This window comes from Streptomyces sp. NPDC031121 (assembly GCF_055570615.1).
In genome coordinates this window covers 22,229-72,305 of record NZ_JBVIGV010000022.1, presented here as the reverse complement: position 1 = coordinate 72,305, position 50,077 = coordinate 22,229, and the positions used below count along the sequence as shown (strand labels likewise).

Annotated in this window: 35 protein-coding genes; 10 read left to right on the top strand and 25 right to left on the bottom strand. The window is 77.5% G+C overall.

Features of this window, described 5'->3' with window-relative positions; genetic code table 11:
• Window positions 1-175 precede the first annotated feature (175 nt).
• Both ACZ462_RS30910 and ACZ462_RS30905 read right to left on the bottom strand, forming a co-directional pair.
• On the bottom strand, window positions 176-943 hold the full coding sequence (locus tag ACZ462_RS30910) for a hypothetical protein (RefSeq protein WP_467809966.1): 768 nt from the start codon (window positions 941-943) through the stop codon (window positions 176-178).
• Window positions 944-1,086: 143 nt separating this feature from the next.
• Complete coding sequence (locus tag ACZ462_RS30905) at window positions 1,087-1,557, bottom strand: MarR family winged helix-turn-helix transcriptional regulator (RefSeq protein WP_467809972.1); 471 nt, start codon at window positions 1,555-1,557, stop codon at window positions 1,087-1,089.
• Between the two features lie 106 nt (window positions 1,558-1,663).
• Between ACZ462_RS30905 and ACZ462_RS30900 the strand changes: the two genes are divergently transcribed.
• Window positions 1,664-2,545, top strand: coding sequence for an alpha/beta fold hydrolase (locus tag ACZ462_RS30900; RefSeq protein ID WP_467809967.1), 882 nt, complete (start codon window positions 1,664-1,666; stop codon window positions 2,543-2,545).
• 39 nt (window positions 2,546-2,584) lie between these two features.
• Here the strand turns inward: ACZ462_RS30900 and ACZ462_RS30895 are convergent, their stop codons facing one another.
• The 4 genes from ACZ462_RS30895 to ACZ462_RS30880 all read right to left on the bottom strand — a co-directional run bounded on the left by ACZ462_RS30895 (window position 2,585) and on the right by ACZ462_RS30880 (window position 5,893).
• Entirely contained in the window at window positions 2,585-3,247 is a 663-nt protein-coding gene (locus tag ACZ462_RS30895) for a DUF305 domain-containing protein (RefSeq protein ID WP_467809968.1), read from the bottom strand.
• A 153-nt stretch (window positions 3,248-3,400) separates the two neighbouring features.
• Window positions 3,401-3,829 (bottom strand): DUF6153 family protein, encoded by a 429-nt coding sequence (locus ACZ462_RS30890; protein ID WP_467809970.1) that lies wholly within the window; start codon window positions 3,827-3,829, stop codon window positions 3,401-3,403.
• 155 nt (window positions 3,830-3,984) lie between these two features.
• Window positions 3,985-5,094: a mechanosensitive ion channel family protein gene (locus ACZ462_RS30885; RefSeq protein ID WP_467809971.1), complete on the bottom strand. Its 1,110-nt coding sequence runs from the start codon at window positions 5,092-5,094 to the stop codon at window positions 3,985-3,987.
• A 310-nt stretch (window positions 5,095-5,404) separates the two neighbouring features.
• Window positions 5,405-5,893 (bottom strand): nuclear transport factor 2 family protein, encoded by a 489-nt coding sequence (locus tag ACZ462_RS30880; protein WP_468253245.1) that lies wholly within the window; start codon window positions 5,891-5,893, stop codon window positions 5,405-5,407.
• Window positions 5,894-5,995: 102 nt separating this feature from the next.
• On the opposite strand from ACZ462_RS30880, the gene ACZ462_RS30875 reads away from it, so the two are divergent.
• The 3 genes from ACZ462_RS30875 (at window position 5,996) to ACZ462_RS30865 (ending at window position 8,162) form a co-directional block, all read left to right on the top strand.
• Window positions 5,996-6,565 (top strand): PadR family transcriptional regulator, encoded by a 570-nt coding sequence (locus ACZ462_RS30875; protein WP_467808934.1) that lies wholly within the window; start codon window positions 5,996-5,998, stop codon window positions 6,563-6,565.
• Window positions 6,552-7,361 carry an SGNH/GDSL hydrolase family protein gene (locus ACZ462_RS30870; RefSeq protein ID WP_467808935.1) on the top strand — a complete coding sequence of 270 codons (810 nt, stop codon included), beginning with the start codon at window positions 6,552-6,554 and terminating at the stop codon, window positions 7,359-7,361. Before ACZ462_RS30875 ends, ACZ462_RS30870 begins: the two co-directional genes overlap by 14 nt.
• Window positions 7,362-7,430: 69 nt before the next feature.
• Entirely contained in the window at window positions 7,431-8,162 is a 732-nt protein-coding gene (locus tag ACZ462_RS30865; RefSeq protein WP_467808936.1) for a DUF7873 family protein, read from the top strand.
• A gap of 426 nt (window positions 8,163-8,588) precedes the next feature.
• Here the strand turns inward: ACZ462_RS30865 and ACZ462_RS30860 are convergent, their stop codons facing one another.
• The 4 genes from ACZ462_RS30860 to ACZ462_RS30845 all read right to left on the bottom strand — a co-directional run bounded on the left by ACZ462_RS30860 (window position 8,589) and on the right by ACZ462_RS30845 (window position 18,524).
• The gene (locus tag ACZ462_RS30860) at window positions 8,589-8,762 is read right to left on the bottom strand and encodes a hypothetical protein (protein WP_467808938.1); all 174 of its coding nucleotides are present in this window, start codon (window positions 8,760-8,762) and stop codon (window positions 8,589-8,591) included.
• Window positions 8,763-8,874: 112 nt separating this feature from the next.
• Window positions 8,875-10,623, bottom strand: coding sequence for an acyl-CoA dehydrogenase family protein (locus ACZ462_RS30855; protein ID WP_467808939.1), 1,749 nt, complete (start codon window positions 10,621-10,623; stop codon window positions 8,875-8,877).
• Window positions 10,620-16,721 (bottom strand): type I polyketide synthase, encoded by a 6,102-nt coding sequence (locus ACZ462_RS30850; RefSeq protein WP_467808940.1) that lies wholly within the window; start codon window positions 16,719-16,721, stop codon window positions 10,620-10,622. Before ACZ462_RS30850 ends, ACZ462_RS30855 begins: the two co-directional genes overlap by 4 nt.
• Window positions 16,722-18,524 carry a methyltransferase gene (locus ACZ462_RS30845; protein WP_467808942.1) on the bottom strand — a complete coding sequence of 601 codons (1,803 nt, stop codon included), beginning with the start codon at window positions 18,522-18,524 and terminating at the stop codon, window positions 16,722-16,724.
• A 177-nt stretch (window positions 18,525-18,701) separates the two neighbouring features.
• Here ACZ462_RS30845 and ACZ462_RS30840 point away from each other — a divergent pair, with 177 nt between their 5' ends.
• Window positions 18,702-19,301: a hypothetical protein gene (locus tag ACZ462_RS30840; protein WP_467808943.1), complete on the top strand. Its 600-nt coding sequence runs from the start codon at window positions 18,702-18,704 to the stop codon at window positions 19,299-19,301.
• A gap of 78 nt (window positions 19,302-19,379) precedes the next feature.
• The gene (locus ACZ462_RS30835; RefSeq protein WP_467808944.1) at window positions 19,380-20,393 is read left to right on the top strand and encodes a GNAT family N-acetyltransferase; all 1,014 of its coding nucleotides are present in this window, start codon (window positions 19,380-19,382) and stop codon (window positions 20,391-20,393) included.
• A gap of 20 nt (window positions 20,394-20,413) precedes the next feature.
• On the opposite strand, the gene ACZ462_RS30830 is transcribed toward ACZ462_RS30835, so the two are convergent.
• From ACZ462_RS30830 to ACZ462_RS30780, 11 genes are all read right to left on the bottom strand, one after another.
• Entirely contained in the window at window positions 20,414-21,940 is a 1,527-nt protein-coding gene (locus ACZ462_RS30830; RefSeq protein WP_467808945.1) for an NADase-type glycan-binding domain-containing protein, read from the bottom strand.
• A gap of 32 nt (window positions 21,941-21,972) precedes the next feature.
• Complete coding sequence (locus ACZ462_RS30825; protein WP_467808946.1) at window positions 21,973-22,611, bottom strand: phage tail protein; 639 nt, start codon at window positions 22,609-22,611, stop codon at window positions 21,973-21,975.
• Window positions 22,608-24,557: a putative baseplate assembly protein gene (locus ACZ462_RS30820; protein WP_467808947.1), complete on the bottom strand. Its 1,950-nt coding sequence runs from the start codon at window positions 24,555-24,557 to the stop codon at window positions 22,608-22,610. Before ACZ462_RS30820 ends, ACZ462_RS30825 begins: the two co-directional genes overlap by 4 nt.
• Window positions 24,557-24,982: a GPW/gp25 family protein gene (locus ACZ462_RS30815; RefSeq protein ID WP_467808949.1), complete on the bottom strand. Its 426-nt coding sequence runs from the start codon at window positions 24,980-24,982 to the stop codon at window positions 24,557-24,559. The genes ACZ462_RS30820 and ACZ462_RS30815 overlap by 1 nt, the downstream gene beginning before the upstream one ends.
• 52 nt (window positions 24,983-25,034) lie before the next feature.
• Window positions 25,035-26,912 carry a VgrG-related protein gene (locus ACZ462_RS30810; protein ID WP_467808950.1) on the bottom strand — a complete coding sequence of 626 codons (1,878 nt, stop codon included), beginning with the start codon at window positions 26,910-26,912 and terminating at the stop codon, window positions 25,035-25,037.
• Window positions 26,909-27,634 carry a CIS tube protein gene (locus ACZ462_RS30805; protein WP_467808951.1) on the bottom strand — a complete coding sequence of 242 codons (726 nt, stop codon included), beginning with the start codon at window positions 27,632-27,634 and terminating at the stop codon, window positions 26,909-26,911. Before ACZ462_RS30805 ends, ACZ462_RS30810 begins: the two co-directional genes overlap by 4 nt.
• A gap of 1 nt (window position 27,635) precedes the next feature.
• Window positions 27,636-28,076 carry a phage tail protein gene (locus ACZ462_RS30800; protein ID WP_467808953.1) on the bottom strand — a complete coding sequence of 147 codons (441 nt, stop codon included), beginning with the start codon at window positions 28,074-28,076 and terminating at the stop codon, window positions 27,636-27,638.
• Between the two features lie 3,598 nt (window positions 28,077-31,674).
• Complete coding sequence (locus ACZ462_RS30795) at window positions 31,675-31,827, bottom strand: hypothetical protein (protein ID WP_467808954.1); 153 nt, start codon at window positions 31,825-31,827, stop codon at window positions 31,675-31,677.
• The gene (locus tag ACZ462_RS30790) at window positions 31,824-32,285 is read right to left on the bottom strand and encodes a hypothetical protein (RefSeq protein WP_467808955.1); all 462 of its coding nucleotides are present in this window, start codon (window positions 32,283-32,285) and stop codon (window positions 31,824-31,826) included. The genes ACZ462_RS30795 and ACZ462_RS30790 overlap by 4 nt, the downstream gene beginning before the upstream one ends.
• Window positions 32,285-32,728: a phage tail protein gene (locus ACZ462_RS30785; protein WP_467808957.1), complete on the bottom strand. Its 444-nt coding sequence runs from the start codon at window positions 32,726-32,728 to the stop codon at window positions 32,285-32,287. The genes ACZ462_RS30790 and ACZ462_RS30785 overlap by 1 nt, the downstream gene beginning before the upstream one ends.
• A gap of 51 nt (window positions 32,729-32,779) precedes the next feature.
• On the bottom strand, window positions 32,780-34,420 hold the full coding sequence (locus tag ACZ462_RS30780) for a phage tail sheath family protein (RefSeq protein ID WP_467808958.1): 1,641 nt from the start codon (window positions 34,418-34,420) through the stop codon (window positions 32,780-32,782).
• A gap of 314 nt (window positions 34,421-34,734) precedes the next feature.
• Here ACZ462_RS30780 and ACZ462_RS30775 point away from each other — a divergent pair, with 314 nt between their 5' ends.
• Complete coding sequence (locus ACZ462_RS30775) at window positions 34,735-36,639, top strand: AfsR/SARP family transcriptional regulator (RefSeq protein WP_467808959.1); 1,905 nt, start codon at window positions 34,735-34,737, stop codon at window positions 36,637-36,639.
• A 131-nt stretch (window positions 36,640-36,770) separates the two neighbouring features.
• On the top strand, window positions 36,771-38,363 hold the full coding sequence (locus tag ACZ462_RS30770; RefSeq protein ID WP_467808960.1) for a peptidoglycan-binding protein: 1,593 nt from the start codon (window positions 36,771-36,773) through the stop codon (window positions 38,361-38,363).
• 32 nt (window positions 38,364-38,395) lie between these two features.
• Here ACZ462_RS30770 and ACZ462_RS30765 read toward each other — a convergent pair whose 3' ends face one another.
• The 4 genes from ACZ462_RS30765 to ACZ462_RS30750 all read right to left on the bottom strand — a co-directional run bounded on the left by ACZ462_RS30765 (window position 38,396) and on the right by ACZ462_RS30750 (window position 45,660).
• Window positions 38,396-40,708, bottom strand: a complete 2,313-nt coding sequence (locus ACZ462_RS30765) for an ATP-binding protein (protein ID WP_467808961.1) — start codon at window positions 40,706-40,708, stop codon at window positions 38,396-38,398.
• Window positions 40,705-41,340 carry a Pvc16 family protein gene (locus ACZ462_RS30760; protein WP_467808962.1) on the bottom strand — a complete coding sequence of 212 codons (636 nt, stop codon included), beginning with the start codon at window positions 41,338-41,340 and terminating at the stop codon, window positions 40,705-40,707. Before ACZ462_RS30760 ends, ACZ462_RS30765 begins: the two co-directional genes overlap by 4 nt.
• 273 nt (window positions 41,341-41,613) lie before the next feature.
• Entirely contained in the window at window positions 41,614-42,294 is a 681-nt protein-coding gene (locus tag ACZ462_RS30755) for a helix-turn-helix transcriptional regulator (protein ID WP_467808963.1), read from the bottom strand.
• Between the two features lie 249 nt (window positions 42,295-42,543).
• Window positions 42,544-45,660 carry an AfsR/SARP family transcriptional regulator gene (locus ACZ462_RS30750; RefSeq protein WP_467808964.1) on the bottom strand — a complete coding sequence of 1,039 codons (3,117 nt, stop codon included), beginning with the start codon at window positions 45,658-45,660 and terminating at the stop codon, window positions 42,544-42,546.
• Between the two features lie 223 nt (window positions 45,661-45,883).
• Between ACZ462_RS30750 and ACZ462_RS30745 the strand changes: the two genes are divergently transcribed.
• Window positions 45,884-48,856, top strand: a complete 2,973-nt coding sequence (locus ACZ462_RS30745; protein ID WP_468253236.1) for an AfsR/SARP family transcriptional regulator — start codon at window positions 45,884-45,886, stop codon at window positions 48,854-48,856.
• A 261-nt stretch (window positions 48,857-49,117) separates the two neighbouring features.
• Window positions 49,118-49,879, top strand: a complete 762-nt coding sequence (locus tag ACZ462_RS30740) for an SDR family oxidoreductase (RefSeq protein WP_467809851.1) — start codon at window positions 49,118-49,120, stop codon at window positions 49,877-49,879.
• Window positions 49,880-50,077 lie beyond the last annotated feature (198 nt).

Below are 50,077 nucleotides of genomic sequence, written 5' to 3'. Positions count from 1 at the left end.
CGTCTCTCCCCTGCCCCGCCCGCCCGGCTCCCGCCGAAACCACCCCGCCGCCTCCCCGCCGACCCGGACTCACCGGCTCCCGCCCACCCCCGCCCGGCTCCCGCCGAAACCACCCCGCCGCCTCCCCGCCGACCCCGGCTGATCGGTTCCCGTCCTCCCCCTCGCCTCGCGGGCGCTACGCGCCGTCCGCCGGCCGGGGCGTCGCGGCGGCCAGGAGGGGGGTCGCCCAGGCGGGGAGTGCGGGGGCGGTCGGGAAGGGCGACGGCGGGTCGGTGGTGATGCCGATGCCGCCCGCCGGGTCGCCGTAGGTGAAGCTGGCGGACCACCACAGCCAGGAGCGGACGAACGCGTTGGCGCTCCCGGCCAGGGCGATCCCGCCCCGCAGGGCGGGCATCTCGTACCAGTAGCCGGTCAGGACGGCCGCCCGGGCCGCGGCCTCGTCGGCGTCCGCGGGCCGCGAGTCCGCGGCGAGGCCCGCGGCGACCATCGGAGCCGCGAACCGGTCGTCGGCGAGGAGTCCGCCGGCGTCGCGGACGACCGCGTCCAGCAGGAGCGGCGGGAGGCCGAGGGCGGCCGCCTCCAGGCGTTCCACGAGGGCGGGCGCGTCGGGGTGGGCGGCGGTCTCCGGGCCGGGTACCACGCGCAGGCCGTCCAGCAGCCGGGTCTCCGCGGCCCCGGCGGCGAGGGCCCGTACGTACGCCAGCACACGCACCGTCTGCCAGTGGCACAGGGTGTCGAGCAGGGTGATCCGCGAGCTGCGGAACGCCGGCCGGGCCGGCCAGCCCGCGGCGCGGACGGGGTCCCCGAGCGCCCGGAGCGCGGCCGGCACGGGTGCGGGGAAGACCAGGCGCTGCCCGGGGTCGACGCCGCGGTGGGGCACCGAGTGGAAGCCCGGCCATGCGGGCGGGGTCGTTCTTCCGGGTTCCTCGTTGTCGCTGGTCATACCGGCCTGCCCTTCCGCCTCGGCTTACACGGGCCCCGGCGGTCCTGCCGTTCCCCGCAGCAACCACGCGGCGCGGGCCGAAGCGGTTCCCGGCCGTCACGGGAGGAACTCCCGCCGCCGGGAGTCCGCCCGGGGGTGCGGCGTCACACGGCGTGGTCCGGCGGGTCCTGCGGTCCCGGCGCCGCGGGCGCGGGCTCCGACGCCGAGCCGAGCGCGGCGCTCAGGTAGCGGTGGACGGCGTCGAGCTCGCCCGGGGTGAAACCGGCAGCGGCGTCGACCAGGCGGCCGATGAGCGGGCCGAAGAAGGACCATCCCAGGTCCACCGCCTTGGGCTCCACCGACACCAGCACGCGCCGGCGGTCGCGTTCGTCGCGGCTGCGGCGGACGAGCCCCTGCCGCTCCAGCCGGTCGAGGAGGGACGTCACGCCGGCCGAGTTCAGCCGCAGGGCGGCGCCGAGCCGGCCGGGGGTGGCCGGGGTGCCGGCGCGGGCGGCGTCCAGCAGGAAGACCAGCGCCCGCAGGTCGGTCGGGTGCAGGCCGTGGCGGGCGGCGAAGTCGGCCCCGCGCAGGTCGAACTCCACGGTGACCGCGCGCAGCAGGTGGACCAGCCGCATCTCGGGGCCGTCGGGCAGGGGCGTCGCGGAATCGGAATCACTCACTTGGCAATTATCTCGCCGGGCGAGAGAATGGGTCAACCGCCGTCGCCCGTTGGGAGGCACCGTGCCCGACCCCCTGCCCGTGTCCGTGCCGCCGCCCGGTGCCTCCGCCGAGGCGCGGTTCTCCGCCGCGTACGACGCGCTGCTCGCCCGCTGGCCGGCGGGCACCGAGGAGCTGGACGTCCCCACGCCCTACGGCACCACCCGCGTGCACGCCCACGGGCCCGCGGGCGCCCCGCCCGTGCTCCTGCTGCCCGGCGGAGGCGCCACCGGCGCCGTCTGGTTCCGGACGGCCGCCGCGCTCGGCGCGCGCCACCGCGTGCTGGCCGCGGACATCCTCCGCGACGCCGGGCACAGCGTCCCGCAGGGGCGGCCCCTGCGCACCCCGGACGATCTGACGGCCTGGCTGGACGCGCTCCTCGACGGCGTCGGCGCCGGCCGCGCCCACCTGGTGGGGCACTCGTACGGGGCCTGGATCGCCCTGAGCCACGCCCTCCGGCGCCCCGACCGGGTGGACCGGCTGGTGCTGCTCGACCCGACGCAGTGCTTCGCCGGCTTCCGCCCGGGCTTCCTGCTGCGGTCGCTGCCGTTGCTGTTGCGGCCGACCGCCGCCCGGGCGCTCGCGTACGTGGACCGCGAGACGGCCGGCACGGCCGCCGATCCGGATGCCAAGCGCCTGTTCGCGTACGCGGCCGAGGCCTTCGCCGGGCAGCGGCCGGTGACGGGACGCCGCCCGGACCCCTCCGCCCTGCGCGCGCCGCTGCTGGTCCTGCTCGCGGAGCGCAGTGCGGCCCACCGGGCCGGGGCCGTGGCGGCCCGTGCCCGCGCGGCGGTCCCGCATGCCCGGGTCGAGACGCTGCCGGGGCTGACCCACTTCGCGCTTCCGACGGCCCTGCCCCCCGATGCACTGGCGCGCATCGGCGCCTTCCTCGACGGCGGCGCATAGCGGACGGCCCGCCCGGCGGGTGCCGGGCGGGCCGGGCGGTCAGTTCTTGCCCAGGAGTTCCCGCATGTGGGTGATCTCGGCGGTCTGCGAGGTGATGATCGCCTGCGCCATCGCCTTCGCCTCGGCGGACGTGCCCTGGGACTGCTCGGTCCGGGCCATGGCCACGGCGCCTTCGTGGTGCTTGATCATCAGCTCCATGAAGACGGTGTCGAAGGCCTTCCCGGAGGCGGACTTCAGGCCTTCCATCTCCTGGGCGGTCATCATGCCGGCCATGCCGGCACCGTGGCCGCCGTGGCCGGAGTGGTCCGCGGATCCCTCGGCGGGGGGCTGCTCGCCCCACGAGGCGAGCCAGCCGGACAGCGTCCGGATCTCCGGGTCCTGGGCCTTCTTGATCTCCTCGGCCAGCTTCTTCACCTCCGCCGACGCGGCGCGCGAGGGGGCCAGGTCGGACATCTCGACCGCCTGCCGGTGGTGGGGGATCATCCCCTTGGCGAAGGCGACGTCGGCCGCGTTGTGCCCGGCCGGGGAGGCGGGCGCCGACGGGGCGGCGGACGGCGAGGCGGCGGCGCCGTGTCCGCTGTGCCCGGCGGATCCGCTGCTGCCGTCGGCGGTGTCGCTGCCGCACGCGGTCAGGGCGAGGGCGGCCGCTCCGGCCGCGAGGACGGCCGCGGTGCGGCGGGCGAGGGAACGCTTGCTGCTCATGGGGCAACTCCTTGCTGCACAGCCCGGGACGAGGACGCGGCCCGAAGGGGCGCCCGTACGGGGTACTGCGCGGGAAACGGATGTCGAGGGGCGGGAGCGCGGTGCGGCCGCCGCCGACGGGTGTCGGGGCAGGATGCGCCGCGCGGGGCCGCTCTAGATCCGCAGGAGCTGGAGTTCCGCCAGGTCGGGCGGGGCCCGGCCCGCCGTGCCGTCGTCCGCCGCGGCACCGGAGGGCAACGGCGGGGCCCCGGCGCCGGCGAGCGCGGCGGTCAGGGCGGGGGGAGCGTAGGCGGAGGCCGTGCCGGCCGCCGCGCAGGTGGCGTCGGCGTGTGCGAGGTGGCCGGAGCCGTCGGCCGAGTGCGAGCAGTCGGTGGCCGATGCCAGGGAGGGTTCCGCCCGGCCGGTCTCCGGCGTGTGGCCGCCGTGCCGGTCGGCTGTGCGCCCGGCGCCGGTGTGCGCGGCCGCGGCCGGGTTCGGCGGCAGGGCGTGCATGCCGAGCACGCCGGCCAGGACCAGTAGCACCAGCAGCACGAAGGCGCGCCCCGCGGGGCGGGGGCCGAGCGGCTGTCCGGTGCTGGTCACGGGGTCATCGTACGGGTACTGCCGCGGGCCGGGCGCAGCGCCCCGCCCCGCGTACGCGCCGCCCGCACTCGCAGCGCGCCCGCCCGCGCCGCCCGGAGCCGGCTCGTGCCGCCCGGAGCCGGCTCGCGCTGCCGGGCGGGCGCGGGGGTTGTCCGTCAGCGCGCCGTGTCGGCCAGGGGGGACGGGGACGCCTCGCGCTGGTGGGGGACCGCGGCGTGGCGCGGCGCCGCGTGGAGGTCGTCGCCGCGGACGGAGACCGTGCGGGTGGGGGCCGGGATGGAGATGCCCTCGGCCCGGAACCGCTGGTGCAGCCGCTTCATGAACTCGTGCTTGATCCGGTACTGGTCGCTGAACTCGCCGACGCCCAGGATGATCGTGAAGTTGACCCGGGAGTCGGCGAACGTGTGGAAGCGGACGGCGCCCTCGTGCTCGGGGAGGGCGCCGCCCACCTCGGCCATGACCTCGTCGACGACCTCCAGAGTGACCTGCTCCACCCGGTCCAGGTCGTTCTCGTAGCCGACGCCCGCCTGGACGAGGATGGTCAGCGGCTGCTCGGGCTGCGTGAAGTTGGTCATGTTGGTGCGGGCGAGCCGCTGGTTCGGAATGATGACGAGGTTGTTCGAGAGGTTGCGGACCACGGTGTTGCGCCAGTTGATGTCGACGACGTAGCCCTCCTCGCCGCTGCTGAGGCGGATGTAGTCGCCGGGCTGCACCGTCTTCGACGCCAGGATGTGCACGCCCGCGAACAGGTTCGCGAGGGTGTCCTGGAGGGCCAGGGCGACCGCCAGGCCGCCGACGCCGAGCGCGGTCAGCAGCGGTGCGATGGACACGCCCATCGTCTGGAGGGCGACCAGGAAGCCCATCACCAGCACCACGACCCGCGTGATGTTCACGAAGATGCTCGCCGACCCGGCGACGCCGGTCCGGGACGACGCCACCGACTGCACCAGGCCCGCGATCACCCGGGCCGCGCTGAGCGTGGCGATGAGGACCAGCAGGGCCGTCAGCGAGTCGTTGACGAGGCCGGAGAGCCGGGCCGTCAGCGGCAGCGTGGAACACGCCACCGCGGCGCCCGCGATGAGCGCCGCGCCCGGCGCGACGGGGCGCAGGGCGTCGACGATGATGTCGTCGCCGGCCCACTTGGTCTTGGCGGCGTGCTTCGCCAGCCGCTTGAGGACGGCCCGCAGCAGGAGCGCGGCCGCGGCGCCCGCCACGAGCGCGATGCCGGCCGCCAGCCAGTCGCCCAGGACGAGACCCCGGGTCAACGGACGCCCTCCGATGCCGCCGGGAGCCGCGCCGGGGTATGAGTCGTCGTCACCTTGCCACCTGTCAGTTCGTCGTGCGTACAGCCGAGTTCGGGCGCACGCGTGTGCGCACCCGGAACGGATGGCCATCCTGCCGCATCCCGGCGGCGGCGACGCAGGTGGGCAGGGCTGGGGGGGGGGGGGGGGGATCCTGCTGCCGGCCCCGCCCCCCCCCCCCCTCCCCCCCCTCCCCCCCCCCCCCCACCCCCCCACCTCTCCCCCCCCCCCCCCCCCCCCCCCCCCCCCCCCCCCCCCCCCCCCCCGCGCCCGGTCAGTCGCCGGCCGGGCTCCCGCCCGCCGGGACCAGGCCGTCCTCGACCAGGCCCGCCAGCACCGCCTCGCCGAGCGCGTGGACCGCGGACTGCGGCCTGACCATGACGGTGAACTCCTTGATCCGGCCGTCCTCGGCGAAGTGGAGCAGGTCGATGCCGTGGATCTCGCGGCCGTTCACCGTCGTGCGGAACAGCAGCACCTCGGACGCCGTCTCGGCGTCGTCGGTGCTGGTCTGCGAGGTGCCGTCGAAGCGCCCCACGTAGCGGAAGTCCTCGAAGGTGCGCAGCAGGACCCCGAAGAGGCCCAGGACCATGGCGCGCCCCTCGAACGGGGTGAACTTCACCGGGCTGTACAGGCGGACGTCCTCCGTGAACAGCTCCTTCAGCGCCGCGTGGTCGCGGCTTTCGACGGCGGCTCGGAAACGGTCTGCTGCGTTCAAGGCCCCTCCAGGTCCCTCCGCGGCACTCGGCCGCCGGTCCTCGGTCATACTCAAGAAGATGACTAGTCAGATTCCTGAGTATCATGGCGGTGGCGCCCCTGCCCAGAGCGCGGGCGGAGGAAGGGCGCCGCGATCAACGGGAGGCACCCCATGGCGCTGCGCCACGCCGTGCTGGCGGCCCTGCTCGACGCCGAGCTGAGCGGCTACCAGCTGGCCAAGTCCTTCGGCATGGGCGTGGCCAACTTCTGGCACGCGCTGCCCCAGCAGCTCTACGCCGAACTCGCCCGCCTCGAGAAGGACGGCCTGGTCGCCGGCCGGGAGGTCGTCCAGGACTCCCGCCCCAACAAGCGCCTGTTCACCGTCACCGACACGGGGCTCGCGGAACTGGAGCGGTTCACCGCCGAGACCGCCAAGCCGTCCTTCATGCGGGACGACCTCGTCGTCAAGGTCCACTCCGCCGACCACGTCGACACCGCGCCCCTGATCGCGCAGCTCACCGAGCGCGCCGGCTTCGCCCGCGCCAAGGCCGACCTCTTCACCCGGCTCCTGGAGGCCATGCGCGGCAGCCGCACCGAGGAGGAGTTCCTGCGCCGCGGCGAGCGGGTCGGCCCGTACCTCACCTGCCTCGCGGGCCTCGCCTACGAGCAGGTCAACCGGCAGTGGTGCGAACGCACCGCCGCCGTCCTCCGGGAAAGGCAGGCCGCCCGTGCCGACCGCTGAACCGCACCCCGCCGACCCGCCGCCGTCCGCGCCCTGGCCGCGCAGGCGGTACGTCGCGCTCGGCGACAGCCAGACCGAAGGCGTCGGCGACGGCGACGACACCTCCGGGCTGCGCGGCTGGGCCGACCGGCTCGCCGAACTGCTGGCCCCGCACAACCCCGGCCTGGAGTACGCCAACCTCGCCGTCCGCGGCCGCCTCGCCGGCCACGTCCGCTCCCAGCAGCTCGCCCCGGCGCTCGCCCTGCGCCCCGACCTGGCCACCGTCGTCGCCGGCATGAACGACCTGCTGCGGCCCCGGTTCGACGCCGACGAGGCCGCCGGGCACCTGGAGGCGGTCTTCGCGGCGCTCACCGCGCAGGGCGCCCGCGTCGCGACCGTCACCTTCCCCGACGTCTCGCGGATCACCCCGCTCGCCCGGCCGTTCGCGCCCCGCGTCACCGCCCTCAACGACCGGATCCGGGAGGCGGCCCGCCGGCACGGCGTGGTGGTCGCCGAGACCGCCCACCCCCCGGTGGTCACCGACCCGCGGCTGTGGAGCCCGGACCGGCTCCACGCGAGCCCCGTCGGCCACGCGCGGATCGCCGCCGCCGTCGCCCACGCCCTCGGCGTGCCCGGCAGCGACGACTCCTGGACGCACCCCCTGCCGCCCGTGCCGCCGCCCGCCCGCGGGCAGGCCGCCGCCGCCGAACTCCGCTGGGCCGCCGGGTTCCTCGGCCCGTGGCTCGCCCGCCGCGTCCGCGGACGCTCCTCCGGCACCGGCCGCCACCCCAAACGCCCCGAACTGCGCCCCCTGTAGGACCCGGGCAGGACCGGCGGGGAGAAAAAGACGATGTGCCGGACGCGCGCCCGCTGGTACGTTCGACGGGTGCCGAAGCTGAACCAGATCATCGCAGTGGAGAAGGGCGTCAAGTCCAAGTCCCTCCAGGAACTGACCGACGCCCACCACGACGTCCAGAAGCCCGCCCTGCTCGCGGGCATATCCCGCACCTACCAGCCCAAGGACGAGGAGGGCGAGCAGCTCCCGCCCGAGTCCACCCGGGTCCAGGTCAAGGCGGAGGACGTGCTGCGCGCCACCGCGGCGACCCTGACGCGGCTGTTCGACGTCACCGCGACGAAGGACTGGGCCAACCGCACGGCCGCCGCCGACGTCGTCGTCGACGGAAGGGTCCTGCTGCCGCAGGTGCCCGTGCCCTACCTGCTCTTCCTGGAGAAGCAGCTCACCGACCTGCACACCTTCGTCCGCAAGCTGCCCGTGCTGGACGCCTCCGAGGCCTGGACCCTCGACCCGTCGACGGACTCCTGGAAGACGGAGCCGGTGCGTACCATCCGCACCCGGAAGGTGCCGCGCAACCACGTCAAGGCGGAGGCCACGGACAAGCACCCCGCCCAGGTGGAGGTGTACTACGAGGACGTCCCCGTCGGCTACTGGACGACCGTGAAGTTCTCCGGAGCGCTGCCGGCCCGCCGCGTGAACGAGCTCCTCGACCGCGTGGAGAAGCTCCAGCAGGCCGTCAAGTTCGCCCGCGAAGAGGCCAACGGCGTCGAGGTCACCGACCAGCGCGTCGGCGACGCCGTGTTCGGCTACCTGTTCGGGTAGTCTTACGATCTCCCTCCTTCGAGCGGGAGGGTGCGCGAAAGCGCAGGCTGAAACTGAAGTCGAAACTGACTTCGGGGTGTCAACGTGGAGGTTCGAATCCTCCCCCCGGCGCACGTGCCGGGGTGGCCCAAACCTGGCAGAGGCGGCCCCGTCAATCTCAGATTCTCGCTCCAGTCTCAGTATTCGCCGCCGAACACCGGATCGACCGGGTGCGGACGATCGCCGACGGATGGTGGTTCAAGTCCATCCTGTGCCTCTGCATGGCACGGTAGTTCAAAGGCAGAACACGTCGGCTTCAGAATGATCCGCACTCTTAAACGCCGCCGGTGTGCGCAATTGGGTGGCACACAGGAGCCCGGGAGCTGGGTCCGCTCCCGGGCTCCGCCACGTTTGCACGGAGCCCCTGCGGGCATCCGGGGGACACGGTCAGCCGGTGTGGTGGCGGGCGCTCCGCTGGCCGGGGACGGTCTTCAACCGCGGGGTGTCCTTGCGGCCCTCCTCGCGGCCCGTGTCGTCCCCGGAGGGTGCCGCCGGGGCCAGGGCGAGGAGGGCGATGCTGCCGAGGACCGCGACGAGGATGAGCGCGGTGACAAGGGTCATGTTCCTGCCTTCCGTCGGAAGCTGATTGTCCGTCATCTGCTGATGTAACCGGAACGGCGCAAGATAAACACGAAGAGTAGTGGCACTTCGTGAGGGCCGCGTGACGCACACCTCACGACGTCAGGTCCCGTACGTAGTCCCGGCCGCCGAGCGGACCCCGCACCATCGCGGCCGGCACGTCCAGCAGCCCCACCAGCAACTCCGCGTGCGGCAGCAGCCGGCGGCACACCGCGGCGAGGTCCGCGTCCAGCGCCTCCGCGGCCCCGCCGGCCAGCAGGCCGCGGGCCTCGTACCAGTCGGCGTGCGGCAGGACCGCCTCCACCGCCAGCAGCCGGAACAGGTCCGGCAGCACGGCCTCCTCCCCGGCCCCCTCGAGGGGACCGGGCCGCCGCCAGTGCGCGGCCACCGCCTCCACCGTCACACGGATCCGGTGCGCGTGCGCGAACTCCTCGGCGAGGCCGATCCGTTCGTGCCACGCCTCGGAGGGGTCCCGCCCGGCGGCCGCCGCCGCGGCCAGCGCGGACGTCAGGCGCTCGTACAGGGCGCGCTCCCGGGCCGCCAGCAGCAGCGGCCAGTCCGGTTCCGCCCCGGCAGCCGTCGCGGACGCACCGGCCCGGGGCGGCGTGCAGCCGTCGCCGGAGGCCATCCGCCATGCGGCGTCGAGCAGCATCAACTGGTTGTCCCCGCCCGCCGCATGGAAGGCCGCCGTGAGCGCCTGGTAGTCGACGAGCCGGTTCTCCGAGAAGAAGCCCGCCGCACCGCACGCGGCCCGGCAGCGGGCCACCGCCTCGTCGGCCAGCACGTCCACCGCCACCTTCGCCAGGGCGAGCTCCCCCATCGTCCGCGGCGGAAGGCCGGTTCCGCGGCCCCCGCCCGGAGCCAGCCGCCACGCCGTGTCCGTGATCCGGCGTGCGTACTCCGTCGCCGCGAGCGCCCGGGCGGCCGCCCCGAACAGCAGCCGCTGCTGGTTGGGGCGCGTCAGCGCCGCCGCCGCCACACCCCACCGGTCCACGGTGTTCCTGCGCGCCGCGTGCGGGAGGGCGATCGCGACGGCCGCCCGGGCCGCCGCGGCCAGTCCGGCCGTCACCGCACCCCAGGCGAAGCGGGCCCAGCCGACGCTGCGCGCCGTCCGCAGCCTCGGGTCGCCGAGCGGATCGTGGAACCCACCGGACTCGGAGATCGAGGCCCCGTCGGCGAGCCACCGGCGGTAGGGGATCCGTACGCCGTCGAACCGCACGGCCGCGTAGTCCAGCGGCAGCAGCGACGTCCGGGGCCGCGGCGCCACCGTGACGCCCGCGGCGCCGTCCTCGCCGTGCAGCGGCACCAGGAACAGGCACGTCCCGCGGTCGGCGCCGGCCACGAGCAGCCGGGCCCCGACCACCGCCAGGCGGGGCAGGCCGGGCATCCCCACGTTCGGCGGGTACTTGGCCGCGGCCGGATCCGGTGTCGTCAGCACGAACTCGCGGGCCACCGGGTCGTACACGGCCTCGGTCCGCACGGCGGCGCTGCTGTTGCCGATGCCGGCCTCGGTCATCAGCGCCGCCCCGACGGCCCGCCCGGAGGCGAGCGCGGCGACGTCCTCGGGGTCCGCGCCGAAGTCGAGTGCCGCTCCGGTCGCCATGCACTGGTGCAGGAACAGCACGTGGAAAGCGGCCGGGTCGGCCATCGCCGTCAACTCCAGCAGGTCGCGCAGGCGCTGCCGGTCCTCCGGCCCGCCCGCGAGGAGCGGCCCGGCAGAGCCGGTCCGGGCGTTGAGATGGGCGAGCCGCCGGTACGTCGTCGTCCACGGCCGCGCCGGGTCGGCGGCCCGGTCGTCGAAGACCGGGTCCTCGAACAGCTTGGGCAGGTCGGGGTCGGTCACGGGGCCGTCTCCTCGTCGGCTCGGCTGTGCTGCGGGACGTCCCGGCCGTGCGCGGCGCCGTCCGCCGGGGACGCGCGGCCGGGGGAGGCCGGAACGGCGGCGCCGCGCGGGCCGGCGAGCCAGGCCTCGACGGCCGCGGCGATCTCCCCGGCGTGGGCTTCCATCATGGTGAAGTGGTTGCCGGGCACCTCGGCCGCGGTGTGCGGGTGCCGCCACGGCGCGGGCGGTCCGATCGGCTCGCGGGCCCGTACGAGCAGCACCGGCGCGCCGAGCGGGCCGGGCCGCCAGCCGCGCAGGAGGCGCAGGTAGCCGCCGGTCGCGGTGAGCCGGTGCGTGCCGATGGCGCCGTGGTCGCCGGCCTCCCGGCGCCGCCGCTCCGCGGCGGCCAGCACGAGCGAGAGGCCGTCGGCCGGCACCGCGCCTTCGTACCAGGGCGTGTCGAGCAGGACGATCCCGGCCGCCGGGCGGCCCTCCCGGGCGAGGCGCGCGGCGACGGCCCAGGCGGTCCACCCGCCCGACGAGTGCCCGCAGAGCAGCACCGGCCCCTCGCCCGTACGCCGCCCGAGCGCCGCGACGTGCGCCTCGACGAGGGCCGGCAGGTCCGCGGGCAGCGCCTCGCCCGGCCCGAACCCGGGCTGGGGCAGGGCGAGTACGGTCCGGCGTCCGGCGAAGGCGGCGGCCAGCCGGGCGTATTCGTGCGGCCCGCCCGTCGGGACCAGCGACGGCAGGCACACCAGGGCCGGCCCGCCCGGGCCGCCTGCCAGCCGTACGGGGTCCGGCCCCCGGCCGGCGGCCTCCGCTGCCGTGAACGACGGCCGCAGCAGCGAGGCCCCGGACAGGACGTCCACGGCGACGGCCCCGCGGCCCGCCGCGCTGGCCTGCCGGAACAGCGCGGACAGCCCGTCGGGCAGGGACCCCGCCGCTCCGGCGGGCTCGGCGGGCGCCCCGTCGCCGGACCGGTCCGGGACGGGCCGCGCCCCCGGCGCCGCGGAGTCGCGGTCGCGTGGCCGGGCGTGCTCCAGCCGCTCGCCCAGGTGGGCGGCGAGAGCGCGGGCCGTCGGATGGTCGAAGGCCGCGGTCGACGGCAGGGACAGCTCCAGCGCCCGCGCCAGCCGCCCGCGCAGCTCCACCGCGGCCAGCGAACCGGCGCCCAGTTCCAGGAAAGGGCGGTCGGGGTCGACGGAGTCCGCGTCCGCGTACCCCAGCACGGCGGCCGCCGACTCCCTTACGAGCGCCAGCAGTTCGGAGGTGCTGCGCGGCCCGCCCGCTTCGTCCGCGTCGTGCGGGGCGTCCGCAGCGTCGTCCGGCAGCCCGGCGGGTTCGGTTGCGGTCCGGGGTCCGACCGGCGCGCCCGCGGTCTGCGGGGCGTGCGCGGCGTCGTCCGGCAGCACGGCGGTCGGCGCGACCGTCTGGTCGGACGTCGCACCGGCCGGGCTGTGGGCGGCCAGCCAGTAGCGCCGGCGCTGGAACGGGTACGTCGGCAGCGACTCGACCGGACCCGGCCGGGGGCCGCCGCACGCCGCCGCCCAGTCGACGGCCGCGCCGTGGACGTACACCTCGGCCGCCGACAGCAGGAACCGGCCGAGTCCGCCGTCGCCTCGCCGCAGGCTGCCCGCGGCGAGCACCTCGACCCCCGCCCGCTCGGCCGTCGCCTGCACCGCGTACGTGAGCACGGGGTGCGGTCCGACCTCCACGAACGTACGGAACCCCGACTCCAGCAGCGAGTCGACGGCAGGGGCGAACGCGACCGGGTTGCGCAGGTTCCGGTACCAGTAGTCCGCGGTGAGTTCCGGCCCGGTGATCCGGCCGGCGCCCGCCGTCGACCGGAACGGCGTCGCCACCGGCCGCGGCGCGAGCCCGGCCAGGCCCTCGGCCAGCTCCGCCCTGAGCGGTTCCACCGCCGCGCAGTGCGAGGCGTAGTCCACCGCGATCCGCCGCCCGCGCACCCCCTCCGCCGCGAGCTCGGCCAGCAGCGCGTCCACGGCACCGGGCTCGCCGGCGACGACCGAGGCGTCCGGCGCGTTCTCGGCGGCGACCGCCAGCGGCGGCCCGCCGCGGCCCGCCAGGCGGGCCGCGAGCACCGCGGCGGGCAGCGACACCGCGGCCATCGCCCCGCGCGGCAGCCGCCGTACGGCCCGCGCCCGGAGGGCGACGACCCGGGCCGCGTCCTCCAGGGTCAGCGCCCCGGCGGCGTACGCGGCGGCGATCTCGCCCTGCGAGTGGCCGACCACCGCGTCCGGTTCGACGCCGTACGACCGCCACAGCGCCGCCAGCGACACCATCATGGTGAACAGCGCGGTCTGCGCCACGTCGACGCGGTCCGCCGGCAGAGTACCGGGCTCGCCCCGCAGCACGGCCGCCACCGACCAGTCCAGGTGGGGTGCGAACGCGGCGTCGCAGGCCCGCACGGCCTCCGCGAAGACCGGCGACTCGCGCAGCAGCGCGGCCCCCATCGCCTCCCACTGGGCGCCCTGGCCGGGGAAGACGAACACGGTCCGGCCGGGGCCGGCCGCGGGCGGCGCCCCCGTGACGACGCGCGGGTTCTCCCGGCCGGCGGCCAGGTCCGCGAGCCCGGCGCGCAGCGCGCCCGCGCCGTTCCCCACGACGACGGCGCGCCGCGGGAAGGCACGGTCGCCGGGAGCGCGGTGCACGACCAGCGCCCGGGCCACGTCCGCGGGTGCGGCGCCGCCCGCCGACCGCGCGAGGCGCGCCGCGAGTTCCCGCAAGCCGGGCCGGTCCTTCGCCGCCAGCACCCACGGCACGGCCGCGGCCGCCTCCGGCCCGGCAGGCGCCCCCGCGGTGCGCGGCCCGCCCGCGGCGGCTTCGGGCGGGTCCTGGACGATGACGTGGGCGTTCGTCCCGCTGATGCCGAACGCGGACACGCCCGCGGCCCGCCGGCCCCCGTCCGCGGGGCGCGGCCACGGCCTGGCCGCGGCGAGGAGCCGCACCCCGCCCGCCGCCCAGCCGACGTGCGGCGTCGGCTCCTCGGCGTGCAGCGAGCGCGGCATCTCGCCGTGCCGCAACGCCAGCACCGCCTTGATGACCCCGGCCACGCCCGCCGCGGCCTGCGTGTGCCCGATGTTCGACTTGAGCGAGCCCAGCCACACCGGCTCATCGGCGGCGCGACCGCGCCCGTACGAGGCCAGCAGCGCCTCCGCTTCGATCCGGTCGCCCAGCGGCGTGCCGGTGCCGTGCGCCTCGACCAGGTCGACGTCGGCCGGCTCCAGGCCGGCGTCGGCGAGCGCGAGGCGGACGACCTCCCGCTGGGCCGGGCCGCTCGGAGCGGTCAGCCCGTTGCTGGCGCCGTCCTGGTTGACCGCCGACCCCGGCAGCACTGCCAGGACCGGCCGCCCCGCCCGGCGCGCCGCCGACAGCCGCTCCAGGACCAGGACGCCCGCGCCCTCCGACCAGCCGGCCCCGTCCGCCGCGGCGGAGAACGCCCGGCAGCGGCCGTCCGGGGAGAGGGCGCCCTGCCGGCTGAAGTCCACGAACGACGCCGGCGTCGCCATCACGGTCGCCCCGCCGGCCAGGGCCGCCGTGCACTCGCCGCGCAGCAGCGCCTGCCGGGCCAGGTGCAGGGCCACCAGGGAGGAGGAGCAGGCGGTGTCCACGGTGAGCGCGGGACCCGTCAGCCCGAGGGTGTAGGAGATCCGGCCCGCGGCCACGCTGGAGGCGTTGCCGGTGAGCAGCAGCCCGTCGTGCAGTTCGGGCGCCTCGGCCAGGCGCGGCGCGTAGTCGGAGGACATCAGGCCGACGAAGACGCCGGCCGCGGTGCCGCGCAGCGAGGCCGGGGGGATCCCGGCCCGCTCCAGTGCCTCCCAGGCCGTCTCCAGGAGCAGCCGCTGCTGCGGGTCCATGGCCCGGGCCTCGCGGGGGGAGAGCCCGAAGAAGGCGGCGTCGAAGTCGGCCGCGCCGTCGAGGAAGCCGCCGTGGCGGACGTACGAGGTGCCCGCGCGGCCGCGGTCGGGGTGGTGGAGGCGGTCGAGGTCCCAGCCGCGGTCGGCGGGGAACGGGCCCACCGTCTCGCCGCCTTCGGCCAGCAGCCGCCACAGGTCCTCGGGGGAGGCGATGCCGCCGGGGAAGCGGCAGCCGATGCCCACCACGGCGATCGGGTCGTCGTCGTCCCCGCCGCGGCCGGCGGCGGGTGCGGGGCCGGGGGAGGCGCGGTGCGCCGTGTCCGTCTCCGGGCCGGCCGGGCCGTCGGCGGCGCCCGCGGCGAGGGCGACCATGTGCCGGGCGAGCTGGTCCGGCGTCGGATGGTCGAACACGGCCGTCGTCGGCAGGGCCAGCCCGGTGCGCGCCCCCAGCCCCGAGGCCAGCCGCACCGCGCCGAGGGAGTCCAGCCCGGCGGACCGGAAGCTCCTGCCGCCGTCGGCGGCGCCGAGTGCCGCTCCGCCGACCTCGGCCGCCTGCTCCCGCACCAGCGCCATCGCCGCGTCCAGCGCCTCGCGCTCAGGCAGCGCGGCGACCTGCTGCGCCCAGGCGGCCACGGTCTTGCGCGCGGGCAGCGCCAGCAGGGCCGCGAGCCGCCCGCGGGCGACCTTCCGGGTCGGGGTCACGGGCACCTCCGCGACCGTCACCAGCTCCAGCGGCCACTTGTACGCGGCCACCCCCTTGGCCGCGAGGTGCGCCCGTACGTCCTCCAGCGTGAGCCGGGCCCCGGTCCGCAACTGGGCCAGCAGCACCGGGTATTCGCCGAGCCGGTCGTCGGGCCGGGCGGCGACCGCGGCGTTGGCGAGCTGCGGCAGGTCGGCGAGGAGCGCCTCGACCTCGGAGGCCGTGAACTTCAGCCCGCCCACGTTGATCCGCTCCGCCTGCCGGCCGCGGTAGCCGATCGTGCCGTCCTCGTACCGGCACGCCAGGTCGCCGGTGCGCAGCCAGCCGTCCGGGGTCATGGCCTCGGCGGTCGCCTCCGGGTCGGCGAGGTAGCCGCGGAACAGGGACGGGCCGTGGAACTCCAGCGCGCCGGTCTCCCCGACCGGGCAGGGGCGGCCGTCCTCCCCGACCACCCGGACGCGGCCCTCGCCGACGGGCCGCCCGATGCTGCGGGCGGCGACCCCGACCGGGTCGTCGGGCGAGGTGCTCAGGCCGGCGCCGACCTCGGACATGCCCCACTGCACGACGGTCGCCGCGCCCAGGGCGCTGCGCACGCCCGCCACCAGGGACGCGGGCACGGCGGCGCCGCCGGTGCGGACCTCGCGCAGATGCGCAACGGGTTCGGGGGACTCGGCGAGGTCGCGGAGCTGGGCGGGCACGGCGAACAGGACGCTCGCCCGGCTCGCCGCCGCGAGCTGCCGGAACGCCCCGGCGTCCCAGCGGGGCAGCACCGCCTGCCGGGCCCCGGCGACGAGCGCGAGGTGCACGGAGAACAGCCCGAAGAGGTGGGTGAAGGGGCTTGCGCTGAGCAGGGTGTCCCCGGCGGCGGTGCCGCCCTCGCGGGCGGCGGCCACCGCGTTGCCGAGGAGCCCGCCGTGCGTGTGGATGCAGATCTTCGGGCGGGCGGAGGTGGTGCCCGACGAGGGCATCAGGACCAGCGGCGATTCGGCGGTCACCGGCACGGGCCGCGGGGCGAGTCCGCGCCGCGCCCGCACGAGCGCCTCGTACGACCCCGCGCCGCCCGGGGCTCCCGCGCCGTCCGGGGCCGGGCCGACCGGGACGACGAACTCCAGCGCGGGCAGCCCGGACCGCGCCGGCGGCTCCGCGGCCGCCGGCAGCAGCAGGGCCCGCGCCGCGGTCCGCTCCAGCAGCGAGGCCGCCTCGCGGGTGCCGAGCGTGCTGTGCAGCGGCAGCAGCACCGCGCCGACGGCGGCGACCGCGACGTGCGCCACGAGGAACTCCCAGGAGTTCGGCAGCTGCGCCGCCACCACGTCGCCGGGGCGCACCCCGAGGTCCTGCAGGGCCCGGCCGAAGGCGTCGGCGTCCGCCCGCCACGCCTGCCAGGACCGGGCGCCGCCCGCGTCCAGTACGGCGGTCCGGTCGCCGCCGGCCGCGACGGCGGCGGCGAAGACCTCGGTCAGGGTGGGCCGGGGCGTCGTCCAGGCGGCGCCGGGGCCCGCCGGCTCGGGGGTGGTCAGGTAGTCGTGCACGTGGACTGCCATCTACGCGGGCTCCGTACGGGAGGGGACGGGGAAGGCGGCGGCGGTGTTCCTGCGGCGGGCCCGCAGCAGGGAGCCGTCGAGCGGCAGCGGCGCCGTCTCCACGAGGTCGAACCCGGCTTCGGCGAGCAGGCGCCGGTAGTGCTCCAGGGTGCGCTCGCGGCCGCCGACGTTGCACAGCATGTGCAGGTTCCATGCGACGGCGAGGGAGTTCTCCCCGTCGGGCGGCAGGAGCCTTTCCACGACCAGGAGTTCGGCCTCCTCGGGCATCGCCTCGGCGCACCGCCGCAGGATGTCGGCGCAGCCGCGGTCGTCCCAGTCGTGCAGCACCCGCGACAGCACGTACACGTCGCCGCCGCCCGGCACGGCCTCGGTGAAGTCCCCGACCCGGAACGTGCAGCGGTCGGCGACGCCCGCCTCACGCAGCCGTTCGCGGGCGGCGGCCACGACGTGCTCCCGCTCCAGCAGGACGCCCCGCAGCCGCGGGGAGGCGGAGAGGATCTGCTTCATCAGCTCGCCGTTGCCGCCGGCCACGTCGACGACCACGTCCACGCCGGGCCGGTCGACGACCGCCGGGATCGGGCCGAACATGAGGGAACTGGCCTGCATGGACCGGTCGAAGGCGGTGTCCCACGGCGGGTGCTCGGCGAAGTAGGGGAAGTGGTGGGCGCCGAAGTGGTGCTCGAAGGCGTCGCCGCCGGTGCGTACCGCGTACAGCAGCTGCCCGAACGACTCGTAGAACGGGCCGCCGTACATCAGCGCCAGCGGCCGCATCGAGTGCGGCGCGTCGGCGCGGAGCAGCTCGCCGAGGCCGGTCGGCGCGTACGTGTCGGCGCCCGGCCCGTACGGTCCCGCGAGAAGCCCGAGGGTGGCGAGGTAGCGCAGGAGCCGGTCGAGGCCGTCCGGGTCGGCCCCGACGCGGGCCGCGAGGCCGGCGACGGGGACGGGCCCGCCCGCGTCGGCGGACAGCGCGTCGAACACCCCCAACTCGGCGGCCACGGCGATGGCCTGGGTCCGCCAGGCGCCCGTCATCAGCTCCAGCAGCGTCCTGCCCGGCTCGTCCCGCTCGACCAGGCGGTGCGCGGCCAGCGCGGACGTGCGGCGGCCCGGCATCAGCAGCTCCAGCCGCGCGTACGGGGTCCCGGCGGGCGCGGCGGAGCGGAAGTACAGCACGGTGACGTCCTCGTGCGGGTTGTAGCCGCCGCCGTCGGGCCGCATTCCGGCCCGCTCCACCAGCAGGAACCGCAGGCCCGCGAAGACGACCTCGTCCGCGGCGGTGACGCGGAACGCGACGTGCGCCTCGTTGCGCTCCGCGCGCTCGCGCCGCACCAGGTGGTGCAGGCAGGCACCGGTCTCCGCGCCGGACCCGCCCGGGGAACCGGCGCCGGGGCCGGCCGCCGGCGGCACGGGCAGGGAGAACACCTCGACCTCGCCGAGCCCGCCGTCCTCCGTGGGGACGGCGGCCCGCACGATGGACACGTCCAGCGCGTCCGGGCGGATCCCGTAGCGGGCGCGCAGCCGGTCCCGTACGACGGTGCTGGGCGTCGGCCGGCCGGACGCCGCCAGCCCCAGGCCCGCCAGGGCCTCCGCCAACTGCCCGGGCGCCGTGGGGAAGACGAGGACGGCGGCGTGCGCGGGCACGCACCAGGCGCCGAGGGACTCCCGCTCGCCGTCGCCGAGGGCCGGCGCCAGCGTACGGAGCATCCGGGAGACCGTGCCCGAGGTGCGGACGAGGTCCGCGGCACCGCTGATCGCCGCCAGGTCCGCCTCGGCCAAGGCCGTGGGACCGGCCTGCTGTCGGATCATCCGTCGCCCCCTCGTCCGGGCGCGCCACGGTGGAGCGCCGCGGGCAGAACCTACGGTCGGGCGGGGGCCGCGCCGCAGGATCGGCGGCGGAGTTGTCAGGTCGGCAGGCGGAAGCCCCGCCGCCGGACGCAACCGGCGGCCCTGCGGCGGCGTCCTCCCGGGCGGGGGGTGTTCGGGATGGCGGAGGCAGCCCGCGGCGGCTCCGCGCGGTGGTGGGCGGGCATCGCCACCTGCGCGGCCGGGCCCGCCGCCCTGTACGGGTGCGCCCACTGGTACTTCTCGGCGGAGGCCGCCCCCTCCGGCGGGCTCGCCCTCGTGGGCGGCGCCGCCCTCGCGGCCGCGGTCGCCGTCGCCCACCTGTTCCTCGTCGGCGGGGCCCGCGGTGTCTTCGGCAGCCTGCTGCTGGCCCTGGCGATGCTGGCCGCGGTGACCGCCGCGGACCGGGCGGCTGCCCGTCCCGAGACTGCCCTCTGCACCGTCCGGGCCGTCGACTCCACGCACCAGGACTCCTTCGGAGAGGGCGCCCCGCCGCCCAGAACCCTGCACCGGCTGTCCCTGGACTGCCCCGGCGGCTACCCCGACCTCCTCGAGGACGACAGGATCGCCGCGCCCGCGGGCGGCGAGGTCCGCGTCTCCTACGACCCCCGGCGCCGCGCCGCCCCCGAAGTGGAGGGCACCGCAACGCCGCTGGTGCCGGCCCTGTGGTCGGCGCTGCTCCTCGCCCTCGCCGTGCTGATCGCCGCGAGCCGCCGCGGCGAAGGCGGCAGCGGCGGCTGATCCGGGGCCCGCCCCACCGGTGCAGGACCGCCGGGCGGGTGGCACAGTGTGCCCGACCGACCGTACGAGGGGGACACGATGACCGAGCAGCTCGACCGCCCGCCGCCACAGCCCGACTACCCCGTCCGCACCGGCAGGCTCGCGCTGCGGCCGGTCCGCGCCGACGACCTCGACGCCGTCCACGCCTACCGCTCGATGCCCGAGATCGCCCGGCACCTGCCGCACGCGCCGCACACCCGCGAGGAGACGCGGAGGACCCTGGAGCGGCTGGCGGCGGGCCAGGCGCTCGCGGCCCCCGGGGACCGGCTCGCACTGGCGGTGGAGGCGGCGCAGGGCCGCGTCGTCGGAGAGGTGCTGCTCCGACGCGACGACCGGGCGCCGCTGACCGGCGGGATCGGCTTCGTCTTCCACCCCGACGTCCACGGCACGGGCGTCGCGGCGGAGGCCGTCACGGCCGCCCTCGGGCTCGCCTTCGACACCTTCGGCTGGCACCGCGTCACCGGCGTGTGCACGGTCCGCAACACCGCCTCCGCCGCCCTGATGCGGCGCGTCGGCATGCGGCTGGAGGCCGTCGCCCGGCAGGACGTCCACCGCAAGGGCGCCTGGCAGGACCGGCTCCACTTTGCGGTACTCGCCGCCGAACACCGCCGGCCGAGCCCGCGCTCCGCCGACGAACGGGCCGTCGACGCCGCCGTCACCGCCTTCTACGCCGCCTTCACCCGCCGCGGCGGCGGACCCGTCACCCTCGACGGGGTGCGGGCCGTCCTCGCGCCGGGCGCGGTGATCGAGCGGGTCAACCCGGACGGCACCGTCGACCGGATGGACACGGAATCCTTCATCGCCCCCCGCGAAGCCCTGCTCAACGGACCGGACCTGACCGACTTCACCGAGGCCGAGGTCGCGGCGACGACCCTCGTCGCGGGCGCCACCGCCACCCGCACCGGCGAGTACGCCAAGTGGGGCGTCCGCGCCGGCACCCCCTTCTCCGGCTGGGGCCGCAAGACGTTCCGGCTGGGCAGGGCCGACGGCGGCGGCTGGCTCGTCCAGTCCTTCTGCTGGACCGACGAACCAGAGGCCCCGGCCGCGCACTGACCGCACCGCCGACCACGGCCTCAGGTGCGCGACCGGCCGAAGAACTCGACCTCCGCGACCGCGACCTGGCGGTCCGCGCCGGCGCCGTACGCCGACCGCAGCACGAGGCGCACCGACACGGCGTCCCGGCGGCGGACCTCGACCCGCTGCACCCCGCCGTCGTCGAGGGTCTTGTGCACGGTCTTCGTCCGGCCCGCGGAGTCGGTGACGACCAGGTCGACCTCCTGCGGCCGCGCCTGGTCCGCGGCCTGGCCCGGCCGCTTGGACGTGCCCGGCGTGACCAGCACGGCCAGGAGGTCCACCGGCTGCGCGAAGTCGGCCTGCAGGTACTGGCCGTTGGAGTCGCCCGCGTAGCCGGTGCCCCACCAGGTGTTGGAATAGCTGTCGAAGACCAGCTCCGGCCCGTGGCCCGCCCCGGAGTGCGAGGCGCTCCAGCCGGTCGGGCGAACGGCGACCCGCTTGGCGAAGTGGTCCTGCACGGCGCGCACCGCGGGCGGGCCGCCGATCACGCCGCCGACGAGCAGCAGGGCGAGCCCCGCCACGACCAGGACCCGGACGGTCCAGCGGCGCCTGCCCCGGTCGAGCCGCGGCCGCTGTCCCGCGAACGGTCCGTCGGCTCGGGTGTGCGGGGCGTCCTGCAGCCGGCTCGCGCAGGAGCGGCAGAACGTGCGCAGGGGCGGGTTGGGGGTGCCGCAAGCGGGGCACGGCGGGCCCTGCGGGCCCGGGTCGGCCGGCTGCGGGGCCCGCACCCTCGGCCGGGCCGCCTCCGGCACCCCCGGAAGCACCGTGCCCGGGGCGCCACCCGGCTCCGGGCCGGCCTCGGTTGCCGGGACGGGGACCAGCAGGGCCCGCGCGGCGTCCGCGGAGGCTGCCGCCCCGGGGCGGGGCCGCACGGGGGCCGCTGCGGGTGAGGACGGTGCGGGTGACGGCTCGGGGTCGGCCTTGCGGCCCGAGGGGCCGTTGCCCTCCGGGCGCGCACCGCCGCCGTCCGCGGCGGGGTCCGCGGCCCGGCGGCCCCCGGTGCGCGGGTCCGGCTCGGTGCGCGGCTCGGGCGCCTGCTTCGGCGCGGGGTCCGACTGCCCGTGGACCTCCCGGGCGGGGTCCCGGGCGTCCTCCGCCCCGCTGTCGGCGTCCGTCCGCTGCCTCGGCCCCCGTTCCGCGGCCGGCCCGCCGGCGGGGCCCCGCGCAGCGCCGCCCGCCGTGCCGGAGCCGGCCCCGTCGTCCGGGTCACGCCCGGGTGCCGGGCTGCCCGTACGGCCCGGCGCGCCGGAGGCGTCCGGGGCATCCGGCTCCCGTTCCTCGGCCGGGCCCGCCGGCAGGGGCCGGGCCGGGCCGTCGGCCGTCGGCGGTACCGCGGGCAGCGGCTGCGTCTCCGCCTCGGCCGGGTCCGCGGCGCCGCGGGAGGCGGTTCCGGCCGTCCGGCCGCCGCGGGGGGCGCCGGCGGCGTCCCAGCGCAGGAACGCGCCGCAGGAGTCGCAGAACGACTGGCCGCTCGTACGGGTCGGTGCCGCGCACTCGGGGCAGGGGGAGGTCCCGGTCTCGGGCATGGTCTTGGCGGTTCCTTTCCGCAGCGTACGGGTCAGACGGCAGGGGGCGTAGGGGGCGGCGGGCCGGCCGCGGCGACCGGAGCGTCCGCCCCGGCCACCACCTCCGCGGTGAACGGCAGGTGCGCCGGCCGGGCCGCTGCCACGACCGCGTGCAGCCGGTGCACGTCGGCCGGCCCGGGCTCCGGCAGGGCCAGGCGGACGTGCAGGGCCGCCCGCGGGGAGCCCGGGAACGGGCCGAGCGGCTTCGCGGACCAGGCGGAGCCGCCGCTCTCCGTGATCTGCGGCCACACCCCGAAGGACTGCCGCACCGCCTCTGCCAGGCCGCGGCGGGTGCCGCGCAGCCGGTGCAGGGATGCGGCCGCGGCGACCGCCGCACGGCGCGCCTCCAGCGGCTCGGTTCCGGCGAGTTCGGCCCCGACCCAGTCGGCGAGCCAGTCGACGAAGTCCGCCGGGGCGAGCGCCGGGTCGAAGTACGCCTCCAGACAGTCCAGGACGTTGAACACCGGCGCCAGCATGGCGTCCAGCCCGGTCACGAACCGCTGGGCGAGGTCGTCGTCCGCGTACACGGCCGGCAGCGCCTCGCCCAGCGGGTGCGGTGACGCCAGGCCCGCCACCGCGCCCCGGGCCGACGGCGCCCGCCCGGCACCGCCCGCGGCCGCAGCGCCGTTCACCGGGCCTCGATGACGCGGACCCGGTGGTCGAACGGGAAGAGCAGCGCCGACGGCCCCAGGTCGACGCGGTCCGTGGCGTCGCCGCGCCGCCCCGTCAGCGGGTCCGCGGGATGCAGCAGCACCTCGTCCACCAGCTCCACGCCCGGTACCCGCTGCAGCGCCGCGAACACCTCGCCCGAGCGCAGCGACCGGCCGAACGGCCAGCCCCGGCCCAGCGCGCCGCCCGTCAGCGGGTCCAGGTACGCGTACAGCGCGTCCAGCGCCTCCTCGCGGACCCGGTCGGCGTCCGCGGCCCGGTAGCAGTGCACCGTCGCCACCACCGTCACACCCTGGTAGAACGGCGGCCCGACGGCCAGCCGGGTGCCCAGCGGCCGCCGCTCGTCGAGGAACGAGGAGATCCGCGCCAGCAGCTCCTCCCCGGGCACCAGCTGCTCGAAGCGCAGCCGCCCGCCCCGGTCGGTCACCGCCTGCGGGACGACGAGGACCCGCACCGCGTTCTCCCCGTCCGCCGGGTCCGACCCGGCGGCCAGGCACTGGATCCGCGCCGCCTCCGGCGCCGCCCGCCGGGTCAGCTCCTCGTAGTCCCGCGCCGTCACCGCCCGCTCCTGGGCGCGCAGCGCGATCGGCGCCCGCACCCGCGCCTCCGCCACCGTCTCCCCGTCCACCCCGCCGCGGGCCGCCTCCCGGTTCTCCACGCGGGCGATGTACGGGACGGAGCTGCGCAGCACCTGGATCGCCCCGCGCGCCACGTTCCCCGACCGGCCGCCGCCCACCGCGTACCGGGCCGCGCGCAGGGCCGCCCCCTTCGCGGGCACCGCCCCGAACTGCCGCAGTGAGCCGTCCGGTTCGCGTACCGCCGGGCCGAACGCGATCTCGCCGGTCGTCGCGTCGAGGGTGAAGTGCCGGTCCGCGGGCCCGGACGCCGCGAAGTCGGGCACGCACCGCCACGGCTGCCAGCCCTCCCCGTCGGACACCTCCACCACCGCCTCGCCGACGACCGGCACCTGCGCGAGCCGCACCCGCTGCCCCGGCACGCCCTCGGCCTCCCCGAGCGGTTCGTGCCGCACCACTTCGGCGTGCGCGGCGCCGACCGTCCCGCCGATGGTGAACGCGGCCGCGTCCCGGACCGTCGGCGACGACGTGTAGAACGGCTGCCCCGGCAGGGCCGCCGTCACCCGGCAGCGCACCCAGCCCGCCTCCACGCCGCCCAGCCGCGACACCCGGTGCCCGGCCGGGACGTGCAGCACCACCTCGCCCGGCCGGTTCAGGCCGCCCGTCGAGTCCGACGACACCTCGCAGCGCGCCCAGCCGTCCGGGGTCCACGCCTCCCACACCAGCGGCGGCTGCCGCGGGTCCACGCCGACCCCGTCGACCCTGCTGTCCACGCGCAGCACCGCCGCGCAGGCCGGAACGGCCGCCGACAGGCCGAACAGCAGCAGGTCGCCCGGCTGCGGCGCGGCCGCGAACACCGGCACGTCCGTGCCGGCCGCCACCTCGTCCGTGCGGTCGGCGGGCGCCTCGCCCGCCCCCTGGGTGAACAGGCGCGCCAGCTCGCAAGGGACCAGCACCAGGTCCTGGTCCGTGGCGAACACCACCGCCTCGTCGGTCTCCGTTCGCCCCGTCGCCACCTCCGTCCCGGCCGGCAGCACCACCGGCTCGGGCTGCGGCGCGGCCAGCCAGAACGTCACCGGGGCGCGGGCCGCCGACGGCGGGAACAGCGTCATGCCGAGCAGGTCGAGGAAGGCCAGGTGGTTCTTCTCCGGGACCCGGTTCAGCCGGTACACGAGCTGGTCGGCCATGTGCGCGACCGCCTCGATGAGGGTGACCCCCGGGTCGGAGACGTTGTGGTCGCTCCATTCGGGGCACCGCTGCTGGATGAACCGCTTGGCGTCGTCCACGAACTGCTGGAAGTGCCGGTCGTCGAGCCGGGGGGCGGGCAGGGCCATCAGTGTCGTTCGCTTTCGTCGGTCTCGGGGCCCTCGGGCGGGATCACGTAGAAGGGGAAGACGAGGCTGCGCGGGTTGCTCGTGCCGCGCAGTGCGTACCGGACGTCGATGTGCAGCACCGCCGGGTCGTCGGGGGCGGGGGTCACCGCCACGTCGTGGACCTCGATGCGCGGCTCCCAGCGGTCCAGGGCGGCGCGCACCTCGTGCCGGATGCGGCCGGCCGTCGCGTCGTTGGACGGTGCGAAGACCAGGTCGTGCACCGCGCACCCGAACTCCGGCCGCATCGGCCGCTCGCCGGGGGCGGTCGCCAGGACGAGCCGCATGGCCTCCTCGACCTCGCGGTCGCGGCGGGCCAGGGCGATCGCGCCGCCCGGGTCGATCCGCAGCGGGAACGCCCACCCGGCGCCGACGAAGTGCTCGCTCACGATGTCCGTCCTCACGGTCCGAAAAGGGGGAAGGTGCTGAGGTGGTTCGCTGTCAGAAGGGCATGCCGTTGCGGGTCGTCACACCCGTGAGGGTGACCGTCGCCGCGGTGATCCCGACGTTGCCGAGGGCCTGGATCCCGACCCGGCCGGGCGTCTGCACGTCCATCCCGACCCGCGCCCGCACGTCGACCCCCCGCCCCGACTCCAGCACCAGCCCCGTCCCGCCGCTCAGCTTCAGCTCGCCCGTCGACGACAGCGCCAGGTCACCGCCCGACTCCACCGCCACCCCGCGGGCGCCCCGGATCACGACCGTGCCGTCGCTGGTGATCGTCAGCTCGGTACGGGCCTCGTCCAAGCGGACCGTCAGCGCCCCGTCGCCCGTGCTCAGCCGGATGCCGCTGCCGGCGCGGGCCGCACCGGAGCGCTCCAGCAGCTCCACGGTGTGCCCGCTGCGGGCCGTCAGCGAACGCCAGTTGACCTTCCCGCCGGTCGGGTCGACCACGGCGATCCCGTCGGGTTCGGGCGTCGCCCGGTCCACCCCGTTGTACAGGCCGGCCAGGACGTACGGGTGCTCCAGGGAGCCGCGGTCGAAGGCGCACAGGACCTCGTCGTTGACGTCGGGCAGCAGCAGCCCGCCCCCTCCCGTCCCGCCGAACTGCGCGACCCGGCACCAGCCGCTCTCGTACGTGTCCGACAGCCAGGGGAAGCGCAGCCGCACCCGGCCCAGGCCCAGCGGGTCCTTCACGTTCGTGACCAGCGCCACCGCCACCCCCGGCAGCGCGGCCGCCGCCCCGCCGCCGGCACCGCCGTCGCCGCCGTCCGCGCCGCCCGAGGCGAGCCCGTACAGGGACCGGAACTGGCGCCCCGACACGGTCAGCCAGGTGGTGTACGGGCGGCCCGACGCGAAGACGTGCCGGACACCGGTCGCCGTGTACTTCCCCTCGAACGGGAACCCGGCGCCCTTCACCGCGACCGGCCGACCCGGCAGCAGCCCCGGATTGCCGGTCACCGCCACCTCCAGCTCCGCGAACGAGCCCGCCACGTCGTCGGCGAGCGCCCGCGCCGCGTGCGCCACCTCCGACGGCGCCGTGTACGGCGTGCGCGTCGCGTCCAGCTCCGCCCGCCCGAACGGCGCGGCGAGCTGCTCCGCCGACAGGTCCGCCAGGACGTCCGGGCTGCTCCCGGCGGGCGCCGGCGCGGCCAGCGGCCGCTTGGCCAGCATGTCCCAGCCGCGGACCGTCACCCGGTCCACCTGCCCGGCGGAGGTCAGCGCGATACGGCTCTGCAGCACGTTGTGCCCGAACTCCAGGACGTACGGGCTCTGCAGCGCGGGCGTGGTGTCGGCGGGCGCCCCCGACGCGGGGCGCAGCGCCGCGAACTCCAGTCGGCCCTCGGGGTCGAAGGACAGCCGGACGTCGTTCTCCGCCGCGAGGCGCGACAGGTAGTCCCAGTCCGTGATGTTGGGCTGCGTCGCCAGCTCGTACACGGTCGGCGTCGCGTCGACCCGGCCGAGGGCGAGCCCGCACTGCGCGGCGATCCGGCGCACGATGTCCGACGCCGTCATCTGCGGGTAGCCGGCGACCCGCCGGTTGCGCAGCAGCCGGTGCCCGGGGTCGTAGCCGCGCAGCACCAGCCGGCGGCCCGCGCCCGGCTCGGTGTCCACCTCGACGGCCGTGACCTCGCCGGTGACGAGCGGGGCGCCGCGCACACCGTCGGCGAACGGGCTGATCACCGCCTTCGCGCCGACGGCCAGCTGCGGGTAGAGCTGCGTGAGGGAGCTGTCGCCGTCGGTGAAGACGAGCTGGAAGGCGGAGGGGACGTTCACGCTCGCGTCCACCCAGCCCTCCGTGAGGAGCGCGGCGAGCGGGTCGGGCAGCACCGCCCCGCCCAATCGGACGTGCAGGAGGGTGGTGTACGTGTTCTCGCTCATGCGGCGCGCTCCGATCCGGCGGGCAGCAGCAGTTCGGTGCCGGGCCGCAGCCGCATCGGGTCGTCGATGCCGTTGGCCTCGGCGATCACCCGCCAGGCGGTCGGGTCGCCGTACTCGCGCCACGCCACGGACGCCAGGGTGTCCCCGGCGACGGTGCGGTGGACGCGGCGGGCGGACAGCGCGCCCGAGGTGGGGTTCTGGCGCTTCACCGCCTGCGGGATCTCGGTCAGCGACAGCGAGCACGTGGCCCGCAGCGGGGTCCCGTTGGCGCTGAACAGCGTGTACGTGGCGCTGGCCTGCGTCACGCACGCCGTGAACTGGACGGTGCTGAAGGAGCCCCACGAGAACGTCACCCACGGCGGGGACGGCGCCTGCGAGGCGGCGCTCTGCTCCGTCACCTCGCAGCACGACAGCAGCAGCTCGACCTGCCTGCGGACGGTGTCCGCGCCGGGCGTTCCGGAGGCGTCCAGGAACAGGTCGACGCGCAGCTGCGCGGGCTCGACCCCGGTGAACTTCGGGGGCGCGCCGCGTGTGTAGGCGACCGCCGGCTCCGTACGCCAGTGCGCGGAGCGGGAAAGTTGGAGCTGGCGCGGGTTGAAGTGGAAGTCCGCCTGGCCGATCAGCCCGCCCGGGCTGCCGCCGAGGCGGGCGGACGGCTGGCGGACGGCCAGCGAGGCCCGCGCCAGCCCGGCGGCGGCCCGGCCGCCGGTGGGGGCCGCCACCTCAGACACCCCCCGCGTCGGTGAAGCCGTGGTGGGCGATCTCCAGCGTCTCCGTGGCGACGGCCGGACGGGACGCGTCGAGCGTCGGCCCGGTCCAGCTGACCGGGAGCACCTCGACCAGGCCCCACTGGGCGACGACCGAGCCGTCGGCGCGCAGCGCGGCGATCTGCGCGGTGGGGCGGGTGATGCCGGTGCAGACGGAGGAGATCCAGGCGGCGACGCGGGCCGTCTCGGCGGTGAGGGGGCGGGTGAGGCGGATGGTGGGGAAGACGACGCGGGTGGGCAGCTGCCAGACGAAGCCGTTGTTCCCGCCCTCCTGGTGCTGCTCGATCTCGACCTGGGAGGACAGCCCGTCGCAGCCGTTGAACAGGCCGAGGTTCAGGCCGTCGATGGTGAGTTTGAAGAAGACCGTGGATCCGGCGTCGGGGGGTGCGGGCGGCATGCGGGGCCTCTGTCTCGTGGTCGGGCGGGGGAGCGGGGCGGCGGGTGGCGGTCAGCGGTCGCGGAGGCGGCCCAACCGCTCCCGATCACCGCGGAGTTCGGCGCGCAGCAGCCGGGAGATCGGGGCGACCAGGTGGCGCGCGAGCGCGTCGAGTTCCGCCTGCGGGGCGGCCGCTGGACCGGCCGCCGGCGCGGAAGCCGGCGCCGGCCCCGGCGCCGGTGCTGCGGGCGGAGGCCCGGGGTGCGGCGCGGGGCTCGGGGGCGGGGAGGCGGCCGGGGGCGGTACCGGTGCCGGGGCGGGCGGGGGGCCGGGTGGCTGCCCGGCCGGTACCGCCCGCTGTACCGGCGGCGGCACCGGCCGGGCCGCCGCGGAACCGGGCGCAGCTGCGGAGTCGTTGCGCGGACCATGCGGTCCGTGCGGTCTCTGCGTTCCGAGGGACGCCACCGGTACCGCGGGGGCGCCCGGTTCCGCCGCGGGCCGCCGCAACACCACGGGAGCGGCCCCGCCGGGCACCGCAGCCGGCCCCTCGATGCCCGGGCCGGCCGGAACGAGCGGCCGCCCGGACGCCAGCGGCAGCGGCACGGCGGCGGCAGGCACCCGCGGCCCGGCCACCCGCACCGAAGGCAGCGGCGCGGCCGGCGCAGACGCCGCACCGGCGGCCTGGGACGCGTCGGCGCGCGGGAGACCGGAACCGGCCGCGGTGGCTGGGCCGGGCACGGCGGCCGGTGCCGGGCCAGGAGCCGCGTCACGGGCCGCAGTTGCCGGAGGCACCGCGGTGGGGGCGATCGGCGCGCCGATCAGCGGCCGCCGCACACCCTCCGCCGCAGCACGCTGAACGCGCCGCACGACCGGACGGCGGCCCCCCGTACCCGCCACGGGGGAAATGGCGGGTACGGGGGAGACTGCGTCTCCCCGAGGGGGAGGAACTGCCGCGCCGGGCATCCGGCTTCGGGAGGCGGAGGACGCGGCGGCGGGAGGTTCGGCGCCCACGGGCCACACCGACCGCGACGGCACCGCAGAACGAGGCGCGGACAGCAGCCCCCCGCGCCCGGAGCCGGCCTCACTCCGCGCCACGGGCAGGGAAGCCCCACCCGCCACCGGCACCACGGCCCGCACGACGGGCAGGCCGTGCGCGTGCCGCTGGACGGGCGCGCCGTCCGCAGCGGCCACCGCTGTCGGTGCACCGGCCCGCGCCTCCTCTGAGGCGCTGGCCGCGTCCGGGCCCTGGAGCGCGGCGATCGGCGGCGGCCCGGCGGCGGCCCGGGGCGCGGGGACACCCCCGGGAAGCAGGGCGTCCGCGGGTGAGCCCTCCGCGCGCCGCTGAATGGGCGCACCGGCCCGTGCCTGCTCGGAGGTACGGGGTGCGGCCGGGTCGTGGAGCGGGGCGGTCGGCGCGAATGCGGGCGCGAGCCCGGAGCCGTGGGGCCCGGGGGTGTTGCCGGGGGCCGCGGGGGCCGCCGGCGCGCCGTCTGGGCGCCCTCGGACGGGCGCACCGGCGGCGGCCCGGGGCACCGTCTCGCCGGAGGTGGGCGCCGCCGAGCCCCGGAGCGCAGCCGCAGATCCGGCGTCTTGGGACGCCGGGGCGGTGCCCGGACGGATCGCGGTCGCCGGCGGGTCGCCCGCGCGTCGCTGGACGGGCGCATTCACCGAGGCGTCGACCGGACGGGCGCCGGGCGCGTTCGGTGCCGGGACGCCCGGCTGCGCGGAGGGCAGGCCGACGGCCTGTACCCCGGCAGGACGGGAGCCGCCCGTCGGCGCGGGGAGGCCCGCAGGGCCCGAGTCCGCCCGGGACTCGACCCGCTGCACGGACCCGCCCCGGGAGGCGCCGGCCGGTGTTGCTGCCCCGCCGGCGGCGGAACCCTGCACGGCTCCGGCCGACGGCCGGCTCGGTACGGCCCGGTGCACCGGCGCGTCGGACGGCCCGGCGGGGACCGCAGCGCCGTGGCCGTGCCGGCCGGCGGCCGGTGCCGCGGGGGCCGGTCCGTCCTGCGCGGCCGCCGACGGCTGCACCTGCGGCATCGTCGAACCCGGGACCGCGGGGGACGCGGCGGCTGGCAGGGGTGCGGCGGAAACCGGACGCGGAGCGGCCGAAGCCCCCTCGGCAGCAGAGGTCTTGTGCGGCGCGGCGGGAGGAGCTGTGTGCGGGGAAGGCGGCGCCGCTCGGCCGTTCGCGGACCGCCGGAGCGGTACGGCCGAGGTGGGCGCCGGGCGGTCGGCAACGGGCCCGCTTGGCACCTCGGGGCCGCGCCCGGAGGTGGCGTGGGCCGCCGTGTGCGGGGTGCTGCCCGGCGGCGCGGGCTCGTCCGCGGACCGCTGCAGCGGTGCGGGTGTCGTTCGGCCGGCCGCGGGCCGGACCGGTGTTACCGGGTTGCGGGAGGGATCCTTGCGCGGAGAGGTCGGCTGCTCGTCGCCGGTCGTCGCCCGCTGCAACGTCACGTCCGGCGCGGGCGCCGCGTGGCCCGCATCGGGTGCGATCGCTGCCGCGGGTCGGAGGCCCGGGAGGGCGGGCGGCCTGCCGGGAGCGGCCGAGCGTGCGGTGCCCTGCGCCTTCGGCTCGTCCACGGACCGCTGGAGTGATGCGGCCGACGCGGGCGCGGGGTCGCCGGACGCGGGCCGGGCCGGTGCTGCGACCGTGCGGACCGGGGTGGTGGCCGGTGCGGCGGAGGGGTTCACGGGCGTGGAGGCCGAGGCGCCCGGGTTCGTCGCGGTCCGCTGGACGGGTGCCTCCGGCGCCGGGACCGGGCGGCCGGCCGCGGGCCCCGCCGGTGCCGAGGATCCGGGATCCGAGGGGGCGGGCGGTGCGACCCGGCGGGCGGTGCCCCCGGTGGCGGGCGCCGCCGGGCCGTTCGCGGGCTGCCGGAGCGGTGCGGCCGACGTGGGCGCCTGGCCGCCGGTCCCGGGCCGGACCGGTGCAGGCCCGGTGTGGGCGTCCGTCCGTGCTGCGGACCCGCGCCCGGGGGCGGCCTGGGCTTGCGGCGCGGGGGTTGAGCGCTGCGCGGGTGCGGCGGCTGCCGCGGCCGTGTGGCGGCCGGTCGCGGCGGTGGGTGCCGGGGACGGAGTGGGGCGTGCGCCGGTCGTCGGTGCGGCTGCCTGCGCGGCGTCCGCAGCGGACATGTCCGGCGCGGGCGTCGGCGTCGACCGCTGCACCCGCGTGCGAGCCTCCGCGGCCTCCGCGTGCGCGGTGGCCGGGGGCCGGGCAGGGGTGTCGGCACCCGGGAGTCTCGCCGGGCTGAGGACGGGCGGCGCAGGGTGTGCCGGGTTCGGGGCGGAGGCCGGGACCGGGGTGAGGGCGTCGCGGACGAGGCCCGACGGGGCCGAAGCGGACACCTCGTGGCCCAGGCCGCCCGTGAACAGCAGCGGCTGCCGGGTCGTCAGGGACTCGGCGAATCCCTGCTCGGCGGTGAGCCGCGGAGCGCCCAGCACCCGCTGGACCGGCCGCACGGCCGCCCAGCCGCCCTCGGGCGGAGCCGGCGACACCGCCGCGTCGGCCGCCGCCGGCACCGTGTCCGCCCGGCGGCGGCGCCGGAGCCGCGTGAACAGGCCCATCGTCCTCGTCTCCTTCCCTTTCCCGTCCGTTCAGCCCGATTCGCCGGCCCGCTCACGGCCCCGATTCCCGCACCAGGTCCGCCGTCCGCCGCACGTACGCCTGCCGGTCCGCGTGCTCCAGGTCGAGGATCGAGTCCAGGTCCCAGTGGAGGTGGTAGGCCAGGTACGCGGCCTCCTCCTGGAGCGCGTCGGCCGCGTACGTCACGATTCCCCCAGGCGGCTCCCCGCCAGCTCGACCTCGAACGCCCCCTCGCAGTGCGGGCAGGAGACCGCGGCCCGCGTGTGGCCCTCGGCGTTGATCCGCCGGTAGAAGTCCTGGAGGAAGGCCAGGTCGGAGGCGAACATGTTCTCCACCGTCCCGTCGTGGACCACCGCCAGCGTGCCCAGCCGGGTGATGACCCTGCCGAGCAGGACCACCGACAGGTACGCCGGGTTCTCGCGCACGCGGACGTCCCGCAGCGGCAGCAGCTCGTCGCGGGCCGTCGCCAGCCGCATGGCACCCGTGCGGTGCACCGTCCCCGACTCGTCGACGTAGCCGCGCGGCAGCTCGAACTCGAACTCCGTGCGCAGCGGTTCGCGTACGCCGACGGGGGCGCCGCCGCCGGCCTGCGCCGCCGCAGGCGGGGCGCTCTGCCCGGCGGGGCCCGGTCCCTGGCGCCGCATTATTCGATGACCAGCTCTTCGAAGGTGATGGTGACCTGCTCGGTGAGCGCCGACGCGGCGCCCGCCTTCACCGAGCTGACCTCCACCTTCGAACACCACGCGTTGCGCAGGTTGTACCGGCGGACCGGGTTCTCCTGGTAGTCCATCATGATGATCGTCGCGTTCTTCCGGGCCGAGCCCATGTCGCCGGAGATCGACGACCTGATCCACTCGGTGAACGCCATGGACTGCGTGGCCCCGCGGGTCACCTGGCACTGGCCGGCCTTCTGCACGCCGGGGAGCTTCTTGGTGACGGGCCTGCCGTCCGCGGACACCTGCTGGTACTCGATGACGTCCTGCTCCATGGACAGGCTGCTGACCTCCTGGAGGAACTCGACCATCACGCCGTCGATCTGGAGGCCGAAATTGTGTGAGGTGAGCGCGTCACCGGGCTGAAGGGACATGGGGAGCTTCTCCTTGTACGGACGGGGTCGGGGGTGCGGGGGCGGCGGCGGTTACTCCTCCAGCTCACCGCCCCCGCCGGAGAACTGCGCCAGCCGGAACACCACGAACTCGGCCGGCTTGACGGGCGCGATGCCGATCTCGCAGACGACCCGGCCCAGGTCGACCGACTCCGGCGGGTTGGTCTCCTCGTCGCACTTCACGTAGAACGCGTCCTCGGGCCGCTGCCCGAAGAGCGCTCCCGTGCGCCACTCGTTGACGAGGAACGCGGAGATGTTGCGCCGGATCCGCGCCCACAGCGCCTGGTCGTTCGGCTCGAACACCACCCACTGGGTGCCGACCAGGATCGACTCCTCCAGGTAGTTGAAGTAGCGCCGCACGTTCAGGTAGCGCCACGCCGGGTCCGACGCCAGCGTGCGCGCACCCCAGACGCGGATGCCGCGGCCCGGGAAGGCGCGGATGCAGTTCACGCCGACCGGGTTGAGGAGGTCCTGCTCCCCGCGGGTGATCTGGAGCTCCAGGTCGACCGCGCCGCGCACGATCTCGTTGGCCGGGGCCTTGTGGACGCCGCGCTCGGCGTCGTTGCGGGCCCACACGCCGGCCATGTGCCCGGACGGCGGGACCACTTCGGCCTGCCCGGTGGACGGGTCGAACACCTTGATCCACGGGTAGTAGAGGGCCGCGTACCGGGAGTCGTAGCCGGCTGCCTCCGTCCGCCACCTGCGGACGTCCCGGGCGTTCAGGCCGGGCGGCGGGTCGAGCAGGGCCATCCGGTCGCCCATCAGCTCGCAGTGCGCGACCATGCCGAGCTGCACCGCCTTGACCTGTTCGAGGTCCAGCAGGCCCCGCCGGTACGCGGCCATCAGGTCGGGGGCGGCAACCATGGTGATCTCGTCGAGGGCCTCCAGTCCGCCGAAGCCGGTGCGGTCCGCCGAGTCGCCGAGGAACCGGCCCGAGTCCAGGCCCGCTCCGGCCGCGGCCGGCACCTGCGCGGCGGCCGGGACGGCCGCGGGGCCGGCCGAGGGCGGCGGCGCCAGCGTCAGCGACTGCGCCTCCGGGCGTGCGGGGGAGGCCCCCGGCACCGCCTCCTCGACGGTGATGGTCTTCGACCGCTGGCGGACCTGCGTGACCACGTAGTTCCGCGCGGACTTGCGGGCGCTGACGTCGAACTCCTCGACGACCGCGTCCCCGTCCCTGACCAGCAGCCTGAACCGGTCCGCGCCGCCGGAGCCGCCCTCGCCGCCGTCGGCGTCCCGTACCTCGACGGTGAGCGGGCCGCCGCCGGAGGGCGCCGCCGCCAGCGCCGCCACCTTGAACGAGCCGAGGACGGCGGCCTCGCCGGCCGCGCCCTCCTCCGGCACGGCCGCCGCACCGCCGACCGCCGCGGCCGGGACCCAGGACGGTGCCGAGGCCGCGGCCGGCAGGTCGGCGCCGCCGCCGACCCGCACCACGTACGCGGCCGTGCCGCCGTTGTTGAAGAACCCGTACACGGCGTGCGCCAGGTAGCAGCCGTCCGTGAAGTCGCCGAACTCGGCGACGTACTGAGACCAGTTGGTCACCAGCGTCGGCTCGTTCAGCGGTCCGCACGGAGCGAGCCCCACGAACGCGGCGACGGACGTGCCCACCCCCTCGATGGGCCGGGAACCGCTGGCGACTTCCTCGACATACACGCCGGGGGACAGGTAGTTCGGCACGGGAAGCTGCTCCTTGCTGCTGATCGGGCGGCGGGCCGGGACGGCGTGCCGCCCGCGGCGCGGCCGTATCCGCTGGTCGGACCGACCATCGCCCACCCGGGCAGCCGCACGGGAGGACCGCGCGGACCGCGTCGGGGGCAGCCCCGCCTTCCCGCCCGGACACCGGCCGCGCCCGAACCCGCAGTAACGTTCCCCTTCGGGGGGAACGCGCAGGTCCAGGGGAAGAGGGGCGATTCGTGGGGGCGTACGGCAGCGCGGACGGCGGCGGCGGAGCCGGGGGCCTGCCCGGACTCCGCTTCAGGATGCTCGGCCCCATGACCGCGCACGCCCCCGACGGGACCCCGCTCGGCCTCGGCCCCAACCAGCAGCGGGCCCTGCTGGCCGTGCTCCTGCTCCGCCGCGGGCGCCCCGCGCCCATGGCCGACCTCCTCGGCGCCCTGTGGGGCGAGCGGCCGCCGCCGCGCGCCGTCGGTACCCTCCGCACGTACGTGTCCCGGCTCCGCACCCTCTTCGAACCCGAACGGCCCTCCCGCGCCCCCGCCCGCCTCCTCGTCTCCGCCTCCGACGGCTACGCGCTCCGCCTGCGCGACCCGTTCCTCGACATCGCCGAGTTCGAGCGCGGCATCGCCGAAGCCGCCCGGCTGCGCACATCCGGCGCGACCGGGGACGCGTACCGCACGCTCGGCGAGGCGCTCGGCCTGTGGGCGGGCACCCCGCTCGCCGGGCTGCCCGGCCCGCACGCCGAGGCGCTGCGCGACCGGCTCACCGAGATGTGGCTGACGGCCCGGGAGGACCACTTCCACGGCGCCCTGGAACTAGGGTTGGACCGGGACACGGCGGCCGTCGCCGACCTGCGCGCCTTCGCCGCCGAACACCCCCTGCGCGAACGCGCCCAGGCCCTCCTCATGCTCGCCCTGCACCGGGCCGGCCGCTCCGGCGAGGCGCTCGCCGTGTACGGGGCCACCTGCGACACACTCGCCCGCGAACTCGGCACCGGGCCAGGCCCGGAACTCACCGCCCTCCACCGCCGCCTCACCACCCGCGCCGCGCCCGCCCCCGCGGCCCCGCCGGCCCCGCCGCGGGCGGCGGCCCCTGCCGGGGCGGCCGGAACCGGAGGGCGGGGCGACGTACAGGCCTGCGGCTGCGGGCCCGGCCGGCCCGCCCCGGACGCCCCCGCCGCGCCTCACGGCGCGGACCGGACGCCCGCCGAGCCCGCCCGGACGGACGCCGCGGACGGGTGCTTCGCCGGCCGGGCGGCGGAACTCGCGCTGCTCGGCGAGGTGCTGGCAGGCACCGGCTCCGGTGTCCCCGTCGCCGTGCTCACCGGCATGCCCGGCATCGGGAAGACGGCCCTCGCGGACCGGGCCGCCGCCCGGTCCGGCGCCCGCTTCCCGGACGGGGTGCTCCACGTCCGCCTCGGCGCCGGCAGCGCCCCCGCGCTGGCCGAGCTGCTGGGGGCGCTCGGCGTGCCTGCGGGGGGCCTGCCCGACGGCGTCGAGGCGCGCGCGGCGCTCTACCGCTCCCTCCTCGACGGCCGGCGCGTCCTCGTCGTCCTCGACGACGCCCCCGACACGGCGGGCCTCCTGCCCCTCCTCCCCGCCGTCCCCGGGTGCGCGGCCCTGGTCACCGCGCCCGGCCGCGGCCTCGTCGTCCCCGGCGCCCGGCTCGTCGAGGTCCCCGAACTCGACGACGATGCGGCCCTCCGGCTCCTGGGCGCCGCCGCGGGCGGGCGGAGCCTGAGCGCCGAACCGGACGCCGTCCGGGACCTGGTCCGCCAGTGCGCCGGGCTGCCGCTCGCCCTCCACCTCGCCGGCACCCGGCTGCGGCAGGAGCCGGCCCTCACGGCGGCCGACCTCGCGGCGCCCGACGGCGGCGGCCTCGTCACCCGGCTCCGCGCCGGCGGCCTGTCCGTCGAGGACGCCTTCCGGCGCCGCTGCGAAACCCTCGCCCCCGCCGCCCTGCGCATGCTGCGCGCGACCGTCGCCGCCCCCGGCGGCTTCGGGCCCGCCGACGCGGCCGCCCTCCTGGACGGCGGCCCGCCCGGCCCGCAGCCCGCGGGCACCGCCCCGGCCGCCGTCCCCGCGGCCTGCGGGGCCGAGGCCGCCGACCTGGTCGAGGCGATCGTCGAGGCGGGACTGCTGCGGCCCGCGGCCTCCGGCCGCTACCGCTACCACCCCCTGGTCCGCGCCTACGCCCGCCACCGCCTCGCCCCCGCCTGACCCGCCACCCCGCCGGACCTGCCGCCCCGGGGAACCGGCGGCCGCGGGGGTGCCGGGCGGACAGGCAGGAGTGCCCGCGGGACGGGACTTCCGGGCAGGGGACGGCGCCCCCGCGGCCCTAGCCTTCCCGCATGACGATGTGGACCACTCTCGATCCGGTTGCCGTGGCCGTCGATCCCGGCAGCCGGGCCACGGCCCGGCTCCGGGTGCGCAACACCGGCGACACGGTGGAGGAATACCGGCTCTCGATCGTCGGCGACCCGGCCGGCTGGAGCCGCATCGAGCCCGACACGCTCCGCCTCTACCCGGGCAGCGAAGGATCCGCGGAGATCTCCTTCGCACCGCCGCGCACCCCCGACGCCCCGGCCGGGCCCACGGCCTACGGGGTCCGGGTCGAGCCCCGCGAGAACCCGGCCGTGCGGGACGTCCTCGAAGGCCGGGTCACCGTCGCCCCGTTCACCGAGGTCCGCGCCGAACTCGTGCCGCCGGGCATCGCCGCCCGGTTCCGCGGCCGGGCCGCCGTCGCCGTCGACAACCTGGGCAACACCCCGCTGACCGCGTCCGTCGGCGCCCGCGACGAGTCCGGCCGGCTGAACTTCGACGTCCGGCCGGACAGCGTCCAGGTGGCCCCGGGCCGGGCGGCGTTCGTCAAGCTGGAGACCACCCCGCAGGAGGTCCGCTGGGCGGGCGGGCCCCACACCCACCGCATGACCGTCTCCGTACGGCGCTCCGGCGACGCCGCGGCCCTGGAGCTGAACGGCGCATTCGAGCAGCGGCCGGTCCTGCCCGCCTGGCTCGTCGCCGTCGGCGGGCTGCTGGCAGCGGCCGCCGTCGCGTTCGTCGTGCTGTGGCTCGGGTTCTCGCCGAAGGTCGCCTCCGCGGCCGGGGAGAAGAAGACCGAGGCGGGGGCCCCGCTGCCCCACCCGCTCGGCAGCCAGGGCCCCCTGCCGCCGGCCCCGCCGCCGCCCGCCGACCCGGGAGCGCCTCCCGGCGGCGGCGCCCCGGTCGGCGCGGGCCCCGGAGCCGGCGACCCCGGGGGCGGTTCCGGGGCCGGTGCGGGCTCCGGCGGAGGAGGTGGCGGAGGCGGCGGGGGAGCGGCACCGCCGCCCGCCGGGAACCAGGGCGGTGCGCCCGCACCCCAGGGCCCGCCCTGGCGGGCCGGATACCAGCCCGACGTCGTCGTCCACTACGCGCAGCGCCGGCTCGCCGCCCTCGGCAGCAGCAACCCGTGCACCCTGAAGGGCCAGTGGCGCGAAGGCGTCATCGACGCGGCCACCGAAACGTCGCTGATCTGCTACCAGCGGGCCGTGATGGCGGACGAGAAGACCACCCGCGCCCTGACGGCCACGGACAAACCGCTCGGCACACTGGGCCGGGCCACCCTCGCCTCCCTGTGGATGCAGGGCGTCACGGCCGGCCAACTCACGGCCGGCTCACGCAACTTCGACGTCACCCGGCTGGACGCCGCCCTCCGGTGGGCGAGCCAGGCCACCATCTCCGACGCCGACCTCCAGGCGGACCGGGCCTTCGCCCAGCTCGGCGTCGACTACTTCACCTCCGGCGGGCGCAACGCCGCCCCGACGCAGTACGACGCCAAGATGCGGGCCAAAGTGGAGCAGTACCAGCAGCAGGTCCAGCTCCCCGTGACCGGCGTCGCCGACAGCCGCACCATCAACGCCCTGCTCGGCGGCAGCGTCAACGGCACCGGCCGGCCCGGCCGCTGACAGCGGGCCCCCGCACGGGCGGGGGCCGGGGCTCAGGGCCGCCAGGGCGCCGATGTGCCGGGGATCAGACGGCCCGCCTTGAGGTACTCGCGGCGGGCGCCCTCCCGGACGTCCGCGGCCGTCACAGGCCCCTCGCCCCGCTCGCGCGCCGCATAGCAGGCCGTGAGAGCGGCCGCCCGGATCGAGCCGCCGGCCAGCTCGAACCCGGCGGCCAGACGTTCCAGTTCCTCCGCCACGTCCGGCCCGGCCGGCGCCCCCGCCAGCGCGCTGCGCCACAGGTCGGCGCGCAGCGCCGCGTCCGGGAACGGGAAGTCCACCACCAGGTCCAGGCGCCGCGTGAACGCCTCGTCCACGTTGGACCGGAGGTTCGTCGTCAGCACGGCGATCCCGTCGAAGCTCTCCAACCGCTGGAGCAGGTAGGCGCTTTCGAGGTTCGCGTACCGGTCGTGCGAGCCGCGCACCTCCGACCGCTTCCCGAACACGGCGTCCGCCTCGTCGAACAGCAGCACCGCGTCCGTGCGGTCCGCCTCGGTGAAGATCCGCTCCAGGTTCTTCTCCGTCTCCCCGACGTACTTGTCGACCACCGACGACAGGTCCACCACGTACAGGTCCAGCCCGAGTTCGCCCGCCACCACCTCCGCCGCGAGGGTCTTCCCCGTGCCCGACACACCGGCGAACAGGGCCACCACGCCGCGCCCGCGGCCCCCGCCGGTCCGCAGGCGCCAGCCGGACAGCACCTCGTCGCGGTGCCGGGCGCGGGCCACCAGCTCGGCGACACGCGCCCGCTCCCCGGGCGGCAGCACCAGGTCGGCGAAACCGACCGCCGGCCGCACCCGCCGGGCCAGCCGCCCCAGCAGCGGGGCGGACAGGCGGCGCGCGGTGAGCCGTACGTGGCGCTCGGCGAGGTCCGCGCCCTCCAGCGCGGCGAGGTCCCGGGCCGTACGGGCCACCTCGGCGAGCTGCTCCCCGCTCAGCCGGTACGCGGCCAGGGCCCCGGCCGGCCCGGCGCCCAGCAGGGCCGCGGCCTCGCCGTGCGTTCCGCGCGGCGCCCCGGCGGCGTGCGGACGGGCCCCTTCGAGGGGGATGAGGGGGACCCCGGGCGCCCATTCCGGGTCGTAGGGGTCCGGGCCCGCGAACACGGTCGTGGTGTCGGGCGCGGCGACCGACCGCATCAGCGGCCCCGGCTCGGCCGGGACGGGCGCGACGACCACCGCCGTCCCGGGGCCGCGCAGCCGCGCCTCACGCCGCAGCAGGGGCCCGAGCCGCCGGGCGTCGCCCGCCGGTCCGCCGTCCCCGGCCGCGCCCCCGGAGCCCCCGCCCGCCTGCGGCCGGTGCACCAGGACGGTGCGCCCCACGGCCCGCAGGGCCACGATGACCCGCTCGGCACCGCCCTCGCCCCGCCGGTCGAGCAGATGGACGGTGACGGGCCGGTCCGCCCGCGCCACCAGCACCGCCGGATCGGCCCGGTCCACCCGCCCCGGCCCGTCCGTCCCGTCCCTCCGTACCTTCCAGTCCGGCCCGCCCGTCCCGCCCGTACGACCCGGCCCGCCCGGCCCGCCCCTACGATCCGGCCCGCCCGGCCCGCCCGCAGGGCCCGGCCCGTCCGTACGGTCCGGCCCCGACCTGCCCGCCGCCGCTGCGGCATCGGCCGCCTCCGCCGCATCGGCGCCGCCGGCCCCGTCCGTCGGCGCCGTCCCTGCGGACGGCTCCAGCAGGACCACCCCCGCCGCGCACAGCTGCGCGTCCAGCCCGTCGTCGCCGAGCAGGTGGGCGACCACCCGCTCCGGCACGCGCAGCGCCCGCCCCGGCAGCGGCCGCTCCTCGTCCTCCACCAGGAGCAGCCCGCCCGCGAGGAGGGGCGCCGCCGTGTGGAAGCGGGCCCGCGCCCGCGGCACGTGGGGCCCCGTCCCCGCAAGTTCCAGGGCGAGCGCGACCGAGGCCCGGCGCCTCCCCACGTCGTCGTTGAGGTAGCCGTAGAGCGGTTCGAACCGGCGGTCGACGTCGGGCGCGGCCGCCGCGAGCAGGATCCGCAGGTCCAGCGCCGACAGCCCGAAGGCGCGGACGAGGCCGCCCAACCGGTCCGCCCCGCCCGGCCCGGCCGCGCCCGCGCCGGTGTCCGGTTCCGGGCCCTCGCCGGAAAGCCCGTCCCCGGGCCCCTCCGGGGCAGCCCACGGTGCGTGCGGGCCGTCCGCGGCGGCCCGCAGAGCCGTTTCCGACGACACGTACAGCCCGCGCAGCGGATCGTGCGCCGTCGGGTCGTCCGCCGCCCGGGCGGCGACCAGATCGGCCGCCTCCCGCCGCAGCCGCGCCAGCCGGTCCAGCAGGATCCCCGCCGCCGCGCTCACCTGGCCCGCCCCCGCAGCCCGGTACGCAGCATCCTCGGCCGGGAGTCGCCCGGCTCGCCGTCCCTGCCGCGCACCGTGAGGACCGCGCCCTCCGTGACCGGCGGCCCCACCGGGTACACGGGCGTCACCGGGAACGGGACGGCGATCACGACGTCCAGCGACGGCTTGAGCTCGCCGCCCAGCGCCGACCACACGTCGGCGGCGGACCGCCCGTCGGAGGACGGCACCCCCACCGACAGCGGGATCGACGACCGGTACGCCGCGATCGCCTCCGGCACGTCCTCGGGCGGCAGCGCCTCGTACGGCAGCAGCGCCGCCAACACCCCGGCCAGCATGCGGTGCTCGTCCTCCGGCCGCGCCGTCCACGCGGTCACCAGGTAGGACAGCCGGAACCAGCGGGCCGGCTGCCGCCGCTGCACGACGACGCCCCGGGCGTCGCGCTCCGCGTACGCCCCGCGCTCCCGCCGGGAGACGTCCTCGCGGATGTCGTACAGGTAGGCGCTGACGGTCGGGGCGGTGCGGCGCGCCGCCCACTCCCGCGTCGGGGCCTCCAGGGCGACGTCGCCGGCCCCCTCGGGCAGCGCGCCGCGGCGCAGCAGGCGCCGCAGCGCCTCGTCGATCTCATGGATCATGGGAAGTGGTGTCCTCGGTGCGGGCGGGTCCCGGCCGTCGGGCAGCCGGCCGGATCCGGCCATCGGGTGCGGGGCAATGCGGCCTGCGGCCTGCGGCGGGCGCCGCGGTCGGCCAGTGCTGTGGCCGGGAAGGTTCACCGGGTCACGGAGCCCGGCACGGCGCCTCGCCGCGTTGTCGGATCGCGCACGTACGCCCGGTACGCGCCGCGGTCCTCCGCCTTGCGATGCACCGCACCGGACACCGCGACCCGGCAAACCCTCCCGGCCACAGCACTAGATGTAGCCCTCGCGGAGCGCGTACGCCACGGCGTGGGCGCGGTTGGTGAGTTGGAGGCGGGTCATGAGCCCGTGCAGGATGTTCTTGACCGTGCGTTCGGAGTAGGCGAGCTTGTCCGAGATCTGCCGGGTGTCGAGGCCCTCGGCGATCAGCCGCAGGACGTCCGTCTCGCGCGGCGCCATGCCGAACAGCGGCGCCGAGGCGTTGCCCGAGCAGACCGCCGCCGTCTCGGAGCGGCGCAGCCGCCCCACCTGGCCGAGCACCCGGCTGATCAGGTCCGGCGGCAGCACGCCCTCGCCGTGCGCGGCCTGCCGGACGGCCTTGGCCAAGCTGCCCTCCGTGGCCTGGTGCCGCCACAGGATGGCCCGTACGCCGTACTCGACGACCGTCAGCAGCTCCGGTTCGCGCAGCTCGCGGGCGATCAGGACGACCCGCTGGTCGCCGCCGCGCAGCACGCGCCGCAGCTCCGCCGCGGCACGGTCGTCCACCCGGTCCATCAGCATCACCGCGACGTCCGCTGCCGCGGGCCGGCCCTCGCGGGCGCGGGACGGCGGCACGATCTCCACCGCCGGCTGGCGTTGCAGGTGGCTGACGACGCCTGCCCGGCCGAGGGGGTCCTCGGCGTGGATCGCCACGGTGATGCGGTCGGTGATGCGGTCGCTCGTCGAAACCGGCATGGGTGTCCTTCCTTCCCACGGGGGGTGTTGCCGGAGACAGGCTGGGGGAGCCGGATCAACAGCGCGTCGACGTCCGATGGGTGACCGCGCGGTCCGTTCCGGCACCACCGGGTGTACGGGCGGCCCCGCCCGGCAGGACCGGCGCCCGCCGTGCGCGTGCCCGCACGGACACCGGAGTTGCGGGACGGCGGCCCGTCCCGCGGGCGGCGGATCGCGCCGAGTCCCGCGCCGGCCGATGAGGCTGGGGCCTTACAGGCCGGCCAGGAGTTCGCGGACCTGCGCCGCCTCGGCCGGGCGAAGCCGGTCGAAGAGGCCGGCGGCCCGCTCCAGCCGCTCCCGCGCCCGCTCCCGACCGCCCAGTTCCGCCAGGGCCGTCCCGACGACCTGCAGGGCGCGGGCCTCCGCCAGGGCCCAGCCCTTCTCGCGGCTCACCTCCGCCACCCGCTCCCCGGACTCCACCGCCTCGCGATGCCGGCCGGCGGTCAGGTGGCAGTAGCTCACCTCCCACTGGGAGAACAGCTCGATCGTGGCGTATCCGGCCGCCCCGGACAGCACGGCGCCCTCCCGCAGGCACGCGATCGCCTCCTCGGGGCGGCCCAGCTGCCGCAGGACCCCTCCGAGGACGTACAGGGTGTACGACAGCCGGTAGGCGTCCCCGTCCGCCCGGGCCGATGCCAGGCTTCTGCGTGCGGCCGCGTCGGCCTCGGCGAGGCGGCCCAGGCTGCTGAGGGTGTGCGCCGAACAGGCGCGGGCGTTCTCCGCGCCCCACCGGCTGCCGCACCGCTCGCCGACCGCGACGGCCTCCGCGTACAGCTCCAGCGCGCGGTCCAGGTCGCCCCGCGCGTACCACACCAGGGCCTGGCAGGTCCGTATCTCGGTCAGCACCGCCTCGTCGCCGGAGGTCTGCGCATCCGCGGCGGCCGCGGCCAGGACCGACTCCGCCTCGTCGCCGTGGCCGAGCTGGTACAGCCCCCCGCCCAGCATGTACCCGAGCCGGCCCGCCGCCCGCCGGCGGCCCTGGCCGCGCGCGGCCCGGAGGATCCCGCGGGCCGGCTCGACCATCGCCGCCCACAGGAACGTGCCGTCCAGCACGGGATCGAGGGCCAGGATCAGGTCGGCGACCAGGTCGACGGCGGACGGATCGGCCCGGACCGTCTGCACCGCCACCGCCAGCACGGACTGGTGCCGGCTCGTGAAGACGCGGTGCGCCTCGCCCGGCGCCGGCATCCGGGAGCCGGGCGAGCGGGTCGGGTGGAGCATGCCGGGCACCGGGTGGCCGGGGCGTTCGACGGCGTACGCGTCGCGCGCCGACGCCAGGTGGTGGTCGACCAGCCGGACGAGCGCCTCCGCCCCGCCCTGCGGGCCGTCCTCCTCCGCCGCGCGGGCCCGGGCGAACGCCCGCAGCAGGTCGTGGAACCGGTAGCGCTGCGGGGCCGGCGACTCCAGCAGCCCGAGCTCCGTCATCCGCTCCAGCAGCTCCTCGGCGTCCGCCGGTTCGATGCCGGCGAGGGCGGCCGCGTCCGCGACGTCCGCGTCCTCCTGCTCGGGCAGTGCCAGCAGCCGGAACAGCCGCGCCTCGGCCGCGTCCAGCAGCTCGTAGCTGAGGCGGAAGCACGCCTCCACCCCGTCCTCCCCGCCGGCCTCGGCGGAGAACGGGGCCCGCCGGCCCTCCAGCAGCCCCCGGAACGCGGCCAGGGACCATCCCGGCCGGGTCGCCAGCCGGGACCCGGCGATGCGCAGCGCGAGCGGCAGCCCGCCGCACAGCGCGGCAAGCGCGGCCGCCTCGGCGGGCTCCGCCTCGATCCGCTCCGGGCCGACGATCCGGCCGAGCAGGCGTACGGCGTCCTCGGCGGGCAGGACGTCCAGGCGCAGGCGCAGCGCCGCGGGCAGGCCGGCCAGGGTGTTCCGGCTGGTCACGACGACCGCGCAGGCGGACGAGCCCGGCAGCAGCGGCTCGATCTGCCGGACGTCCCGCGCGTCGTCGAGGACGAGCAGCATCCGCTTGTCGGCCACCCGGGACCGGTACAGGCCCGCGCGTTCCTCCACCCCCTCGGGAATGGCCGACTCCGCGACGCCGAGGGCGCGGAGGAACGCCGCCAGGACCGCCTCCGGCTGCGCCGGGTCCTCGCGGACGCCCCGGAGGTTGGCGTACAGCTGCCCGTCGCGGAAGTGCGCCCTGAGGCGGTGCGCGGCGTGCAGTGCGAGGGTCGTCTTGCCGACGCCGCCGATGCCGCCGACCGCCGAGACGACCACGGCCGGCGGGCCGCCGGCGTCCGCGGCGGGGGCGCCGGCCGCCGGGGTGAGGGCCTCCACGAGGCGTCGGGTGGCCGCCTCGCGTCCCGTGAAATCAACTGTCACGTAAGGGAGTTGCGCCGGGGCGGGGAGCGGCGGAGCGGCCGCCGGCGAACCGGCGGCGGCAGCCGGCGTCCGCGGGCCGGGGCCCGCCGGGGGGTGCCGCAGCTCGGCCGCCGCCGTGGCGGGCCGCGCTCCCGGCGCCTGCGCGGACCGGCCCCGTACTCCTGTCGCCGCGTGGTCCGGGCAGGCGCCCGCTGCGACCGGACCCGCCGTCGCGGACTCCGCCCGCGCGGCGGGCGCTTCGGCCGGGCCGGGGCCCGCCGCACCCGCACCCGCCCGCGGCCGCGCCGCCGGATGCGTGTGCGCCCGTACCTGCGCCGCCGCGAAGTCCGCCGCCGTCGGGGTCCCGGGCGGGCCGGCGGGAGACACCGCCCCCGCCTCGTCCGCGCGGCCCGCCCGCGCCAACGCCTCGGCCCGCAGGGCCCGCAGCCGCCCGTTCAACGGGTACTCCGCGCACAGCGCCCCCAACTCGGGGACCAGCCGCGCGTGCCGCCCCCGCGCGAGGTCCGCCTCCACCCGCTCCAGCAGCACCGACAGCCGCAGCTCCGTCAGCCGCTGCCGCTGGATCCGGGCGAACGGCCCCGGCAGCCCGGCCAGCGGCACCCCCCGCCACCGGGAGAGCGCCGCCTCCAGCAGCGGCGCCCCCGCCTCCGGGTCGCCCGCGGCCACCAGCTCCCGGCCCCGGGCCGCCTCTGCCTCGAAGTCGGCCAGGTCGACCGCCCCGTCCGGGATGTCCAGGGCGTAACCGCCGCCCTCCGTCACCAGGCAGGGACCGAGCGCCCGCCGCAGCCGGTACACGTACGAGCGGACCGTGCCCGCGGCCGTGCGCGGGCCGGCCTCCCCCCAGACGCCGTCGATGAGCTCGTCCAGACCGACCACGCCCGGCCGGCGCACCAGCAGGATCGCCAGCACCAGCCGCTGCTGCGGCGGGCCCAGCGGGACACCCTCCCCGCCCCGACTGGCCTGCACCGGCCCGAGCAGGGAGAAGCGCAGCACGGACGGATCACTCACAACAGCCCCCTCTTACGGTCCTACGGTCGCCCGGCCCCCGCCGCACCGGCCCGCGGCCCACACCCCGGTACGGCGATCCTCGCAGGTCGCGGGCGCCTCCCCGGCCCGGCCGAGCGCGATCCGGCCAGCGGGCGGCCGGTTCGGGCGCTGTACAGCCCGTTGTAGGCTTGCCACCGGATGGCCGGTACATCCTGTTGGGCGCACGGGGCGTACGCGCCGGGGAGTGGGTGAGCATCCGGTGAACGAAGCGCTGCCCGCCGCCGCCCCCGCCGCCGCGTCCTTCTCCCTGCTCGGACCGATCCGGGCGCACCGCGGCGCGCTCGCCCTCCCGTTGGGCCCGCCGCAGCAGCGCGCCGTCCTCGCCATGCTCCTGTGCCGGCACAACACGGCGGTCGGAACGGAGGAGTTGGTCGACGGGCTGTGGGGCGAGGAGCCGCCGCACACCGCCGTCGGAACCGTCCGCTCGTACGTGTACCGGCTGCGCCGCATCCTCGGCGACCGTATCGCCACCCACGGGCAGGGCTACCGCCTGCGCGTCGGCCACGGCGAGTCGGACCTGTGCCGCTTCGAAGACCTCGTCGCCGAAGCCCGCCGTGCGGCGGCCGGCGGGGACCCGGCCGCCGCCCGGGACGGCCTCGCGGAGGGCCTCGGCATGTGGCGCGGGACCCCGCTGGCCGGGCTGCCCGGCCCGCAGGCCCGCATCCAGCGCGAACGCCTCGCAGAGCTGCGCCTGTCGGTGCTCGTGGAGCGGATCGAGCTGGACGTCCTGCTGGGCCGGCACGCACGGCTGGTCGGCGAACTCGCCGGGCTGTGCGCGGAACACCCCCGCAACGACAGGCTGCGCGCGCTGCTCGACACCGTCCTGGAACGCAGCGGCCGCGGCGGCGAGACCCGCACGGCCCCGCCCGCCACCCGAGCCCCGTCCGCCACCGGCGGCAGGACGGCCGGGCCGCAGCCGTTGCCCGCCCCGCCGCCCGCCGGACGGCCCTCCGCGCGTGCGGCCGCCGTGCCGCCCCGGGCCGGGGACACCTCCGGCGGATCCCGTCCGGCGCTGCCGGCTCCGGCCCAACTCCCTTACGTACCCGTGGACTTCACGGGGCGTGTCGGCCCCGAGCAGGCCATCGTCGAGGCACTCGCCCCCAGCCCGGCCCCCGCCGCCGGTCCGGCCCTCCGCAGCGTGGCGATCTCCGCCGTCGGCGGGATCGGCGGCGTCGGCAAGACGACCCTCGCCGTGCACGCCGCACAGCGCCTGCGCGACCACTTCCCCGACGGCCAGCTGTACGCCAACCTGCGCGGGGTGCGCGAGGACCCGGCCGAACCCGGCGCCGTCCTGGCCTCCTTCCTGCGCGCCCTCGGCGTCGCCGACGCGGCCGTCCCCGACGACCCCGAGGAGCGGGCCGCGCTCTACCGCAGCAGGCTTGCCGGGCGGCGGGTGCTGCTCGTCCTCGACGACGCCCGCGACACCGCCCAGATCGAACCGCTCCTGCCCGGCTCCCCGACCTGCGCCGTCCTCGTCACCAGCCGCCACACCCTGCCCGGCCTCCCCGCCGGCCTGCGCCTCCGCCTCGACGTCCTGCCGGACGCGGAGGCCCTGGCCCTGCTCGGCCGGATCGCCGGCGAGGACCGCGTCGCGGCCGAACCGGAAGCGGCCCTCGCCCTCGTCGGGCGCTGCGGCGCCCTGCCGCTGGCCCTCCGCCTGGCCGGTTCCCGGCTCGCGACCCGCCCCGCCTGGACCCTCGCCGACTACGTGCGCCTCCTCGACGGCGCCCGCCCCGCGCTCCTCGGACGGGCCGGAGGGCAGGGCGAGGCGGACGGCGTCGACGCCTGCTTCCGCCTCAGCTACGACCTCCTCGACCCGCAACAGGCCCGCCTCTTCCGGATCCTGTCGCTGCCGCGCGCGGCCACCCTCGACACCGCCGGCGCGGCCGCCCTCGCCGGAATGGCCGAGACCGAGGCGCAAGGGCACCTCGAACGGATCACCGCGCTCGGCCTGTCGGAGTCGCCGGCCCCCGGCGTCCACCGCCTCCACGACCTGCTGCGCGAGTTCGCCGCCGCACGCTCCCACGAGGACGACACCCCCGCCGACCGTGCGGCCGCCCTGCTCCGGCTCCTCCGACACGTCCGTGAACGGGCCCTCGCCGCCTACGCCGCCGAACGCCCCGGCCACCCCCTCGCCGCCCCCGCCGGGCCGCCCGCCGCCGCTCCCGTTCCGGCGGGCCTCCCCTTCGACCACGCCTCGGCCCTCGCCGTGGCCGTCCAGGCCGTCGAGGCCGCTCCGGAGGCCGTCGGACCCGCCGCCGACACGGTTCTCGCCCTCGAACCGCTGCTCGACGGCTCCTTCCTGTGGGGCGCGCTCGTCTCACCGGCCCGCGGCATCCTGGGCACCGCCCAGGCCCGCGGGGACATACGGGCGGCCGGCCGCACCGGCCACATGCTGGGGGCCGCGCTGATGCGGCTGGGCCGCCTCGACGAGGCCGACCGCGTCCTGGAAGACGCCGACCTGGCCGCCCGGAGCTGCGGCGACGACACCGTCCGCACCGAGATCCTCACCACCCGGGCCCTCGTCCGGCAGGCCCTGGCCGACTGGCAGGCCGCCGAGGCCCTCTACAGGGAGGCCGTCGCCACCGGTACGCGGTGCGGCAACGGCTGGGGCGTCGGCCACGCCCGCTCCAACAGCGTCGGCGCGCTCCTGCGCTCGGGCCGGGCCGCCGAGGCGGACTCCGCGGCGCGGGCCGCCCTCGACGCGGCCCGCGCCCGCCGCGACCGCTACGCCGAAGCGCACGCCCTGTACAGCCAGGGCATCGTCGCCCGGCACACCGGCCGCACCGACGAGGCCGTCGCCCGGCACCGGGAGAGCGCCGAACTCGGCCTGCGCCACGGCTACCCGGCCTACGCGGCGATGAACCTGGTGTCGCAGACCGCGGCCCTCCTCGCCGGGAACCGCCCCCAGGACGCGGCGGAGTGCGGCGGGCGGGCCGTGGAAACCGCCCGGCGCGTCGGCTGGCGGGCGGCCGAGGCGCGCGCCCTCCGCCTGCTGGGCACCGCCCTGGCCGCCGCCGGCGACCGGGAGGAGGCCGCGGCCCGGCTGGGCGAGGCCGTACACCTCCTCGACGCCCTCGCCCTCCCCGAGGCCGCCGACGCCCGGGCCGCCCTGACCGCCCTCACCGCCCCGGTCCGTGACGAGGGTGACGCTTGAGTGCGACGCTTGAGTGCCCGACCAGGCCGGCGTCCCGGCCCGCCTCGTCGAGGGCGACGCCCAGCAGCGGCTGCCCGGCCGGGAGGTACTCGCCGATCCTGCGAGGACGTGACCGGAACCGGCGGTCAGGGCGCCCGGCCCGGAGGGGGTCTGCCGTTCCCAGGGAACGGCAGGCCCTGGTTCGGCCTGCCGGCTCGGCGCAGAGTGGTCCGCACCCGCCCACCCCACCGGATCTTCCGGACCACCTGACACGGAGCACCCATGAGCTACCCCGCCCTCGCCACCCGTACCGCCGTCGTCACCGGAGCGGCCAGCGGCATGGGCGCTGCCACCGCCCGCCTGCTCGCGGCGGGTGGCGCCCGCGTCGTCCTGTTCGCCCGGCGCACCGACCGGCTGGACGCGATCGCCGCCGAGCTCACCGCGGCCGGGGGACAGGCCCTCGCCGTCACCGCCGACGTCACCGACCAGGCCTCAGTCGACGCTGCCGCCGAGGCCGTCCACGACACCTACGGCCGGGTCGACCTGGTGGTCAACAACGCCGGCGTGATGCTGCCCAACCCCCTCACCGAGGGCCGGCTCGACGAGTGGACCCGGATGATCGACACCAACCTCACCGGCGCCCTGCGCGTCATTCGCGCGTTCACCTCCGACCTCACCGCAGCCGCCGCCGACGGCCACGCCGCCGACCTGGTCAACGTCTCCTCCATCGCCTCCCACGTCCCCTTTCCCGACTATGCCGTGTACGGGGCCACCAAGGCCGCCCTCACCCAGCTGTCCGCGGCAATGCGCACCGAGCTGGGCCCGCGCGACGTCCGGGTCAGCACCATCGAGCCGGGCCTGACCGACACCGAACTCGGCGAGCACATCGACAACCCGGTCCTGCGCGAGCAGCTCGGCGGCATGTTCACCATGATCCCGGCCCTCACCGCCGAGGACATCGCCGACCTCATCGCGTACACCGTCAGCCGTCGACGGCACGTCAACCTGCGCCAGTCGATCGTCCTGCCGACCCGCCAGGCCTGACACTCCCCGGTCATCCGCCGGGGCCGCCACGGGGAATGCCGCCCCCGCCTCCGGACGGCGGGTGTGGGGGGGGGGGGGGGGGGGGGGGGGGGGGGGGGGAAAAGCACAGAAAACAACAAAAAACCAACAAACAACAACAAACACCGAATACCTACCCCCCCTCCTCCCCCCCCCCCCCCCCCCCCCCCCCCCCCCCCT

Bases quoted from the DNA above. Each gene is read 5' to 3' on its own strand.
- ACZ462_RS30910 (WP_467809966.1), bottom strand. From the start codon at position 943: ATGACCAGCGACAACGAGGAACCCGGAAGAACGACCCCGCCCGCATGG.
- ACZ462_RS30905 (WP_467809972.1), bottom strand. From the start codon at position 1,557: ATGCGGCTGGTCCACCTGCTGCGCGCGGTCACCGTGGAGTTCGACCTG.
- ACZ462_RS30895 (WP_467809968.1), bottom strand. From the start codon at position 3,247: ATGAGCAGCAAGCGTTCCCTCGCCCGCCGCACCGCGGCCGTCCTCGCG.
- ACZ462_RS30880 (WP_468253245.1), bottom strand. From the start codon at position 5,893: ATGACCGAGGACCGGCGGCCGAGTGCCGCGGAGGGACCTGGAGGGGCC.
- ACZ462_RS30875 (WP_467808934.1), top strand. From the start codon at position 5,996: ATGGCGCTGCGCCACGCCGTGCTGGCGGCCCTGCTCGACGCCGAGCTG.
- ACZ462_RS30860 (WP_467808938.1), bottom strand. From the start codon at position 8,762: ATGACCCTTGTCACCGCGCTCATCCTCGTCGCGGTCCTCGGCAGCATC.
- ACZ462_RS30850 (WP_467808940.1), bottom strand. From the start codon at position 16,721: ATGGCAGTCCACGTGCACGACTACCTGACCACCCCCGAGCCGGCGGGC.
- ACZ462_RS30845 (WP_467808942.1), bottom strand. From the start codon at position 18,524: ATGATCCGACAGCAGGCCGGTCCCACGGCCTTGGCCGAGGCGGACCTG.
- ACZ462_RS30840 (WP_467808943.1), top strand. From the start codon at position 18,702: ATGGCGGAGGCAGCCCGCGGCGGCTCCGCGCGGTGGTGGGCGGGCATC.
- ACZ462_RS30835 (WP_467808944.1), top strand. From the start codon at position 19,380: ATGACCGAGCAGCTCGACCGCCCGCCGCCACAGCCCGACTACCCCGTC.
- ACZ462_RS30830 (WP_467808945.1), bottom strand. From the start codon at position 21,940: ATGCCCGAGACCGGGACCTCCCCCTGCCCCGAGTGCGCGGCACCGACC.
- ACZ462_RS30820 (WP_467808947.1), bottom strand. From the start codon at position 24,557: ATGGCCCTGCCCGCCCCCCGGCTCGACGACCGGCACTTCCAGCAGTTC.
- ACZ462_RS30810 (WP_467808950.1), bottom strand. From the start codon at position 26,912: ATGAGCGAGAACACGTACACCACCCTCCTGCACGTCCGATTGGGCGGG.
- ACZ462_RS30800 (WP_467808953.1), bottom strand. From the start codon at position 28,076: ATGCCGCCCGCACCCCCCGACGCCGGATCCACGGTCTTCTTCAAACTC.
- ACZ462_RS30790 (WP_467808955.1), bottom strand. From the start codon at position 32,285: ATGCGGCGCCAGGGACCGGGCCCCGCCGGGCAGAGCGCCCCGCCTGCG.
- ACZ462_RS30785 (WP_467808957.1), bottom strand. From the start codon at position 32,728: ATGTCCCTTCAGCCCGGTGACGCGCTCACCTCACACAATTTCGGCCTC.
- ACZ462_RS30775 (WP_467808959.1), top strand. From the start codon at position 34,735: ATGACCGCGCACGCCCCCGACGGGACCCCGCTCGGCCTCGGCCCCAAC.
- ACZ462_RS30770 (WP_467808960.1), top strand. From the start codon at position 36,771: ATGACGATGTGGACCACTCTCGATCCGGTTGCCGTGGCCGTCGATCCC.
- ACZ462_RS30760 (WP_467808962.1), bottom strand. From the start codon at position 41,340: ATGATCCATGAGATCGACGAGGCGCTGCGGCGCCTGCTGCGCCGCGGC.
- ACZ462_RS30755 (WP_467808963.1), bottom strand. From the start codon at position 42,294: ATGCCGGTTTCGACGAGCGACCGCATCACCGACCGCATCACCGTGGCG.
- ACZ462_RS30740 (WP_467809851.1), top strand. From the start codon at position 49,118: ATGAGCTACCCCGCCCTCGCCACCCGTACCGCCGTCGTCACCGGAGCG.